This window comes from Levilactobacillus acidifarinae DSM 19394 = JCM 15949 (genome assembly GCF_001434835.1).
Classification (GTDB): domain Bacteria; phylum Bacillota; class Bacilli; order Lactobacillales; family Lactobacillaceae; genus Levilactobacillus; species Levilactobacillus acidifarinae.
In genome coordinates this window covers 230,687-276,062 of sequence record NZ_AZDV01000026.1, presented here as the reverse complement: position 1 = coordinate 276,062, position 45,376 = coordinate 230,687, and the positions used below count along the sequence as shown (strand labels likewise).

Here is a 45,376-nt window from a genome sequence, read left to right as displayed (position 1 = left end):
TTGGCTTTCCGATAAAGTTTTTCATGGGCATCCGTATACCACGTGACCGATTCCGTGACGTCGTTATTACTGTACCGAATTCCCAGGTGTTGCGAATAACGCGCGCCCTGCGTGGCCGTTAAGGCGTGGCGGCCCATACTCTTCCGCCAAACCAATTTGACCGAATTGGAACGTGCGGCCGAATACTGACTGTTGGCTGAAGCCACAACGGTAGTAGTCCCTAACATCCCCACCCCAGCCATTAAAGCTAAAACGCTCTTTACAACTTTTTTCATAATTTCCCCTCCCGCTAGTTCTATTAGAACTTTACACGTATGGCTTCTATTGGGTAAATCATAAGTAACATGTATACCTTATAGGAGATATTTCATTAAGCAATGTATCAATTGTTGCGACTATAATCGTCACCCAGAAATATTAAATGGCAGAGGCCCAATTATGTTTCAGAACACTGCCATTTAAAAAATCAAATAGTTATCTTAAATTGATTGAACTACCTACTTAGGATTCGAATTAGTTTTTTCTGAATCAAATTAATTATCTATCCGATGAATAGATTCATAACTAGTTGGATAGACAAATACAGCGAAAACTGCGTATGTATCGCCAGAGAGATGCTGCGTGGCACACCCAATTCTTACTGAAGAATAGAAGGTTTTGGGATTCGTTCCTGCCTGATAATCCCAGTCGCTCAAATACTTCCAGGACATTGTAAGTGCGTCCGGCCAATAGTTTCTAGAATCGGTGGTCAAGGCCGTTTCAGCCTTATCGGGTCCATACCCAATTTTTGTACTAATCGAGTTATTCGTTAATGACTTTTCATAAAGGGTCCGATCAGCGGAAGTTCCCCCTGTAATCTTCTCATAGGTTCCACCCATTGAAAGTGCCGTAGCTGTTAATTTAGCTTTTATCTGTGAATTTGACAGCATATCTTTCAAAAATCCTTTTGCTGCAACCATCAATTGTGGGTCGGGTTTAGCCCCGTGTCCCAACCCTTTAATGGCCTGAACAGCATGCGGGTCGTTCACCGTTGAGGTTGGCTGTGAAGACTGATTCGTCTTAGTCGTTCCCGTGTTGGAAGCAGTACTATTAGTCGCCTTAGTCGTTGTCGGCTTTAAATAGCCGCGCCAAATACATCCTTGTAAAGTGCCATCAGCGCTTTTGACGTGATAGTAGATGGCCGAACTCCCCTTGGCTTTCCGATAAAGTTTTTCATGGGCATCCGTATACCACGTGACCGATTCCGTTACGTCGTTATTACTGTACCGAATGCCCAGGTGTTGCGAATAACGCGCGCCCCTTTGTCGCCGTTAAGGCGTGACGGCCCATACTCTTCCGCCAAACCAATTTAACCGAATTAGAACGTGCGGCCGAATACTGACTGTTGGCTGAAGCCACAACGGTAGTAGTCCCTAACATCCCCACCCCAGCCATTAAAGCTAAGGCACTTTTTACAATTTTATTCATAATTTTCTCCTCCTGCTAGTTATGTTAGCACTTTACCTGGGTAAATCATACAATCCTCTTAACCATTAGAAAAACGTATTCAATCTAAAAATTGGCCCTAGAAACCGCCAAACGATTTCTAGGGTCAACTTTTAATGACCAATATTTAGGAACCAATGCCTCGAACACCTGAACAGGTTATTTAAGCACCGTATCGTAACTAACCAGTTTCACCGTTCTTGGATGCGACCAGCGTTGCTTAGCGTGTTTTGCATAGACTTTGAGCGGTTGATCGGCTGAAAAGCCCTTCCAGTTTTGGGTGTTAAAGACCAGCACCCCGGTTGACGTTTCCTTAAACAAACGCTGCTTTCCCTGCCGAACTTCAACGATGCTGTTGCGTGCCGAGCGAATCAAACCGGTATAAGGAAGCTTATACACGACCGGTTCGATCAGTTTAAGCGGTTGACCCGCTTTCAGAGCTGCCTGATTTTGCCGGTTCTGGTCGGCAACCCGTTCAATCAGTCGTTGATTTTTTTGGGACGCTTTAATGTTTTTAGCCGTAAAGAATTGTGTCACCTGGGGGCGGCTGGTTCGTTTTACCGCCGCCTGTGCATTAGTCGTCCCCAGTCCCAGTGTCGCCAATGCTAGGGTCAACCCCAGCGTCATTTCTCTTTTCATCATTCTCGCTCCCCTGTGTCCTAGTAGCGGGTCGTCCCCGCATCCACGTGCAGTTCACCGTCCCACTGCTCGCTGACCACGGCCGCCGTCTCGTGGTGAAAGACGCGCAATAACGTCAGGAGACTTTCGGCGCTGTTCTCGACCGTTAACTCGCTTTCGGGTAGCCAGTACACCCGCCCCTCCGCGCTGGCGTGGAGCTCTCCGCTAAATTGGTCACTGCGGTACAATAAGCCTAACTTACGGCGGCCACCCGGCACGTCAAACCATTCACAGGTGCCGCAAAATTCGGCGGTCGCTAACACCAGACCGGTCTCTTCGCGCACCTCGCGGATGGCGGCACTGAGCCCACTTTCACCGACTTCGACGTGGCCACCGGGAAAGCTGTGACCGGCCTTCCAAGGGACGTTGACCTTATCTTCGACCAAGACACGTTTGGTTTGGGGATCTTGAACCAGGACCATGGTCACCAATTCAACGGGTTGCGTGCGAGACATTTGAACCACTCCTCTAGACTTTTTCTTCCATTATATCAGTTTCAGAGCAAACAAAAAGGAGGCTCACGGGCCTCCCTTATTTTCGGTGTCAACGCTTTAAGCTTGACGTTGATTATTATTTTTAGATTTCATGAGCAAGGCTTCGCCGCCGTAGCACAGCACACCGAGTGCGGCAAACGCGACTGGAAAACCAACGGCCCAAAGCAGTGACTTCATCAGGACCAAGCTTAATAACAGAACTGACAGTACCACCATCACAATTAAAACCAAAGTATCTTTTTTCATTTCAATTCCCCCGATTCCCCGAATATTTGTGGCCCCAACCACATTTACAGGGTAGCAAATTCCCGGAGGAGTTGCAAACTTTCGCCCCAATCTTAACCAAACCTAAACGAACTCTTTAGGAATGATTGTTCAGCTTCGATTCTGCCGGCTGAGTCGGGTGCTGTAACCGTTCTAGTTGGCCCTTGAACTCCGGGGCGTACTTTTCTTGATCGGAGGTAAAGGCGCTTAATTTAGCGTTCAGGCTAATCGTATAATCGGCGTGTTCACCGTGTTCCCCTTCGTCCAAGCCTTGACGTTCCTCGACGGCGTTGACCCGCATCGGCATGACCCGTTTCAGTAACCAGATCAGCAGACTCCCCATGAGGGCCACAAAGGCAATCGTGAAGGCCGTCGCCAAGAGCTGAATACCTAACAAGTGCCAGCCACCACCGTAGGCCAACCCGTTGGTGGTGACGACCGAGTTGACGGACTTAGTCGCAAAGACCCCCGTCAAAATACTACCGACAATCCCGCTGACGCCGTGACAACCAAAGGCGTCCAACGCATCGTCTACGCCCAAGCGCGGCTTGAGTAACGTGATGAAGCTGTAGCTGGCTAACGTAGCAATGGCGCCGATAGCCACGGACCCGAGGATCGTGACGTAACCAGCCGCCGGGGTGATGCCGACCAGCCCACACAACGTCCCGGTGCAGACCCCAACCAGGGTTGGCTTACCGGTCGTCCAGATATCTAAGATCATCCAGACCACCATCGCCGTCCCGGTCGCCACCGTGGTGGTGATGGCCGCTTGCATGGCGACGTTGTTGACGGCCAGCGCACTGCCGGCGTTAAAGCCGTACCAACCAATCCACAGAATGGTCGTACCCAGTAAGACCCATGGCAAGTTGTAGTGATCCTTGCTGTCGACCTTCAGCCGCGGTCCGAGCCAGATGGACAAGATCAGCGCGGTGACCCCGGCGTTGATGTGCACGACGGTCCCCCCAGCAAAGTCCAAGACACCCAGGTTGGCTAACCAGCCGTTGGGGCTCCAAACCAAGTGGACCATCGGGTAATAGATAAAGATGGACCACACGATGAGAAACGCCAGTAAGAACTTAAAGTGTGTCCGCCCGACGATCGCCCCGACAAACAACGCTGGGGTGATGATCGCAAACATCATTTGAAACAGGGAATAGTCCCCGATCGGAATCTTCGTGGCGGTTAAACTCCCCAAATTAACGCCCGCCATGAAGACGTGTTTCAGGTTGCCCACAACCCCAGCGATGTTGCCCGAAAACGCCAGCGTGTATCCCAAGGCAATCCATAAGACAATCGCCACCCCCGTCATGATGAAGACGGACAGCATGGTGTTGACCACGTTTTTCTCGGTGACCAAGCCACCGTAGAAGAACGCCAGTCCCGGGGTCATAAATAAGACCAAGATACTTGCAATCAAAACAAATGCCGTATTTGCCAGATTCATTTGCAACGCCCTCTCTGCTCTTTATGTAATAAGTTCTAACACTAGAATTGGCATTTGTCATGACTTTTTGGTTTTTCGAGCGCGATTCGGTAGATGATTTAACAAAAGAAGGGGCCACAACTGCTAAAATATCAGTAGTTGTGGCCCCTTCACTAATTTATGTAATTTTTTCTAACATGCCGTTGATTGGCCTAGGCCGATTCCCAGCAAGCTTGGTGGTACTTTTCCTCGTAGATGGCCACGACGTTGCGCACCGCACACAGGCGTTCTGCCTGGGCCAACGTCAAGCTGGTCACGGCGACTTGATGCTCCCGCAACCGTTTCAACAGGTCGGCCGAGATTCCCGTCAACCGACTCAACTCCGTGTTCAACAACGAACTCTCCAAAATAAAGCGAATATCCCCATAAACGCCAGTCATGCTATTTCCCCCATGAAATCTAATTTGTGGTACAGACCAATTGTACCCAAAATCAGGAGAAATTGCACGCTAGATTAATTATTAATATTGTTATCATGAGTGGCCTGGTCGGTCGGTGTTTGCGTCGTCCAGCGAATCAACTCCGGGTATGGTAACAAAGCGTTAAAAATCAGTTGGCTGTAACTATAAAATGAAAGCATGTGCGGTTCTCCCCTATAATAAATATTTTTATCATTAGTTAAAAGCTTTTAGTTTCGGACTCCCTAACTATTTTACCAAAAATTCGCCCAACTGACCACGAAAAAAAGGCCTAACCTCTAAGAAGTTAGACCTTGGCGTGAGTTATCTAGTGAAATGCCGGCGTACCGCGGCCGGAATCATCTTTCGGATCCCGCCGCGCGGGTCCTTGACGTCGCCGACGTAGCGCGGAATCAAGTGGATGTGGGCGTGCATCACCGTTTGCCCGCCGGTCGGATTAACGTTAATGCCAATATTATACCCGGCCGGGTGGTAGGTCTGGTCGAGCAACGCTTTAGCCTGAAACAACAACTCATCCATCGCTTGGCGGGTTGTCACCGGCACGTCAAAGTAGGTCGCATAATGGGCCTTGGGCACGATCAACAAATGCCCCACCCGGACCGGATGCAAATCCCAAAACGCCTTGGCCAGGTCATTTTCCAACACCAGATCCGTTTTCTGACAGAAGACACAGTCCGGTTTGAGCATGGTTAATGCGCCGCCTTGTGCCGGGGTTGCCGTTGCGCCCAAAACTGGAAGTAGTCCGTCCGTAACGCCCCGTTATAGAGTTTCCGTTTCTTAGTGGCCTTTTGCCCGTAGAAGTGTTCAAATTCCAAATCGGCCGTTAAGATGTACTTCGACCAATCCGTCAGGGGCTTAAAGACCTGGCCCATCTGCTTGTACAAGACGCGGACCCCGGCCTGGTCGCTCAACCGTTCCCCGTAAGGTGGGTTGGCAACGATGACCCCATGGTGCAGGTCGGTCGTAAAGTCCTGGACCGCCAGCTGTTTAAACTCGATGTCTTGCGATAGCCCCGCTTCGGCGGCGTTACGCTTGGCGATTTCGATCATGCTGCCGTCGATATCGCTCCCAAAAATCTGTAAAGGCGTGTCGTAGTCGGCCTGATCATCGGCTTCGGCGCGCACCTGGCGACTCAGTTCGTTAGGAATCCAGTCCCACTTTTCGCAAAGGAAGTCGCGGTTGTAGCCGGGGGCGAGGTGCCGGCCGATCATGGCAGCTTCGATGGGGATGGTGCCGGACCCACACACGGGGTCGACGAACGGCATGTCGGCGTGCCAGCTGGTCAACGCAATCAACGCGGCGGCCATGTTTTCCTTGATGGGCGCGCCCCCCTTACCGACCCGGTAGCCGCGCTTAAACAGGCTGGGGCCGGTGGTGTCTAACGTCAACATGACGTGGTCCTTGTTGATCATGACTTCCAACGGATAGGTCGCCCCGGTTTCGGGTAACCGCGTCCGCCGGTGGTAGATGGCCGCTAGCTTTGTGGCCACGGCCTTCTTCACGATGGCCTGGGCGTCGGGCACACTGTGTAGTTGTGACTTTTGTGACCGGCCTTCCACCGGAAAAGCGGCGTCCATGGGTAAGAATTGGTCCCACGGCACGGCCTTGGTGGCTTCGAAGAGTTCGTCGAAGGTCACCGCGTCAAATTCGGCCACGATGATCCGAATCCGGTCGGCCGTCCGTAGCCATAAGTTGGTTTTTAAGATGTCGGCGATGGTGCCGTCGAAGCGCACCCGCCCGTTTTCAACCTGCGTCTGGTAACCCAGGTCCCGTAATTCACGGCCCGCTAAGGCTTCAACGCCCGCTGCGGTGGCCGCGTATAAATGAAATTTTTCCATATTGTCCTCCTGTTGTGCATTCCTCAAAGCCCATCACCGACCCGCGGTGACTGGCGTAGACCTTAACTTTTGGCCAGTTCGAGGAGACCTAGGCTAATCCTATCATTGAATGCCGGGGCTGACTACCATTACCGCCAAATTTCGCCGAAAAAAACTAGAGTGTGACAAAAGGCGTTTTGTTGACGAGCATGAACATCGTAAGATGGACAATCCTGATTTTGGATTGTTTGTCTTACGGGGTTAAGCGAAATCAGCAGCCTTTGGGCGCACGTTTCAACACCAGATACTCGGAAAACAAAAAAAGCCTGAGGCATTTGCCCCAGACTCCGCTAATGACTAGACCCGCGGTGATAAACTCACCACCCGATCCCAATAATCGGCTAACCGTTCGGCCTGGGCCAGGGTTAAATCTCCGGCGGCCAAGTTGTGCCAGAGTAAATTGTTGATCAGCTTCACCGGCACCTGGGTCGCTTGGGCCAACTGATACGGATTATTCCCCATGTGTTGTAAGACTAATTGAACCTTCTGACTCGTTTTCATCGCTCATTGCCACCCCTTATGCTGGAAACACTTAGCGTTAAGGTAGCATAGATCACCCGTTAAGGCATAGCCTGAGGTCTTATAAATTTAGACATAAAAAAAGTGGGAGCAAGCTCCCACCACCTGACTAAGTGTAAATCCCTGTAAGCCATGTTTTGTACTCCTGGTTAACTCAGGCAGCTAACCAACAGCGGTAATCATCTATCTCAGACATTGCTGTCTGCCCCACGCATCGTTCAATTTCTTACGTGAAGCTCCCCTACCAAAGTTTGGGTTTCCCGCTCGAGGGGTTTACCGCGTTCCACCGCCTAGGTTTCCCTAGCCGTATCGTCACTGTGGCACTTTTCAGGGGTACTCAGGCATAGCCGAAGCCTTAGCCGTTTTCCCCCGCCGTAACGTGCAAAGCACGCCCGCCGGCTTATTTTTTCACCGACCACGAACACTACAGGCATCGCAGCCTGTGCGAGAATGGACTTTCCTCAGCCGACATAAGCCGACCGCAATTACCCAGGATTTACACCGTCATTATAATTCTACAAACGATGTGACTCGTTTGGATCATTATCTAATTGAGAACCGAAAACGTGCCGTTCCAAATTGGAAAGCCGCTTTAAAATGTCCATGTTGGTGACATTCGAAGCTGCTGGACTGGCCGTTGTGGCTTGGGGCTGACTGCCACCCACCTGCACTTGCTTGGTGAGTTCGTCAACCTTGGCCAACAACCGTTCGTTTTCTTCTTGAAGCCGTTGATTTTCCTTGACAAAGGTGTCGTAGTCCTTGATGACGTTGTCTAAGAAGCTATCCACGTCGTCAGGATCGTAGCCACGCATCTTTTGCCGAAATTGCTTTTGTAAAATTTCTTTAGGAGTAAAATTAACGTTTTCCATCGATCACTACACCTCGTTGTCTTATCGAACCGGCACTATTAATAATACCAGTCTTCAGTCATTTTGGGAACTATTATTTAAATTTTCTTGATATTCGTTGGCACTTTCCTGTAACCAATCCATATCAATCAAAGTTAAGGGGTAGGTATGCCGCTCGCGGTACCGGTCAATTGCCCGGTAATCGTACTGCGGCTTACCGCTAACCTCTAAATCATAAACCAAGACCGCCTCGTCCGTGTGGGTCAGCATAAATTCTTGATAGTTTCTTAATTGTTGGGGACCGTGATAGGGTTGGCTACTAACGGCTTGATGGAAATCCACCCGGCTGGCCAGTTGGCCGTAAACGGCCTGGTTGGTTTCGTTCCACTGACTGCCAAACTCGGCAAACGGCGTCATCATGGCGATTTTTAATTCCGGATAGGTCGTCTTCAACTCCAGCCCCACCTCAGCGGCCCACTGTTCGACGCCTAATTGGCCGCCCGTAATCAGCCAATCGACCCCGTTTTCAATTTTTTCGGTCAATAATTTTTTTAACGTAGCCTTAATCACGAGCAACTTCGGATCTTCGGTCCCAAAAACGCCGAGTTCATAGCTCCGATAGCCCGTCAGCCATAAGCGACTCACACCATCACCCACTTTATTCTTTTTATTTTCTCTACCTATTAGTGTAGCGAAAAACTAACCTGGGGGCAATTGATAAGGGTTAATTCAGTCAGAAACGACGCCCGCGTGCGGTTTAGAGTTTTTATTTTCAGGCGAGCTTGGTATAATGTCAATAACTGGGCCAGCAACACGAAGGAGTGTGAGGCGTCATGACCATCCGGTATCCCAATGGGCATGCCTACCGAGCGCCGGCATCCAACGATCACGCCCACTTTTCCAATACGTTTACCAACTACGGTAAACGGGGTATGTCGCTAGAAGAAGCGCTCAACGAAAGTAATGTTTACTACGAAACGCACGGCTTAGCGGTCGTGCACAAGAAGCCGACACCCATTCGGATCGTCAAAGTCGATTACCCGAAGCGTAGTGCCGCGGTGATTAAAGAGGCCTACTTTAGCACCGCATCGACGACCGATTACAATGGTGTTTATCAGGGACGGTATCTCGATTTTGATGCCAAGGAAACCCGCAACAAGACCGCGTTTCCCCTGAAAAACTTCCATCAGCACCAAATCGACCACTTCCGCGCTTGTACGGCGCAGGGCGGCATCTGTTTTGCCATTATTAAGTTCGTGGTCCACCAGGAGATTTACCTGTATCGAGCGGAAGATCTCTTCCCCTTCTGGGACGACCAAGCTACTGGCGGCCGTAAGTCGATCCCCTACGCCGAGATTGCGACGCACGGGATCCTGATTACCCCGCATATTCAGCCTTTAATTCCTTATCTAAAGGCCGTAGATCAATTGCTCGCCTAACCGCCGAGTTCTGACTACGTTTACTACACAAAGGAGATTACCATGTCTAGTCACAATGAACCGCGGGAAACCCGCATGAGCCGGCATGCCGATGAACGGCAACAGGCAGAAGCGGGCCCGCAAAAACCCCGTCGCGGCGGGTGGCGCACCTTTCGTCGCGTCTTGTACGTCTTGGTCGCCGTGCTGGTCTTAGGCCTGCTCGCCGGGGCGGGACTGTTCTTCTACTACGCGCAAAGCGCCCCGAAGATCACCAAAAGTGCCCTATCTAGTGACGCCTCGACGCGGGTCTACGACGCCGACGGGAAAGTGATTTCCCGGCTGGGGGCCCAAAACCGGACCTACGTCACGGCCAAGAATATTCCAATTCTGTTAGCCAAGGCCGTTATTTCTACCGAAGACAAGCGTTTCTATAAGAACAATGGGGTCGATCCCGTGCGGATCTTAGGGGCCGCCTTCGCCAACATCACCGGCTCGTCGTTGGGGATGCAAGGTGGGAGTACCTTGACGCAACAGCTGGTCAAGCTGTCGGTCTTCTCGACCGCCGCGTCCGATCGGACCCTGAAACGTAAGGCCCAAGAAGCCTGGTTGGCCTTAAAGGTCGACCACGACTACTCGAAGCCCCAGATTCTGGAATACTACATTAACAAGGTCTACATGGGTAACGGGGTCTACGGGATGCAGACGGCCGCCCAGTACTACTACGGCAAGAAACTGACCGACCTCAACTTAGCCCAACTGGCGCAACTCGCCGGGATGCCGCAGTCGCCGGTCAGCTACGACCCGATCAAGTACCCGCAATACGCCAAGCAACGCCGGAATCTGGTGTTACAATCCATGGCTAAGAGTAAGGTCATTACCAGTGAACAGGCCCAACAGGCGCAGGCCACCAGCATTTCTAGCGGTCTGGTCAAGGACCACTCGTTGACCAGTGCCACCAGCGTCCACACCACCAAGGTGGTCGACGCCTACCTGAAACAGGTTTACCAGGAACTGAAGGATAAGGGTTACAACACCACGACCGGTGGCTTGAAAGTCTACACCAACCTGGACATGGGCGCCCAAACGAAGCTGTACAACATCGTCAACACCAACAACTACGTCAACTTCCCGTCCAGCAAGTTCCAGGTCGGTTCCACGATTGTCAACCCGAATAACGGGAAAGTCGTCGCCATGATTGGGGGCCGGAAGACCGGTAACGTTACCTTCGGGTTGAACCGCGCCGTGCAAACCGACCGTTCCAGTGCCTCGACCGCCAAGCCGTTAATGGACTACGGGCCAGCCATCGAGTACCTCTACTACCCGACCTACGAACCCGTCAAGGATAGTGCCTTTACCTACCCGGGCACCACCAAGAGTTTGTACGACTGGGACCGGAAGTACCAAGGCACCATCACCATGCGCAAGGCGTTGTACGAATCCCGGAACATTCCGGCCGTACGGACCTTACAAAACGTCGGCATCAAGAAGGCCACGACTTTCTTGAGTGGTTTAGGGATGTCGTTTGACAAGACGTTGACCCTGCAAAACGGGATTGGGCTGTACATCTCCTCCGAACAAGAAGCCGCGGCCTACGCCGCCTTCGCCAACGGTGGGACCTACTACAAGCCGTACCTGGTTTCCAAGGTGGTCACCCAAGACGGCAAGGCGCACAACTACACGTCTTCCGGGAAGAAGGCCATGTCCAGTGCGACCGCCTTCATGTTGACCGACATGATGAAGGACGTCATCACCAACGAAAATGGGTCGGGTCGTTCCGCCGCCATCTCCGGGCTGTACCAAGCCGGCAAGACCGGGACGGACTCCTACCCGGACGATTACGCCGACAAGGTGCCGGATGGCGCCACGATGGACTCCTGGTTCACCGGGTACACCAAGAACTACGCGGTATCTGTCTGGACCGGTTACGATAAGCAGTTCCAGACCGGCCACTACGTCAGTGAGAGTGAGACGTCGATCGCTCAGGAAATTTACAAGTACGAAATGAGTTACCTGGCGCAACAGAGTCCTAACTCCAACTGGACGGCCCCAAGTACCGTTACCGAGACCAAGCAAAACGGCAACACCGAGTACTACGTGACCGGTCACGCCGGCACGGTCTCCGATACCACGTCGACCAGTCAGTACGGCTCGACCAACACCACTAGTTCATCGGCCTACAGCAGTAACGGTCAGGCCACGACGAATTCGAGTTCGCGGGCCACGACCAGCACGACCGAATCCAGTACGTCCAAGGAATCTTCCAGTACGGAACAAAAACCGACTGGTGGTAACGGCAACGACGACACTGATAGTAGTACCACGTCATCAACCACGACCACGTCATCGGCTAGTTCGACCAGTACCGCTAACAGTACCAGCGATACCAACAATCACACCAGCGCCGCGGACGATGCGGCCAGCTAAATCAGATTTAATGAACCGGATCACCCTGACGCCCTTACGGCGAATCGGGATGGTCCGGTTTTTAGTCGTCCTAAAGTGCCAGTCTCTTTATCCCTAGATTTTTCCGTCAAAAATGGCGTCACCAAGTCTAATTACTCGGTGACGCCATTTACCACTGATTCTAAATTTTAGTAAACCGGACGCGTCTTCCCTTGGGTATCTGCATCCGCAATCCCGACACTATCGTTCTTCAGGTAATCCGGATCGGCAATAATCTTCACAATCACGTCCGCCATACTTTGTCGTGAGCCGGAAACGCCCACATACTGTTCATCCTTATGCGTAATCGAGTACTTGACTTCGTCCCGGTCATTCAACCACGGGAACCGTAACGTCGTGTAGTCCAGTCCAGATTCTGCCAAGAGTTTATCGGCATTGATTGACGCTGGTAACCCACTCTTGACCATGCTGTAGTTCCACCGACCATATTCACCCGGAACTTCATTGTAGAGCCCTAGTAAGCTCGATTCAACGACCCGGGTCACGTGGTTGGCTTGCATCGCTTTGACCACGTTTTTCGTAATCACGTTATCCGCGGTATGGTCAACGAAGGCCACGTAAACCAAGTCTTGCCCCTTCATAGCGGCGTTAACGGCATCGTAATCCGCTAAATCACCATCCACCAAGGTCACACGATCATTGGTTCCCAGGTTGCTTAACCGGTTACTGTTTCGCAAAAAGAGGGTCAAAGCCACATCGGGTTGTTCCTTTAAGACTCGTTCTTCAACGATTTGAGCAATTTGCCCATTGGCGCCTAAAATTAACACGTTTTTCATTTTCAAAAGTCCTCCTAGATTGATGAATTCTTATTTCTCAGACGCGAAGTCTAATTGCATCGTCGCGTACCGTTCTTCGTTCGCGGCACTCGGCGTGTAATACCGAATGTTTTTCTTCACACTGGCGATGCGTTGCATATCCTCATCCGTTAAGGTGAAGTCAAAAATATCATGATTGGCCTGAATGTGCGCCGCATTTGTCGATCCCGGAATCACCACAAACCCCATCTGAGTGTGCCACCGCAAAATAATTTGGGCGTTGGACTTATGATACTTTTGGGCCAGTTCCGTAAAGATGGACTCGTTAACCAGATTCTTGTCCCCGTGACCTAATGGGAACCAGGCCATTAATCGCGTGCCAAACGGCGCCACCATCTGCCGCACGGCGTCTTGCGTAAAGTACGGATGAGCCTCGGCCTGAATGACTTGGGGCTTAATTTCGGCATGTTCCAACAGGTCTTCTAGTTTTTGACCCTCGAAGTTAGAAATCCCGATGGCTTTCACCTTGCCGTCACGGTAAGCCTGTTCCAACTGACGGTACCCCGCTAAATAGTCTCCTGCCGGTTGATGAAGGAACATGAGGTCCACGTAATCCGTCCCTAATCGTTGTAACGTATCGTCTACCGCATGGTCGTCCGTGTAGACCGTTGGCCAAAGCTTGGAACTTAAGAAGATATCTTCGCGCTTCACGCCCGAAGCCTGCATCCCCCGACCAACACCCGTTTCATTGAGGTAGGCATTGGCCGTATCAATCAAGCGGTAGCCGGCAGCTAAAGCATCGATGACCGCCTGCTGTGCCTGGTCAGCGGACATTTGAAACGTCCCAATTCCAATCGCTGGGATTTTAACATCGTTATTTAAGTCAAACGTCATTTCTGTCATAATTTATTACCTCCGTAATTAAACATCCAAGCGACGGCCGGCCATCCACTTAATCATCTTGGGGTCGGCATGGGAGAAGAATTGACTCGCACCATCGTTCAGGGTCGCAATTGCTGCCTTATCTTCGTCGCTTAATTCAAAGTCAAAGATATCCAGGTTTTGGTGCATCCGTTCTGGCTTGACCGACTTAGCCAAGACTACAATGTCTTGTTCGATGACCCACCGTAAGATGACCTGGGCAACGGACTTTCCGTACTTCGCCCCAATCTTAGTCAGAATTGGATTCGTGAAAATATCGTTCTTTCCTTCCGCAAAGGGTGCCCAGGCTTCGATTGCCATGCCTTCATCGTGGAGTGCCACAATGTTGGCCGTCTGCTGCTGGAAAGGATTAATTTCAATTTGATTGATTTGTGGCGTCACGTCGTTAAATTCGGCCAGGTTGACCGCCTGTTCAACGCTGAAGTTCGATACGCCAATGGCTCGAATCTTTCCTTGCGCTTGTAATTCTTCCATGGCGCGCCAAGCACCAAACGTATCATTGTAGGGCTGGTGCAGTAATAACAAATCAACGTAATCCAGGCCCAAACGATCTAATGAACGCTGGAATGAGCTCATGACCCCGTCATAACTCGTGTTTTCGACCCAAATCTTGGTCGTGACAAACAATTCCTTGCGGTCGACGCCGGACGTCGCAATTCCCCGGCCGACCGCTTCTTCGTTCATGTAGCTTTGGGCCGTGTCGATGTGCCGGTATCCAGCTTGAATGGCATCCCGGACGGCCTTTTCAGCTTCTTGTGCGTCTGTCATTTGAAAAGTCCCAAACCCTAGTACGGGAACCTCAACACCGTTATTTAATTTAATCGTCTTCATAATTTGTTTCCTCCTTCAATTCATGATTCATCATAAACCTTGAAGTGAACTCCATAGCAAGTCTTAAATTCAAAAACTTTTAATTTTTGGCCAAACTCAAGCCTAACGTTAAACTGGCAATAAAAATCGAATAGATCATTGCCTGCGGATAAACGGTCACCGCTAATGCCAGACCGACAAACTTGATACCTAAGTCCAACATCACGACAGACGTTGGTGTTCGGTAGAGTAGTCCAAACTTAGCCTTGGGATTTAGTCGTCCCAGATTAAGCGAAAGAACCACGTTTAACAGAGAGATGGCGATAATAATCAACCCATAGAGTGCCTGTGCCGTGGCGTTATTAAAATTGTCGGCCACTAAACTGGTCGTGTAGGGAAACAGTGAGGCAAAAAATAGGAGCACTAACGTCAGTAATACCGTCCCCATATTAATCTGCCGGACCGCCTGCCAACTATTATGGTGTGAGACCCACATCAACCCAATCCAGAAAAAGGAAAGGGCGTACGCAAAGAAGCTCGCGTGTAACGCCCACAATCCCGCCCAACTGACCGGATCTGGTTTACTCAAATCCAAAACCAGAATGGTCATAATTATCGCTAGAATCGCGTCTTCAAAGGCCGTTAACCGTTCATTATTCATCAAATAGTCCTCCCAATCATTTGGTTAGTTTAATTATAATTCATTCCTAAACTAAGACGATTAGAGGTGGCTCGGACCCTTAACTTTTAGACTAATTTATGAGCTTGCAGGAACTGGGTCACCTGAGCCGCACTTCCTTGATAACGGAAGCCGTCTACTAATTTGGTTGCTGAATACGGCCGAAGTAGTTCTTTAAACGTTGGCATGGCCTCATCGATTGACGAACTCATACTCGTCATGAAGGGCACGACCGTTTTACCCGTAAAGTCTAAGCCATCAAATAACGTATGGATAATCATTGGCGGTTGCCCCCACCACGTCGGATACCCCACAAAGATTGTCGAATAATCCTTAAAATTGCTGAACGCTTCTAAGTTCATCGCCGGACGAATCTGCTGGTCCATTTCCCGTTGCCCGCGTTTGGTTAACTCACTATAGGCTTGCGGGTAGGCCTCTTGGGGCTGAATCTCGATTAGGTCCGCGCCCGTGGCTTGTTGTAAAGCCCGGGCAGCCCGAGCCGTTGTCCCAGACGCCGTAAAATAAACGATTAATTGCTTTGGTTCAGTCATTTTATCCAATCCTTTCAGTTACTTAATCATTGACGCTCATTTTGAGTCGTGACCGCTTTGAAATAACTGAGGCGCCACCGCCTCGAACTGCCGTCTAACTAATTCTGGTGACTCGACCAACCGTCGACTTCATTGACTCTGGTTGCTTTCTTTGCATCAAGCCCACCCCACTAATCATCAATATCCCCACGATTAAGGCGACGTTGCCCCAATTACGCCATCGCTTCAACGTGGTTAGCCCAAGTCGCCACTTGCTGAGTTCCCTGATCTGCACGGTTACCATCAATCACCAATGGTCGGGTATAGCGATTGTTCCGGGCACCTTGTCCCCGCAGAATCGCTTGGATACGTTCCACGCTATCGCCCTGCCCATAGCCGCCTTCAGTCATGAATGGCGCAATCAGTTTGCCAGTCAATTGCCGCCCATAGGTGGTTAAAAATTCCGTCATCGGGTGCGACAACGTCATCGCCCAGATGGGATAACCTAAATAGATGGTGGTGTATTGCGCCAAGTCAGGCACTCGGAGGGCCAATTCCGGATAATCTTCCGTCTCCCGTTCGGTGTTAGCCCGCCGGAGCGTTTCTAAATAATTACCGGAATAGGGCCTTTTTACCACCAGTTCTAGCACATCCGCCTGAGTCGCCGCAGCAAGTTGACTAGCCACCAGCTCAGTGCTGCCCGAACGCGAAAAGTAAATAATCAGTTGCTTTGCTGTGGGGGTTAATTGCCAGGTGGGTTGGTGCTGCTGGTTCGTATCGGCCCCATCGGAAGGGGTCCCATAACCGTGCTGCCACTCCCTAGCCGACCTGCCAAGCTGGAACGCCTTGATGGGCTGACCAGCCAGTTGGGTGACCTTTTTCTGCGATTCTTGTGATGCTTTCATTCGCTTAACCCCTTTCATTCGTTGCTCGTTACCTTCCTATAGCCATAACAATCACTGGTTTTTCGCCACTAACTAGCGAAAATCGGATTCAGCCGCCCTAAGTTAAGTGAAAGAACCACAGAATAACCAGACATAGAAATGCGCTAAAGACACTACTTGTCATCTAATGCTAATTTTTCTTTTTCATAGTTCAAAGTATGATCTTCGAAGTGATCGATTTTAAACTGGAGATAATTTACGGTCTTTTGAAGTTGGGCAACTTGTTCCAGCATAGCATCACGTTGGTCTACTAAGAGACTTTTTCGGACGTCATTCGAAGCATTACCCTCACGATATAATTTCACGAACTCAATCAATGATTCAATTGACATACCGCCATTTCGTAAAACCTGAATATAATAAACCCAATTAAGATCTCGCTCTGAGTAGTCCCGATAGCCACTAGCATTACGCTTAATCTCGGGTAATAGACCTATTCGTTCCCAGTAACGTAAAGTATCTTTAGAAACGTTAAATTCTTTACTGACACCATTAATGTTCATACTGACCCTCTTATTCCTATTTATTATTGTTTCTTTAGTGCTTATCAACGATTTAAAGAATAAAGCCTCGATTGGCACTTCTAGGTGATGCTTTTTTGTAAGAAATATTTTCCATTTAAATTATACGGTTAAATCACTATGACATAGCCATTTGTACGATTTCCGGATTATCATATCCTGCCCACATAGATTTATTTTCATCCAGTTTACGAATAGTATTCATTTCTTCCTCTGTGAGTGCAAAGTCAAAAATATCAATATTTTCTTTCATTCTTTCCAGCTTCATGCTCTTAGGAATAACGACTATACCTCGCTGAATATTAAAACGAAGTGCAATCTGAACAGGGGTTTTATGATGCTTGTCTGCAATTTCTTTTACATCATGATTTTTCATTATTTCCACGATTCTACGTTGAGACAATGGCCCCCAAGCCTCGTGTTGAATCCCTATCTTATTCATCCATTGATGTAAAAAGTTTTGTTGAAAGAATAGATGTGTTTCCACCTGATTAATAACCGGCTTAATCTCATTAAACGCTGTTATATCAGCCATTCTCTCGGCGGAAAAGTTTGAAATTCCAATGGCTTTTATTTTTCCTTCTTTATATAAATCCTCCATAGCATGATAAGCAGAATAGTAGTCACCGAGTGGTTGATGGATTAATACCAGATCCAAATAGTTAGTTTTTAGTTTTTTCATAGACTCTAAGATAGAGGCTCTTGCTTTATTGTAGCTATGTTCTGTTACCCAAACCTTAGTAGTAAGAAATATATCTTCTCTAGGCACATCTGTTTCTTGTAAAGCCATTCCGACTTCTTCTTCATTATCATAAGCTTGTGCCGTGTCAATCAATCTGTAACCGGCTTTGAGTGCATTTAGAACTACCTGTTTACATTCACTTTTTTTAATTTCAAAGACACCAAACCCAACCAAGGGCATTTTCGTGCCATTATTTAATGTTACAGTTTCCATGATTTTTGTCCTCATCTCTTTTAGTTTATAAGCCCGCTCGTTTAGCAAGTTCCGGTGTATAGCGATTACCCATAATCTGCACTTGATCAGCAGCCACAGTGATATTTTTCATTTCTGCTGGGCTGAACACTATTTTTTCAGCACCCATATTTTCTTGTAATCTTGATAATTTAGTAGTACCAGGAATGGGAACAATCCACGGCTGTTGCGCCAATAACCAGGCCAACGCAACTTGTGCAGGTGTTGCCTGCTTACTTTCAGCAACCTGCTGCAATAGGTGTACCAAGGCCATATTTGCTTCCATAGCATCCTTTTGAAAACGAGGTAACTTGTTACGACCATCGTTTTTGTCAAAAGTCGTATTGGCATCAATCTTTCCAGTTAAAAATCCTTTTCCTAATGGGCTAAAAGGTACCAAGCCGATACCCAGTTCCTCTAGAGTAGGAATCAACTCTCTTTCAGGTTCGCGAGTCCATAGCGAATATTCACTTTCAACGGCTGTTAGCGGCTGAATCGCATTGGCCTTACGAATCGTTTGAACACCAGCTTCTGATAGTCCCCAGTGTCTAATTTTCCCAGCTTTAATTAATTGGCCCATCGTTTCCACGACTTCTTCAATCGGCACATTTGGATCAACTCGATGTAGGTAATACATATCGATAGCATCAACCTGCAACCGGTCTAGTGACCCTTCAACCGATGCTACTAGGTCATGTGGCTCACCATCTACTACCTGCTTACCGTCAACAATCTTGATCCCACCCTTAGTCGCAATAGTAACTTGGTCATGATAGGTCTTGAGAGCTTTGCCTAATAACCGTTCGTTCGTAAAAGGCCCGTAGACCTCGGCTGTGTCAAACGTTGTTTCGCCTAACTCTACAGCTTGTTGTAACAACCGAATCATATCCGCTTCGCTTTTCGGTTCACCATAGGCAAAGCTCATACCCATACACCCCAGACCAATGGCATCGACAGTCAGTGGACTTGCACTACCTAATGTTCTTTTATTCATAAATACCCGTCCTTTCAGGTGTTCCTGATAAACAACGATCTCCAAATGAGCATCTATCGCTAGTAATAGTTTTCAGTATAATCCGCCTTTTAATAAATCGGTTGATTCTCCTCTTGGGTTCTAGAATCAGCCATACCAATGCTTGTGCGACTATATCTCGATGACTCAGCGATAATTTGTAAAATAACATCTGCAATACTTTGCTGCGAACTAGAAACGCCGACATATGCCACATTCTTACCCGACACTTAATAATAATCGCTTAGCCGTAAGGCTCCAGGAGTTTATAGTAAATGTTTTGAGACAACTACAGGTTTCACTCCATGACTAATCATTTCAGCATTCCAACGACTAAATTAGTATTTTGGCCATCGGAAGCTGCGCCACATCCTTTAGATGATCTCATATTCAGTCTAATCGACTCCTTTTTGCTTTAATCAATAACGAAACTATAAACCTTGAAGTTCACTTCAGTGCAAGTGTTAAATCTAATTTTTTAAAATAATATTGATAAAAAAGGAGCTCGGTTACCCACCGGCCCCCTGAATTAATTTTCGTAATTCCTCCCTAACATTTATTCAGGACTAAAGACGCGTACTGAGCCAATCAAGCAACTTGGCGACTTCTTGCTTCACGTATTCTGGCTTCCAATACGTTTCAATGTGTTGGGCACCTTCAATCAAGAATAATTCCCGGTCGTTAGTTCCCGTTGCGTTGGCGTAAGCTTTTTCGGTCAAGTAGAACGTATCAGCCGTCTTTCCTGCCATCATGAGCAGTGGCACGTTAATCAGATCCATGTTTTCGGAAGCGTCAAACGTCATCAGGTTCAAGAAACTACTCCGGGTGTAGACAAAGGAAGATTTCGGGTGGGCGTGCGTCTGAGCGTAGTACGTATACCCGTCCCGGTAGAGTGCGTAAGGTAATTTAGCGGCATCTTCCGGGGCCATTTGCTTTAAGTCAGGGGTGTATTCAACCTCTTCACCCCGAACTTCCTTTTCCCGGGCATCCGAAGCGGCTTGCAACCGTTCTTGAATCGTGTTGACTTCGGAATCCATAAAACCATTCCGCCGAACTAACCCAGAGTTAAAGGCCGATAGGGTTGCCACAACCTTAAAGCGCTTGTCAGTTTGGCCAGCACGCAACGTGTAACCACCACCGCCACAGATTCCGAAGGCCCCCATCCGATCGTAATCGACCCCCGGGAAGAGGGATAAGGCATCGGCCATCCCATGAATATCTTCTACCCGGTAAGCTGGGTTATCCACCATCCGGGGTTGGCCTTCCGACCCACCCTGATATGAGGCATCGGCGGTAATCGCGATGTAGCCGTTTTCGGCAAGCTTCTGGGCGAACAAACCAGCCACCTGCTCCTTCACTCCACCATTGGGATGTGCCACCGTTAAGGCTGGATAGGTCTTTTTCGGATCGTAATTGGCGGGCGTGTAAACGTTGGCTGCAATCTTTAATCCGTTTAATACGTAATTGATGGGATGAATGTTGACTTCACCAGGTTTATTCTCCGTAATAGCGTCTTGGTAGACTAACCCCCACGGATTATCGTTAACCTTTGGGAGTTGCTTAATGTCAGCTGGTTCTAATTTCATCGTCATGTTTTTATTTCTCCTTTACGTTGCTAAGTTTAGTTGACAAACTTTGATAACGGTCTCATGATACGTCTTAAAGTCGACTTGAACCCAAACGATAAGTCTTGATGACCGTTATTTATTTGGTCAGGTGATGTTGTTTTAAATAGTTGGTGATGCTTTGCTCGTCATTAGCCCGGAAGCCGTTTTGTAACGTCAATCCCTTGTGCGCACTCATTTTCTTCAGGTACGGCCGGTTCGTGGCCATCGGGGAACTCATGCTGGTGGTAAAGGGTACAATCGTCTTTCCCTTCAGTCGGTAAGTTTCAAAAAAACTATTGATGAACATCGGTGGCCGATGATACCACGTCGGAAAGCCCAGAAAAATCGTTTGGTACTTCTTAACGTTCAACTTGTTTAAAATCTTGGGATGGATGTTGCGGTCAATCTGCCGTTTCGCTACCACGGTCAATTGATCGTAATCACTGGGATAATTAGGCGATACCCGCAATTTCACCATGTTGGCACCCGTTTTTTGTTGAATCTGCTTCGCCGCCGTTGCGGTGGTTCCTGAATTTGAGTAATAAACGATTAACGCTTTCTTGGTTAAATGGCTGGTTGACCGAATAGCTGAATGACCAGTTGTCGTTGTACGTGCCTGACTTGCCGCTTGTTGTGACCAGAAACCATAACCCAGTCCGCCAATAACCACAACCGCTAAAATTCCTAAAGACCATTTTTTCATCATTGTCACGCCTTTCTGCTGTCTTGAACAAGGGTCATGTTAAACTATGGAGTTCACTTCAAGGCAAGAACTTTGTTGAAAAAAGTTTTCATTTCATTTTCAACTCCCGTATAATAAAGTCAAAATTTATTAGAAATGGGCTAGAGCAGATGCTTTCAATTAAAGAAGTCGCTAAGACAATGAACCTCTCCACGTCAACCATTCGCTACTACGATAGTATGAAGTTACTACCCGACGTTCAACGAGACGCCAATAATCACCGCATCTTTAGCCAGGAAGATGTCCTGTGGATTCGGATGGTCACCACGCTTCGCGAGATGAAGATGCCCATCCACTGTATCCGCAAATACGTTCAATTATCCAAGTTAGGTAAGTCGACGATTCCGCAACGCATGGCCATCATGTCGGCCCATCAAGAACGCCTGCTGCGTGAGCTGAATCAAGCCCAAATGCGCTATACCATGGCCAACCGCTGGGTCAATCATTACGTTCAGGTTCAGCTAAATTCTCAGCTAGATGCGTTTCCTCGAAACGTTAACCAAGACTTCCCACAGGCCATTAAGAAGGGCTTCGATCTTAGCCTGACAACCGATTCCAGTTACAAATAAGGCCTATTCAAGTTGTCTAGCGCTTTTAGTTAAAAATACGTATCCCATATAACCATAAAAAACGGCGCCTCCCAACCTCAGCATTAGGGGGGTGCCGTTTAAGATTAAAATGACACTGCTTACCACCCTACTTCTACAATCGCTTCCACGGGTTGAGGCCTTTGGATTGTAACTCACGATAAATCGCCACCAGATACCACGTGTCACAAATAAACGTCAGGGCATAGATAATGGCCATGAAGCCGGTTGGGTCGCTGACCACCGTGACAATGCCGACCGTCAACGGTGTACCAATCCATTTGGCGCAGGCAATGGTAAAGGATTGCCCCTTGATTGGATTACCTTCATTTTTTCTCTGATAGAATTGCACGAGAAACAAAATACTCATCACCATATTTTGAACAATTGCGATCAATTTACCAACACTAAAGGTATTATGGGCAACCTGAGGTAGTCCTATGAAATACTTTGCTCCTAACAGCATGATGCCAAACGAAGCCAAGATACCCAAGAAAAACATCACGTAAAAGATAACTCGGTTAATGCCAAACCCCTTTTGATACACTTGGGGACCATATTTGAGCATCGTGATAACAATCAGGACGTCAAGAATCATCCAAACCGTATTAATCACGACCAAGGCAAGTATGCTTTTCGGCGGATAAATTAGTGAGAAAATCACTTCCCAGGCAAAATTTAACACTAGTGCCCCTAGTGGCATCCCCGGCGTCTTATCCTTGAATCCACGATAAGCTAATCCGATATATGCAATTGTCCAAGCCAAGCCGCTAATTAATGGGGCGTTCTCTAGAAAGTTCAACGTAATCACTCCTTTTTTAGTTAAGGCTTAGTATATGGATCGAGACCAAATGATTAAAATAAGCGTGACAACTTCCCCAATTATTGTCACAAGGAGCCTGCTCAATGGAAAAGTCCGACAAAAACACACTGCTCTTTAAAGCGCTCGCCAGCCTTTCGCAAAAGAAACCTTTTCATGACATTTCAATCTCAGTCCTCTGTCAGCAGGCCGGCGTTTCCCGGATGTACTTTTACCGGCACTTTAACACCCTAGATGAGATTATTGCCCAGCACATCAACGACGATTTCAGACGCTTTGTGCGACTTATTGATCATCGCCGTATCAAGAATTCGGCAATATTTATTGAAACGTTTCTTCAAGTTCTAGAGCCTGACTTACCCGAATTAGCTATTTTCCTCAAAAATGACCGGGCAAACTTAATTCAGACAATTTTTCAAAATGATTTAGCTGAATTGATTAAAGTTGACACCCTGCCATTTCCTAAAGTCCATAATCCCTATTGGCAGGTCTACGTTGCGGGCGGACTTACGCGAGTTTTAGTAACGTGGTTTGAGCAAGCGCATCCGGAATCGCCTAAACAGATGGGACAATTAATTACTCAAATCGTCAATAAGCCCTAGTTGCCTACTCTCGTCCGGTGACTCTAGTGACTTGGGATTGCCCCCTCGTAGCGATTATCGGCAGCCGGCTGCAAGATCACCATTGCCGGCGGGACAGAACAGGAAAATTTCTGCGGATAAATAAAACGACTCACCCCACTAGCCACCGGGCTAAATGAGATGAGTCGTTTTGTTCTATACTACTACGCCATTAAATCCGCTTGGTCCGGGCACCAATACCGTTGGGTGGTGCCCCATTAGGCCACTTGGTAAATCTTCACTTCCGGGTCTTGGGTCCACAAGGGTTGTAACCCCTTGAATACGTGGTTCGCAAACAGGTCACTCTGCAGGTAGGCCTGAGCATGCGCCAGGCTATCAAACCCGTGCAAGACCTGAACATCGTCATCCCGAACTAACAGGTCCTTACTCAACGCGCCCGCAATCGTCTGTAGGAACGGTTGCTTGTACCGCGTATAAACGTCCGCCGCCGCTTGGCGGTTAGCTTCATCAATCGTCATCGTAATTTGTAAATAAGCTTTAATCATCAGAAAGCACTCCTTAACTTAAATTATTGAATCATACCCCGTAACTTGTAGGCACTCGCCGGGAAGATCGGTAAATAACGCTGGTCAAAATCTGCCCGCCGGAGCTTGAGCCCGATCAGATGGACAAAATTATCCACATCGTCCGCGGCGCTTTGACTCACTTCGGAAATTCCAACTAACTGCTGAGTTTGGTCAAAGACCAACGTGAGTTGCGCGTTTTCATCGGCCGTCCCGGCGTAGAAGAAATCATCTCCGGCCAAATGCGGATATTCCACGACTTGATAGGCCGGATCTTGGCGGGCCGTCGCAATTGACATCCCCGCCTGAGCCACTTGTGGGTAGGTAAAGGCCGCCGTCGCAATCACCGGATACTGAATTGCTGCCGTGGTGGTCTTTTGCAGGTACTGACTTAGATATTCCCCTTCAAATTGAGCCGTTGACGTTAACTTCGGCGCCACTTGGGGCGCCTTGCTGACCACGTCACCCGCCGCATAGATGCCCGCTACGGTCGTTTGCAGGTGCTGATCCACCAAAATTCCACCGCGATCAACCTGGACGCCTACCTGTTCCAGATTAAGCTGCGCCACGTTGGGTACCCGGCCACTCGCATCCACGACTAGGTCGGTCGTGACGGTGAGGCCTTGCTTCGTCGTTACCTGATATTGCGCTCCTGTGCGCTGCACCTGATCTACTTGCTGGTTAAAGTGAAACCGAATCCCTTGCTGGGTCATTTCTTTTACCACAATTTGCACGTCGGGCGCATTAAACGCTGTCAACGGCCGCTCGGCGTATTCGATGACGTCCACCTGTGCTCCGGCGGCATTTAAGATTACCGCTAGTTCCATGCTCACAAAGCCCCCGCCGATGAAGGTTACCCGTTGTGGCAACTGATCCAGGTTAAAGACTTCGTTGCTGCTAATCGTTAAATCGCTTCCCGTAATGGGAAGTTTGTTGGGGACTTGGCCGGTGGCAATGACGATGTGCTCCGCCTGTAACCGCCGTCCGTCAACGGCCACGGTATGTTGGTCGATAAACTTTGCCGTTCCCTGAATGGTCGTAATCCCGCTAGCTTGATAATTCTTAATGGCCTTATCCGGGTACGCCCCAAATAACACCTTTTTGCGGGCCATTAACGTTGGCCAATCCAGCGTGGCTGGTGTCGCCAGCCCCTTACCCTGTAATCGACGCGAGGTTAACACGGTCGCCACCGCACCTTCTAAGAAAATTTTGGGCTCGCAACCGACATTCGGGCAAACGCCCCCGAAGTTTCCTTGATCAATCATGGCAATTTTACGTTGACTACCCTGCATCCCCTGGCTAAACATAAACGCGGCCGGGCCGCTCCCAATGATGATATCATCGAACTTTTCCATCTGAACTCCTTTTCCGGTAACGAGCATGCCATTACCTAACAATTAGTGGTTTGTCGTAGTTTGTTGGTGCGAGGCCAGATCACAGCCCGCCGGACCACACGAGGGACCGGCACTAGCTGCGCCTAACGTTTCAAGTTCTGGAACCTGGTGCTCAGTCATTTGGGTCATTTCGCCACCGCCTTGTCCTGAATTTGTTTTAAAGCCGCCACCATCGTCGCATAGGGCTGGGCCCCCGAGAGACCATAATGATGATTAATCACAAAAAATGGTGCTCCTTGAATCCCTAACTGATGCGCTTCGTGCTCGTCATCGCGCACCGCTTGTGCAAACCGATTGGTTTCTAACGTCGCTTGGACCTGGTCGGCGGGTAAGCCCGCTTGGATTGCAGTGGCCCGTAGCACGTCCAGATCCGCGATGGACAGATGTTGGCTAAAGTAGACTTGGTATAGGGCGTCAATCACCCGCTCAACCAGCTTAGCGTTATTAAAGGTGGCCGCTAACTTGATCAACCGGTGAGCGTCCAACGTATTGGTGGGGATGGCGTGTTGTAAATCCACGTTCAGCCCGTCGCTAGCCCCCATCTGAGAAATCTGCTGTATCTGCTGTTCGGCCTGTGCCGTGGTCATTCCGTGACCGTGGGCAAAATTTTCCACCATCGTTTGCTGCGTAGTCGTTGGTAACATGGGATCTAACTGAAAGGCCTTTAATTTTAAGAGCGTCGTCGCCGCTAAACCCAGTTCGCGCAACGCTCGTTTCATGCGCGTTGACCCAATGTAACAAAACGGACAGGCAATGTCTGACCAATACTCAATTTCCATTTCGTAACCCCCTCGGATGATCGTTTCTGCCGATGACCGGTTGCCGGTCAACTGGTCAAATTAATTAGTTTTATCTATTCAACTAATCAATTGAATAGTTAGATATTAGCATACTCTCCTGAATTGTCAATTTTAAAGTTCCTGCCCGACAAAAAAATCCCGCCGTACCAACGCTGGTGCAGCGGGATCACTGTGTTTTAAGACGGTTGTTGGTTAAATTGCCGCCAATCGTAGTAGCTTTCGTTTAGGCTATAAGCGTGGCGGCCGTGCTCGTTTAATAACCGCGTCGCTTGATTCGTAAAGGCACAGAGGTGGCCCCGACAGTAGACAATAATATCTTTGGTGGGTGCTAACTCATCCAACCGGTCGGCGAGTTCCTCAATCGGTACGTTAAGCGCCCCGGGGATGTGCCCCGCCGCGTATTCCTCGGTCGGGCGAACGTCCAACAATTGCACGTCGTCACGGTTTAACAGTTTGGTGGCAGCCGGGAGGTCTAGGGTCTGAACCTGTTCACTCGCATCAAAGTTGCGTTGAATTTGTTTCATTGCAAGTAATTGCGTCTCGCCCACGTCTCGTAACAGATAAAAAAGGTGTTCGACCTGCGCGGACGCCAATTCATAAACCACATAATTACCCCGTTTTTCCCGACTCACCAGGTTCGCTTCGCGTAGCGTTTGGAGGTGCCGGGAAGTGTTAGCCACACTCATCTCGGCTTGCTGGGCCAGTGATTCGACCGTTTTGGGACTCTGCGATAGCAGATCTAACAATTCCAAGCGTCGATCACTAGACAGACTTTTGCCAATCTTGGCCAGTTCCGCGTATAAGCTCGTTTTGTAGGTCGTTGCCGCTTGATCCATTGCCATTAAAATTCCCCCTTAACTCAATTGCCGGCAAATAATCAATCAAGTAATTGAATAGCTTAATTTTAATGGTATTTGCCGCTTTGTCAACTAAAATGAACGTCCTGGTTGGTTACGATTGACCCCATTACTTGATTGGGCTTTGGGCGATTTAACCAGACAACCTTGTTTAGATTACCCGATCCATCTTCAGCGCCTCCCTGCCTTTCTAAGCGTTATTGATTTATTTCAACACTTGTTTAATCTGTTTAACCGCTAACTTTGCTCGTTGTTCTTGAGACATTGACTGTATCGCCGCCTGTTGAGCAGCGCTGGCGGTCGTGGTCGCCTTCGCCTCCGTCTGCAAAGCCTTTTTCAACGTCTTCATCTGGTCTGGAGATAAGACAACCCACGTTTTCCGTGGAACCTTGACGAGTCGCTTCTGGCGAACCAACTCACCCGCTTGGTCCCCCACGTTTAGCCAACGTTTGGCCGTCGCGTTTCGCCATTGCCACCGAACCGTCGTCGTTTGCACCGTTGCCTGCGTCGCTGCGCTTGCTTGATAGGTCGCCCGTTTCTTAACCATGGTCGTCACCGACTGACGGTTCGGCACAAAGTGGGGCGTGGCCTTCCCCGCGGCGTGATCGCTATAAACCAAGACGTAGTTATCGGATTGTGTTCCCAATGGCTTGGCGATTACGACCCCGGCCGCCGATCGCTTGCCGGTGGCGGAATAGATTCGTTGGGTCGTCACCGTAGTGACCTGGTGCATCCCGTAATGGGTCGTAAAGTTCAGCGTTAAGATCGTGGTGGCACCAATCAAGGCCACGGTGGTCGCAAGGCCCAATACGGCACGGACGACTTTCTGCTTAATTAACGTCCACGCTAACGTCACCGCGACAATTAGACTAAAGATCGCATAAATAATCATGAATTAGCCCCCACTTTCTTAGCTCGTTTAAAGAACAGCGCCACCACTAGCCCAATCACAGCAAAGGCTAGGCCGACACTAAACGCTACCTGGAACCCCTGCATCGACGCGTCTAAACTCTTAGCGGCGTACTTCAGGGGATCCACCGTACTCAGTTGATGGTGGGGTTTATTCGTATTAATCACGTTTTGCGTGACCGAGGTTAAAACGGCCACGCCCACGGAGGACGCTAACTGACGGGCCGTATTGTTTACCGCCGTGCCATCAGTGGTTTGAGCTTGGGGTAAGGCATCCATCGCCGCCGTCGTTAACGGCATCAGCGCCAACGCCACCCCAATCATGCGAACCGTATACATCAAAGTAATCACGATGGCGGGCGTTGAGGTCGTCAGAAACGCAAAGGGAATCGTGCCGGCAATTAGCACCACAAACGCCGCGATTGCCAGCCGTTTAATCCCCGCCTTGGCGTACAGAAGTCCGGCAATCGGCGACAGGATGCCCACGAACAGGGCTCCTGGTAGTAAGGTCAGGCCGGAATCGAGTGCCGTCATACCATGCACGTTTTGCAGGTAAGTCGGTAACATCATTTCAACACCCATCATGGCCATCATGGCCATAATGGTAGTGATCGTGGTGATGGTAAAGTTCCACGATTTAAAAACCCGTAAATCCAAGAAAGGATGGGGAATCGTCAATTGACGCCAAGTAAACAACCCAATAATCAGCAAGCCAGTAACAATTGGCGCATCCACCGACCATAAGTCGCCCCATCCGTCCGTTGAGACGTTGGTAAACCCGAGGAGAAACAGGCCGAACCCGAAGCTAGATAAGATCAGTGACAGACTGTCCAGGTGAATGGTCGCTTCGGTGGGAATAACGTCGCGCATGATAAACGGAGTTAGCACTAGCACGATGATCAACACCACCATCGGAATATAAAAGATGGTCTGCCAGGAGGCCGCTAAGGTCAGCCCCATAAAATGATGGGATTGATCTAGAATCCACCCCGTTAACGTCGGACCGATGGCGGGCGACATTCCCACCACAAGCCCCATCAACCCCATCGCAAGGCTCCGTTCATTCGCTGAGAAAATGTTTAAAATCGTGATCTGCAACAGTGGCATCAAAATCCCCACGGCTGCGGCCGCAATCACTCGGCCGATGACGAACATGGTCCACATCGCATGTTTTTCGGGGGTAAACGCCGTGAGGCAAATTCCACCGAGTAGCAGGCAATAGGTCACCAAAGTCAGATGCTTAGTCGGAAATCGCTTCACCAAATAAGCCGAGACCGGCACCATGATGGCTAATGCCAATAAAAACCAAGTGGTGGCCTGTTGAGCCGTATTTAGATCAATCTCAAACTTCTTCATCAGTGTCGGCAATGCCGTTCCCAGGGTTGATTGCATCAGGGAACCCGCTAAGGTGGCGAGAAGCATTAAAATAAATAATAACCAACGATTATAGCCGTTACCGTGGACGTCCACGGGCCGCGTGTGTGTCATAAAAGTCCTTCTCTCTTAAGTGATGGGTTTAGTTTTATCAGTTTGCGCGACTAATGGCTAGGCCGGTTTAAGCTATAATGTTCGAAATCGAACACACCGACCTAAATCAACCGATTTTTGCTCCCTAATCTGCTATAATTGCCCCTAAAAGGACGGGATTATCGTGAACTACTTCCATAAAACGGACTATACGAATCAACAGATTCAAACCGCCTTATTAACGCTAATCGAACAAAAACCATTCGAGCAGATTAGCGTCAACGATATCATCGGCGTGGTGCATTGCGCCCGTAGTACTTTTTACCGCTATTACGATGACAAGTACGACCTCTTGCAAACGATTGAAGGCCAACTGCTCAAGAAGATTGAGCACCAACGGCAACGGGTCACCCCGTTAACCACGACGGACCAGCATTTCATTCAAACATCATTAGAATCCGGCTTGCAGTACTTCCAAGAAAATTTCAAGGAGTTCCACGCCCTACTGGGACCCAACGGCGATCACCAGTTTGAAAATCAACTGGAAGTGGGCTTTGATCAGCGCTACGCCCAGGTCATTACCGCCACCGGTGTGAATTACGAACTCATCCGGGTTTCCATCACCGCCATGTCCCTCCAGATGTTAAAATATTGGTTATTTAATCCCGAAAAGATTTCAACGACCGAAATTGCCACCGTGATGACCCAAATTATGGCGGAGGGCCCGTTAAATTATCTCCAGCGATTATCTAATCAAACGACGCCGGATGTCTGAGGCTCCCCCGGCCCCTTAGTCTGAATACCGGTAAAGCAAATGAGTAACGAAAAAATTGGTCTTAGAAATCACCAAACGATTTCTAGGACCAATTTTTAATTACTGGAATTTAGGGACTTATATCCCAAACTCGCTTTATCATATATTGGATTGTTTCCTCAGTCACCAGTAAACGCACCGGCCACCGTTCAGGTTTACTTCACCGTTCCCCGGCGCTTCAGCATCGCGAGGCCCACCGGTAAGAGCGAAATCAGCACGATGGCCACCATGATCAATTCAAAGTTTTGTTGGACCACCGGAATGTTACCAAAGAGGTACCCGGCACCCAAGACCACGGCCATCCAGGTCACCCCGCCCATCACGTTGTACCGAGCAAAGCTCAAATACGGCATCCGCCCCATTCCCGCCGTGAACGGCACCAGGGTGCGAATAATGGGGATAAAGCGGCCGAGGAAAATGGCGAGACCCCCGTATTTGGCAAAGAAGGCACTTGCCCGGTCCAGGTGTTGCGGCTTGAGCCACCGCTTAAACCGGTCATGGGTCACCATGTAATGTCCAAAGCGTTTCCCAATCTCAAAATTAACGAAGTCACCCAGAACGGCCGCAATGGTGAGGGTCACCAGTAAAACACCCAGGTGTAGATTACCACTGCCGGCCGCTAGCGACCCGCATAAAAACAGAATGGAATCCCCGGGTAAAAACGGAAACACCACCAACCCGGTTTCGATAAAGATCAGTAAAAACAGGCCCGCGTAGAGCCAGGCACCGTATTGTCCCAGTAATTGCGGGACCAGGGTGTTTAAATTCAACAAACTCGCTGCAATGATTGTCATGTGGCCTTCTCCTCCTCTTTGACCCCAGCATACTCAATCTCACTGCGTCGTTCTGGGGGGCTTTGCTGAAGAACTTCTGACAATTTCTCAGAATGGCTGCCCCTTTTGCGACGGCTGCAACACCCGCGTCGCGGGCACCGCGACCGTTCGGTGATTGGGCACGTCGTTTTGTGCCACCACATAGCGCGGCCGGTGCTGGACTTCCGTGAGCACCTGACCCACGTAGGCCCCCACCAGACCAATTCCCAAGAGTTGCAGGCCACTCAAAACGCCTAAACCACTGAACAGCGGATTCCAACTGAGGGCCCCCTGCCACCAATCATGGCCTAAGATGACCGCTAGACTCACAGCGCTCACGACGCTTAACCCCACGCCCGTCCCCAAGATCCACCGGAGCGGCGCGTTAGAGAAACTCAACACCCCGGTTTGGGCGAGCGCCAACATCTTTTTCAACGTGTATTTTGAGTGGCCCGCCACCCGCGGTTGCCGGTGATAATAGACCCGGGTCGTGGGAAAACCGAGCTGCGGGACGATGCCGCGCAAGAAGAGGTTGCGTTCATGGTACTGTAGGAGTGCCTGGAGCGCCCGGTGACTCAACAGGCGATAGTCGGCATGGTTCGGGACAATGGGCACCCCTAGTTTGGTGAGTAACCCGTAAAAACGTTCGGCCGACCACCGTTTGGCCCATCGGTCCGTCTGCCGGTCATCGCGAACGCCTAAGACCACGTCGTTGCCCGCCCGGTAGCAGGCCACCATCGCGGGAATCAAGCGTGGGTCGTCTTGTAAATCCGCGTCGAGGGTCAGCACGATGTCGGACAGCGAATCGGCCGCCTGCATCCCCGCCAATAACGCATTTTGATGACCAAAGTTACGACTAAAACGCACCCCAAAGACGTTGTCGTTTTGCGCCTCTAAACGCCGAATCACGGCCCAGGTCTGGTCGTGACTCCCGTCATCCACCAAGATCAGCTGGCTATGCACACTGATTTGTTGCTGCTGCCGTAATTGGGCTAGGCTAGCCAATAAGACCTTCGCCGTTTGCGGCAATCCCAATGCCTCGTTATAGCACGGGACAACAATGGTTAGTCGTGGTAATCGCATAACTAACGCCCCCCTTTAACTTGAATGCCTTGAGTATACCGGGCAACTAATTTTTGGACTAGGGCGGTCAACTAAAGAGTCTCTGAGAAAATCTCAAAAATCTTTTCTTTTTTCTTACTGGCTGCCCGCCAAGCGACTTCCTATAATGACGTTAAAACAAGACGGGACGCGTCGCTTTCATAGGGGCCCGTCCTTTATTTAGGGAGACGAGCTAATTTGACATCTAGTATGACCTCGCGACACTTCTGGCGCGCACCACTTGGCGCCATGGGGATCGCCTTATTCGTGGTGATCGGCGTTTTAGCCGGCCATCAGATCACCCCGTTTGGCCCGCGCAACTTTTTGATCAGTGATATGGGCACTCAGTACATCCCCCTATTCACGGCCTACCGGCAAGCGTTAACCCACGGCCTACACCTCTACACGTTGACGCAATCTTTAGGCAGCAATGCCGTCGCCACCTGGGCGTACTACTTAATGAGTCCGTTCAATTTGATAACCCTACTGTTACCGGCCGCCCAGATTCCGACCAGTGTGACTGTGATTCTCATGGCCAAGATCACCGCCATTGCGGGCACCATGACGATTTACCTGCAACGCCACTTTCAGACCACGCGCTGGGCGACCGCTTTATTCGGCGTCACGTTTAGTCTTTGCGGGTTGGTGGCGCTGGATTATTTTGACCTCATGTGGCTGGACGCGCTGATCTGGTTACCCCTGATTCTCAGTGGTCTGGACCGGCTGTTAGCCACGGGTAAGCACAGCGGCGCTTTTTTCGGCTGGTTATGGGTCGGCATCGTGACCAACTTTTACATGGGGTACATGCTGTGCTTGTTTACGGGCTGTTACCTGGGATTTCAACTCCTCGAAACTAAGGCCCCGACCACCCCTTGGCGAGTCGATTTCGGTCAACGTTGGCCGCGCCTATTGAAGATTCTGGTGACCGGCCTGCTCAGCGTGACCAGCACGTTATTTTTACTGCTGCCCACCGGACTGGCCATGCTGCAAACCGCCAAGACCACCGGTTCGACGACCAACTTTTTGCCCGCCCCCCAATACGACCTCAGCATTCTCAGTCAGCTCGGCGTGGGGGCCAGCAACTACACCAACCGCCTCCTTCACGCCCCCACCATTTTCACCACCAGTTGGGTGGCGCTACTGGTCCTGGTGTATTTCGTGCATCCCGCCATCTCCCGACCGGCCAAACGGCACGCCGCTGGACTTTTAGCCGTCCTGTTCTTAAGTCTGGGCGTTCGGACCCTCGACACGATCTGGCACCTCTTTCAGCAGCCCGAAGGTTTTCCGTTTCGGGACGCCTACTTCGTCAGTTTCACGTTCATTCTGCTCGCCTTTCGGGCTTGGCAGGCCGGTCCTAAAGCCATTGCTAAACGGTGGCAGGTGGGGCTATCCCTTGGCCTAGCCGCCGCGCTCATCGGCGGGTACCTGGCCGGCCCCATTGCCGTTAACGTCGGCGACACCCAGCTGTTTGGCGGGACGGCCATGCCCCGGCGCAACTTATTGCTTGGCCTGTTATTTGAGTTACTGACCGCGGGAGTCCTCTTCTTGACCCGCCGGCAGGCCCAACGTTGGTTGATTGGGGGACTCGTGACCACCGAACTCGCGGGAAACTTCTGGCTGAGCCTAACGGGAACGGCCTTCGGTAACCAACCGACCTACCAGACGACCTACCAAACCGAACAAGCCGCCCTGAACCACCTAAGTTCAACGGCGCCCCTTTCCCGGGTCAACCTCAAGGGCACCCTGCTCGCCGCGGCCTATCAGGAGGTCGACAACCACTACAACGACCCCACCACCTTTAACGTGGCCGGACTCAGTACCTATAGCTCCACTCTAAACAACCAAACCCGAATCACCCTAAAGTCTCTGGGTCTGTTCAGCGACAACGCCCGGCGAATCAGTGGTGAAGGTCTGACCCCCGTCAGTAAATTATTCCTAAACGTGGGGAGCAACGTCGGCTTTAGCGTGCACCAACAACCTTTACTCACGACTAACTCGAGTGCGCTGGGCGTAGGCTTTACCGTGCCGACCGCGTTGACCCACGTGACGTTGAGCCAATCCCAATTGATCACGAACCAGGAGCGGTTACTCCAGGCATTGGCCCCAACGCCTCGGCCGTACTTCGTTACCGCTACGCCACTGACGACCCACACGGTCACCCACGCGAACGCCAGCACCTACCCCTACACGCACACCCTCCGCCTCCGGGTCAACACGACGGGACCGCTCTACTATAACGACTCGGCCGGGGCCACCAAGTACAGTACCTTGCAGGTCAACGGGGTGCGGGTCGCCCCCACCGTCAACGCGAACGGTCACCGACTCCTCTGGGGCCTGGGGACCTTTAAAAAAGGGACCACGTTGACCCTGACCGTCAGTAACGATCACCCTCGCGCCACTGCCCCGCAACTGGCCAGTCTGAACACGGCACAATTTTACCGCGCCCTGCGCCCCCTAAAGGCCCACCGGTGGCAACCCACCCTGCGCTATCACCTGGGTACCCCGACGTTAACGGGTAGCCTGACTACTTCGTCGCCGCGCCGGTGGCTCTACGTGGCCCTACCGAACGAACCGGGTTGGCAGGCTCGCGTCAACGGCCATCCCGTCACCCCCAGAGCCGTGGTCAACAACCTCATGGCCGTTCCGTTAACGACCGGGACCAACACCGTGACGCTTTGCTACCACGTGCCCGGCCTGCTACTGGGCAGTGGGTTAAGTTTCGTCGGACTCCTAACCTACGGGGGGCTCCGGCGGTTAGCTCGTCGCCGAACGAAGCCTTAAGTCCCCGTTCCCCCTAAAATCCGTTATACTAAGCCTATACTATCCCGGGAGGGTCTTACTTATGGCTAAAATCTTATTGGTCGACGATGAAAAAAGCGTCGTCGATTTCGTGAAAGAAGAACTTCAATTTGAAGGTTACGACGTTCTGACCGCTTACGACGGCCAACAAGCCTACCAACTCTACCAAAAACACCAGCACGGGTTGGATTTAATCATCCTCGACTGGATGTTGCCTAAAATGGACGGGCTGGAGGTCCTGCGGCGCATTCGTAAACACGATACGATTCCGGTGATCATGATGACCGCCAGAGACTACGTGGGCGATAAGGTCGCCGGGCTCGACGGCGGGGCCGACGACTACATCACCAAGCCCTTCGAAACCGAGGAACTACTGGCCCGCGTCCGCGTGATCTTGCGCCACGAGCAACAGGCCCAGCAGCCCCAAGCCCTGTACCAATTTGCCGACCTAGAACTCGACACCAAGGCCCGGCAGGTTCACCGGAACCACCAATTGATTCAACTGACCCAACGGGAATACGAACTGCTCTTGACCTTGATGCGCCACGCCAAGGAAACCCTGACCAGAGACGAACTCCTAGACGCCGTGTGGGGGGTGGACTTCGACGGTGAACCCAACATTGTGGACGTCTACGTCCGCTATTTACGCCACAAGGTCGACACTAACGCCGACCGGAAGTTGATTCACACGGTCCGCGGGGTGGGTTACTGTCTGCGAGATGATGCCGATGTCTAACTTTCGCGGGCGGTCCAACGCCGCGCAGATTACCCGGACGTTTACCTGGACCATGTTACTGATTGTGGCCATTACCGGGATCTCCATTTCGCTGGTGGTCGGTTACCGCTTGACCCGCAGTCGCATGCAGGACGCCGTCACCCTGGAAAAGAGCCTCAACCGCTCCTTCATCGACGACGCACCCGACTGGCGTCAGTGGAAGCTCAACAGTCCCATCGACACCCACGACACCTTCGTCAAGGTCCACACCAAGTTGCCCGGTAAAAAACAAGAACAATTCTATTCCCCCCACGCCAAAAAATTCTTGGCCGCTCAGGAAACCACCCTGCCGGTCTTCCCGGCCGTGCGGTACCGCGCCGGCTACGGGCTATACTACCGCTCGGGGTTAGAAGCCAAACACATTTACTACGAAACCTGGACCAGCCTAAACAGCGTCGTGCACATCTTTCGGTTGATTCTGATGGACCTGGTCTTCGTGTTACTGTTCTGTAGCGTCCTCAGCTATTACATCATCCGCTTACTGGCTAAACGGCTAAATCAACCGCTGGCCCACCTAACGGAGGCTGCCAAGCAGATCAACCACGCCGAAAACGTCTCGTACCACGAGGCCTTGCCCGTACCGCAAAGTCCCGTGGAGGTGCACGACTTAGGCACCGAAATCAACGACCTGTTAGCTTCGTTGAACCAACAAGTCTTACGCGACCACCAATTCGTTTCGGACGCCTCCCACGAGCTACGTACCCCGCTGACCTCGATTCAGGGTCACGTCAGTCTGATCAAGCGTCACGGTCAGCAGAAACCGGAAATCATTCCCAAATCCCTAGACGCCATCGACCACGAATCGCACCGCATGCAGGCGTTGGTCGAGAGTCTATTACGGTTATCGCGGATGGACCACACCGATCTGAAACTGGATTACGTGACCTTACAGGACGTGGTGACCGAAACGGTCAACGATAACCAACCGGGGATCCCCCAGGCGATTCACGTCGTCTTGCCGACCCAGCCAACGGTGGCTGCCGTTAACGTGAACAGTTTGCGCCAGATCCTCTTGGCCCTTCTCAGTAACGCCAGTAAGTATTCGCCAGCCACCACGCCCATCACCGTGACCGTCACCGACGAACCGACCGGACCAACGCTTAGCGTGGCCGATCTGGGGATGGGCGTGCCCGCCGACGAAAAGGCCCACATCTTCGAACGCTTCTACCGGGTGGATCAGGCCCGCTCCCAAGAGATTCCGGGGACCGGCTTAGGCCTGGCCATCGTCGCACGGTTGGTGGAGTTAAACCACGCCACCATCACCGTGACTGACAACCAGCCGCACGGCACCGTCTTTACGTTACAACTTGCCACCTTACTGCCTAACGACTAAGCATCAAAATCCCCGGTAACGTCAGCATTAACCGACGTTACCGGGGATTTAAGTTGAATAAGGGAAAGGGGGTGGCGCTGGTCGCCCAGGGCCTCACGTTGACGTGTGTTTCGGTAGTACCGTTATCCGCCAACCTAGTTCACTAGTCTCTGAGAATTTTTCAGAAAAACTTTAGCGAAGCCCCCCTGCAAGTTGCCGACCGACCGGTTAAACTGTCCTTATAGAGGTTGAACCTCGCCAAGCTTCATATTCTAACTTTAGGGGGTAATTCGATGACCACTAAACTCACCGCAAAACCAGCTAGTTTCGCGCAAATGGCCCGGCAAGTAACGGTCACTCATCATCCGGTAATGGTCCATCAGGCCAACGCGGACGTGGTGGTGATCAGTAAACGGGACTTTGAAACCGCCCAAGCGATTATCACGGCCGCGTTAGGCCAATGCACGCCATTCATGACACCGCAACACGAAGCTTAAAACTTTAACACCCTACTCTCTCTCGACCGGCGGCCCTGCGTAATTTTAAGGGACCGCCGGTTTGTGGTGATTGGGGTTTCAGGTGTCTGCTAGTAATTCCCTGCCGTTCAAATCCCTCCTGCTAATTAACGCAGCATCGCTAACCGCCACTCGTACCACCAAATTGGGGGGCCACTCGGTAAACTTAACCAGGTGGCCTCGGCAATCTGCTGGGCTGAACGGGATGGCCGCTGTTGCGCGTGCAGCAAATTGTCGTAAAACGTCACGGGCACCGCGACCAGGTTCCCGTTGAGCAACACCCGTAATGCGCTGGCTGCCCGCACCATTCCCGACCACGCCACGCCGGCCGCGGTTCGTTCCGTTAGTGCGATGTCTCGGCGGCTAGTCCGCTCGACTGGCAAGACGACTTCCCCTAAATGGGCCCAGGTTTGCCAGGTTCCCGGGGTCGGCCCCGGCCCCATTAACGGCACGGTGACTTGCGTAAGACGGTTCGGGGCCGCCCCCAACAGCACACACAGCCACCAGTATCCCAGTTGGTCGTCGGCGGTGGCGCTGACCCAGACGGTTAAAGTGTCACCCGTTGCGATAACTTTTTTCAGTTGCCGCACCCGATCTTGACTCCGCTGGAACCCCTGACCGGCAGACTCCCCACCTTGCCAAGTCCAAAAGGCGTCCTGCGGGTCGGTTAACCGCTCAAGGTTGCCGACTTGCAGTGCTAACGGCAAGGCCAAAACCGCATGACCGGCGGCTTGCAGCTGTTCCGCAAACGCGGTGTTAAACGTGATATCCATAACGTCGATTATCCCCCTGTTGTCCGTTTCTTTTAGTCTACTAAATTGACGACCAAAACCCCACGTTGACGGTCTGGCAACGCCAACCTTCCTATAAAGATTTTCATAAACCGGCCAACCTTTTAATCCCTAAACCCGCAAAAGTGTAGACTAAAATCAGATTCACCGGGAGGATGATTTTCATGCAAAAATTGATTCAGGGGGTTCTGGTCGTGGGCTTAGGCCTCGGCTTATGGACCGGTTTAACCACGACGGCTAAGGGATCTCCTAACCGATCATCTGAAGCATAAGCCGTGCCGGCTAGTGGCCAGAGTGCGAACAGACTAATCGGATAAAGGAGATGGATGGCCACGGGGCAGAATACTTTGCGGGCTAAATAACAATGATTGATAAGCCGAAATTTGAATTTTACCAACGCATGAATGGACACGTTGAATTCACGGAATTTTTAGCAACCTTGCCCGACCGCGATACACGTGACCTCTTATTGACGATTCAGAAAGTTGAAAATATTGGCTTGATGCACGCGCAGCGCGTACAATGGGTGAAGAAATTGGATACTAACCTTTATGAGATTCGCTCACGTAACGGCAAAAGTATCCATCGAGCCCTGTATTTTCATGTTGCGGGTTCACAGTATGTCATCACTCACGGGTTCACCAAGAAAACTCAACGGACCCCACAAAAAGAAATCACGCACGAAAAGCAACTACGCAATGAATATCTTTCAGGAGGCAATCATGGCTAATATTTCATTTGACGACTTCTTAAATGACCGTTTAAATGACCCTCAAGAACGTAAGCTCTTTGAAGAGGCCAACGTTAAATTTGAAGTTGGTTACCAGTTATATCAAGCACGACAAAAAGCCAACTTATCCCGGCAACAATTGGCCCAAAAAGTTGGTCTTTCCGCTAACGATATCGGCCAAATTGAGCGTGGCGAAGAGGTCCCGTTAAAGACCTTGCAGCAGGTTGCTAATGGCCTGGATTTAAAATTAACATGGAATTTAGAATCAATTATTTCGTAATCCTAAGACTCAGCCAACAGGCTGAGCCTTTTTTTATCAAAATAAGTTTAGTAGTCACTGTGAGTCGCAATCGTTTTTGCATTTTGCGTATCCTATACAAGGCTGGCGCCTAGGTACGTTAAAAGGGATCTATTAGCGGTAAATTTATTTTTTGAAGGTCGCTCGAAAGGAGAAAAGCGATGACACAGATAATTGATATGCAGCAGGCGCTAAACGACCTGGCCCATCAAACCATGGGCCAGGTCAAAACTAAAGGGTATGACGTCACCGACGATACCTATGTTGGATTGCAAGAAGTTGGGGACATGACATTGGTCGTGATGGTCAATGGCCATGGCAAGAAACGAATCTTTTACACGTTTGCGATTCCGCAAGCCGTGATTCATCACGGCCCCAGAATACCGGACGCACGTTTAGACATCTTAGCAGACCCAAGCACCGTTGCTAGCGGCCCCGTGATTACTAGGGTAAATTTGACATTTACGCCCAACGCTAATTGGTTCAAGCGTCAATTTAACCGAATCCACTTTTATTGGCAAAAGTGCTATCTAATCAAAAAAGGTTTGTGGCCCAAAGACCCCGGACCCTCGCATCACAAATCCTAGTAATTTTCCCAACGCCTTTAATTTGGTGACCTATAAGGAGTGAAAGTCATGTTAACCAAAATCGATTCTAAAACTCTGACGCAATTAACCACCATTAGTTGGAATCCGCGCCAGTTCGTTACGGACTATAATGCGCGCTGTGCTCAGACCAAGGCCCTAGATCGAGCCAATACCTTATAATTGCCATAACTGGCCTTCCTGAGTCCGAGTTGGGTACAGACGAAGCTTGATGCCTTTTAGCATCGGCTCACCACCTTTCGCGGAGCCTATCTCATTGGTTGTTCAAGTGACTATTCCAATATCAGTATATAGCTGCCTTACTAGTAATACGGTTTACAAGTACACGAAAAAGTTAAGGCGATTCATCACGTCCTTAAAAGAACGTGTCTTCTCGCCCAAATATCAATAAGCTTAAAAATCAGACGAGTGCCCACCGGCACGACGTCTGATTTTTTATGGTATATCTAATCTAACGGTAATTGCTCCAATGCCGCAGCCGTATACGCGTACGGCACGTGGGCCATTGATGGAACCTGGTCCCACTTGACCGGGTACCCGGCCCCGTGGGCACAGAACACCGAATCCGGCGTGTTGGGGAGGTCCGCCACCGGGTCGTAAGCCTGAGCGGCTATCACCTCGGCCGCGTTATGGCACGGTCGGTAGCCGTCAATCAGGCATTCCAGTTGTCCCTGACCGTGGGTGTAGGCCCGGACCTCTTGAGAATACCCCTGCATTTCACTGACCGGGGCCACCCCGGTCAAGGCGACCAGGCCCGTGGCGTTGGTGGTCCCGTCCGGCGTGTCAAAGTCACCGTGTAGACGTTGGATGTCGCTCATGGCCCGCCCCAGCTGGTCCTGGCCCACTTCGAGGCGGAACCGGTACCAGGGTTCTAACAATTGACATTGATTTTGGGTTTTCAGCATCATCAAGCCCTGCCGGACCGAACGCCAGGTGGCCTCCCGAAAGTCGCCGCCCACCGAATGAACGATGCTGGCGCGGCCCGTGACCAGGGTGACCCGCATGTCGGTCAACGGCGCGCCCACTAAGACTCCGAGTTGGGTCTTCGCTTGTAGGTTGGTCAAGACCTGATGTTGCCAGTTTTTGCCCAAAATTTCTAAACTACAATCAGCCGCAAACGTTAATCCGCTACCGCGCGGCGTGGGCTGCATCAGTACGTGCACCTCGGCGTAGTGCCGCAGCGGTTCAAAGTGCCCGACCCCTTCAACGGCGTGCGTGATGGTTTCGCGGTACAGGATACTGCCGGCATCGAAGCCCACGGTCAGGTGGAAGCGGTCCGTTAAAATCTGTTGGAGAATTTCCAACTGGACGTCGCCCATGATCTGGACCCGTAATTCCTGTAGCTGGCTGGACCACGACACGTGCAGCTGTGGGTCTTCGTCCTCGAGTTCGCGCAACGCGGCCAGACAGGCGTGCAGGTCTTCAGCTTGTGGGTCCAACGCGTAGGTCAGGACCGGTTGCATGGCCGGCGTTGCGGCGTTGGCCTGGCTCCCGAGGCCCTGTCCCGGTTGCGTGTCGGTCAAACCCGGAATCGCACAAACTTCGCCGGCGTGGATCACCGGTTGGGCGGTGAACTTTTCGCCGTTATATTGGCGGAGCTGGTTAGCCTTTTGGTCGCCTAACACCACGTCTTTAGGCTTGAGGTCGCCGCCAGTCACCCGCACCCAGGTCAGGCGCTCGTGCTTGTCCGTGTGAGAAATCTTAAAGACCTGTGCGCCAAATTCAGCCGGATAGGTGGGTGCGGCGGTCCAGTGGTCCAGTCCCGCCAGTAAGGCGTCCACCCCGGCGACCTTTAGGGCCGACCCGAAGTAACACGGGAAAACCTTGCGGCGTTGGATCAGTTGCCGGATTGTGTCGTCGCTCAGCTGACCGGCCTCTAAAAAGTCGGCCAGCACGTCATCGTCTTGTGAGGCCACGTCCTCGATGGTATCTTCACTCAACTGTGGAGTAGTAGCGTCCGCGTCAAAGGCCAAACAGCCCGCCGAAAAATTGGCCTGGAGCTGGGATAGGACTTGCGCCTGGTTGGTGCCGGTCACGTCCATTTTATTGACGAAGATGAATACCGGCACGTGGTAGCGTTCCAGCAAACGCCACAGGGTACGCGTGTAGCCCTGAATGCCATCGGTCCCCGATACCACCAGGATGGCGTAATCCAAGACGCTCAGCACCTGTTCGGTTTGGGCCGCAAAGTCCACGTGTCCCGGGGTGTCCAACATCGTCAGCTTCAAGTCGTGATACCGAAGATTAGCTTCGTGTGAAAAAATGGTGATGCCGCGCTGTTTTTCCAGCTCGTTGGGGTCCAAAAAGGCATCCCCGTTGTCGACGCGACCCAGTTGCCGCAACTCACCGGAGCGGTACAGAAGCGCTTCGGATAACGTGGTCTTGCCGGCATCGACGTGGGCCACGATGCCCGTTACGATGTGTGTCATGTTCATGACTTCCTTTAAGTTTAATTAATTGATTCGCTAAAAATCTTTCCCGTTTAAGTTTATCAGATTCGCTCCCATTGCGACACTTTTACAACTGCCGTTTAATTGTGGCTTGTCACGCGCCGTAATTTCGGGTATACTCTGGTCATCAAATTAATTCCGATAGCGAACCGCGCGTTCGTCATGTTTACTAGTAGACACTGCTGCTAGGCTGGAAGAGCCTAAAGGAGTGTCTTTTTTATGTTCAAAAATGCTAAAACGACTTTAATTCTCTTGACCGCCATGAACCTACGGCTGGCCGTCACCGCCATCACGCCCCTGTTCGGGACCATCCAACGAGCACTACACGTGACCAGCGCCACCACCGCCCTATTAGTCACCATTCCGTTACTCTGCTTTGCCGGCGGGGCGCTTTTAACACCGCGGTTACACCAGCGGTTTGGCGCTCAGCCCCTACTGCTTACGTCGACCGGACTACTGGTCATCGCCAACCTGCTGCGCCCGACCAACACCTTTTGCCTGTTAATCGGTACCCTATTAATCGGGCTAGCCATTGCTGCGTTAAACGTCTTGGTGCCCATCATGATTGCGCAAACCAGCTCGTCTCACGCGACCACCACGCGGTTGACCAGCTACTACGCCGTCACCATGAACGTGGTCGCCGCCGTCGGGACCGCCCTGGCCATCCCCCTCGCTCAACTCTGGGGCTGGGCCACCGTCCTGCGCAGCTTTGCGTTACCCGCCGCCGTGACCTTAGGCGTGACCCTCTGGGTGAAACTCCCACGGTCGCCCCGCCAGACTCAATCCACGACCGCCGATCACGCGAATCTGTTGTCGCTCTTGGTGCACGACCGGACCGCCCGGTTATTGACCCTGTTCATGGGCCTGCAATCCCTGGTCTTCTACAGTCTGATTGCCTGGCTCCCCGACATTTTCCACGCCCTGGGTGCCACCACCACGCAGGCCGGCAACTTACTGGCCGTCTTCCAACTGGTGGGGATCCCCGCCGCGCTGGTCTTAAACTGGGTGACCAACCCACGCCACCTGCTCTGGGGCCTGGGTGCCGGTTATTTAGTGGGCCTCCTCAGTCTGGCCTGGACGGGCGCCGGTTGGTGGGTCGCCGCTAGCGTGCTGGGCTTTACCGCCGCGTTGATTTTCAGCCTGGCCTTAAACCTCATCGCCACCAGTAGTGCGGTAGTAACTACGGTCGCCCACCGCTCGGCCCTGGCCCAATCCGTGGGTTACCTATTGGCCGCAACGGGGCCGGTGCTCCTCGGACAACTGCACGACGTGACCCATACCTGGTTCCCCGTTTTAGGCCTGTTTCTCCTGTTGATGGGCCTGACCATCGGCCTGGGTTTTCGCTTAGCTCACCGGTTGGCCAACCACCATTAACAATTCTATGAACCAGGCTTAAGTCTCTTTCGGTCCGCAAAAATTTAGTTAGTCGTAAAATTAGTCCCTAAATGGCTACCATCATCCGTAAAAAACAGGGTTAGAAAGTAGAAAGTTCTTTGCCGTCAAGAATCGTGCCTCTTTGGTTTACGTGATAAAGCCGCGTGTTACGCTCGATAACTGAAGGAGCACCAGTAAAATGAAAAAAACGTTTATTTTTGGTGGCAGCCTGCTTGTACTACTAAGTGCCGGGGCAACCATTAGTCAAAGCCGGCCAACTAAGGCCCAAGCATCTGCTAGAATCATCAAATCGGTATCGTATAAACCGGTTGCCTACCATGCTAAGACGGACATCGGCCTACGTCTGGGATCAACATCACCGAACCGAGGTTCATAATTTAAGAAATTTCCCCCACACGACCTGGTATGCACAAAAAACCGTTACCATGAGCTTAGATCATCAGAAGCTCGTTTACTTCAAGGTGACTAGCGGAAATGGCCATGAATCCGGCTACGTTTGGCATGGTTATCTAACCAAGGGAAAATACAGTAGTCCCATTCAATCTAGCCAGGAAACGGCCCCCAATAAACCCGCTACGATCGTGGCCACGGATTACCTGGGTCACACCATGACCACGGCGGATATCGATAATTCTCTCGACCGACAGCTGCTGAGTCTATTTCCCGGAACGATTAACGATCCTAAAACCCAGCTTCTGGCAGAGAATTATTACCTTGCCCTTAAATTTGAGCCCACGGATGCGTTTAACGATGACGTAAGTAGCGCCTATCCTAAAGATGTCTGGACGGAACGACAGGTCGTCTCCATAAAACGGCTGACTAATCCGAAGACCAGTTTCCTAAAGTTTGAAAAACACCAATTAAGCGTGGCGTTAACGGGCCGTCCTAAGTTTAACGATTATGTAGGCTACCATATTGGGGCCTACGCGTTCCCTAAGGGGTCCGGGCGCTATGGTGAAGCGATGGTTCTTTTAATCCCACCGTTTAAGTAACCCCAGAAGATTAGTGGCCACTTTTTCAGCGGCACCGATTCTGGGGTTTCGCCAAACCACCCCACTGCACCACAAATACCGGGTAAGGTTTCGGCCGTTCAGCCCTGACCTTGCAGTATGATCCAAAGGTTGAAAGTTGAAAATACGAATATGGATTCTAGCGTATTAGATAAAATTTTCGATGAATTTATAAAAGCATTACCTAGTGGCCTTGTCAGGCTCCTAGGTAATGCTTCATGATGTAAAAAAAACTATATTTTATTATCAAACCTCAACAGAATCAACTGTTGAAGTCTATTTTTGTACTTTCAACCTTTAGGCTTATAAATAGAAAGAACCGTTATGGTTCTTTTTGTATTAGTTTCTATACTCCTACCATTGCATAGCAGCTTTGGTTTTATCCATACTCTGAGGATTGCCAATTAACGGAATATTAGTATCCAAGGTTTTAAGTGATGTAATTTCCTGTTGTGTCAAAGTAAAGTCATCGATGTTCAAATTATCTTTCATACGATCAAGATGAATTGATTTAGGAATAACTGCAAT

General features: G+C 50.7%; 54 protein-coding genes, 1 other RNA gene and 1 pseudogene (1 of these 56 only partly in view). 16 read left to right on the top strand and 40 right to left on the bottom strand.

Translation table 11 applies throughout. The features are described 5' to 3' along the window. From FD25_RS09010 to FD25_RS08955, 15 genes and pseudogenes are all read right to left on the bottom strand, one after another. A pseudogene (locus FD25_RS09010) lies at positions 1-275 on the bottom strand (hypothetical protein); the annotation flags it as partial. A gap of 258 nt (positions 276-533) precedes the next feature. Next, entirely contained in the window at positions 534-1,028 is a 495-nt protein-coding gene (locus tag FD25_RS14105; RefSeq protein ID WP_186811135.1) for a hypothetical protein, read from the bottom strand. Between the two features lie 229 nt (positions 1,029-1,257). After that, the gene (locus tag FD25_RS09005; protein WP_057803447.1) at positions 1,258-1,467 is read right to left on the bottom strand and encodes a hypothetical protein; all 210 of its coding nucleotides are present in this window, start codon (positions 1,465-1,467) and stop codon (positions 1,258-1,260) included. A 177-nt stretch (positions 1,468-1,644) separates the two neighbouring features. Next, positions 1,645-2,124, bottom strand: a complete 480-nt coding sequence (locus FD25_RS09000; protein ID WP_057803445.1) for a hypothetical protein — start codon at positions 2,122-2,124, stop codon at positions 1,645-1,647. 20 nt (positions 2,125-2,144) lie between these two features. Then, positions 2,145-2,618, bottom strand: coding sequence for an 8-oxo-dGTP diphosphatase (locus FD25_RS08995; protein ID WP_057803443.1), 474 nt, complete (start codon positions 2,616-2,618; stop codon positions 2,145-2,147). 96 nt (positions 2,619-2,714) lie between these two features. Further along, on the bottom strand, positions 2,715-2,903 hold the full coding sequence (locus FD25_RS08990) for a hypothetical protein (RefSeq protein WP_057803441.1): 189 nt from the start codon (positions 2,901-2,903) through the stop codon (positions 2,715-2,717). 115 nt (positions 2,904-3,018) lie between these two features. Further along, complete coding sequence (locus tag FD25_RS08985; protein WP_057803439.1) at positions 3,019-4,365, bottom strand: ammonium transporter; 1,347 nt, start codon at positions 4,363-4,365, stop codon at positions 3,019-3,021. Positions 4,366-4,556: 191 nt separating this feature from the next. Next, positions 4,557-4,784, bottom strand: a complete 228-nt coding sequence (locus tag FD25_RS08980; RefSeq protein WP_057803437.1) for a hypothetical protein — start codon at positions 4,782-4,784, stop codon at positions 4,557-4,559. A 74-nt stretch (positions 4,785-4,858) separates the two neighbouring features. Next, complete coding sequence (locus tag FD25_RS14415; RefSeq protein ID WP_263862320.1) at positions 4,859-4,984, bottom strand: hypothetical protein; 126 nt, start codon at positions 4,982-4,984, stop codon at positions 4,859-4,861. 142 nt (positions 4,985-5,126) lie between these two features. Beyond that, on the bottom strand, positions 5,127-5,510 hold the full coding sequence (locus FD25_RS08975) for an HIT family protein (protein WP_057803435.1): 384 nt from the start codon (positions 5,508-5,510) through the stop codon (positions 5,127-5,129). 2 nt (positions 5,511-5,512) lie between these two features. Further along, complete coding sequence (locus tag FD25_RS08970) at positions 5,513-6,661, bottom strand: THUMP domain-containing class I SAM-dependent RNA methyltransferase (RefSeq protein WP_057803433.1); 1,149 nt, start codon at positions 6,659-6,661, stop codon at positions 5,513-5,515. Positions 6,662-6,997: 336 nt separating this feature from the next. Next, positions 6,998-7,201, bottom strand: coding sequence for a hypothetical protein (locus FD25_RS08965; RefSeq protein WP_057803431.1), 204 nt, complete (start codon positions 7,199-7,201; stop codon positions 6,998-7,000). 139 nt (positions 7,202-7,340) lie between these two features. After that, an RNA gene (gene rnpB, locus FD25_RS13930) (RNase P RNA component class B) lies at positions 7,341-7,716 on the bottom strand. Positions 7,717-7,734: 18 nt separating this feature from the next. Then, positions 7,735-8,088 (bottom strand): cell division regulator GpsB, encoded by a 354-nt coding sequence (gpsB, locus tag FD25_RS08960; protein ID WP_057803429.1) that lies wholly within the window; start codon positions 8,086-8,088, stop codon positions 7,735-7,737. A 54-nt stretch (positions 8,089-8,142) separates the two neighbouring features. Continuing rightward, a complete protein-coding gene (locus tag FD25_RS08955; protein WP_057803427.1) occupies positions 8,143-8,712 on the bottom strand; it encodes an SLOG family protein in 570 nt (189 codons plus the stop codon). 188 nt (positions 8,713-8,900) lie between these two features. On the opposite strand from FD25_RS08955, the gene recU reads away from it, so the two are divergent. Both recU and FD25_RS08945 read left to right on the top strand, forming a co-directional pair. Further along, positions 8,901-9,506 (top strand): Holliday junction resolvase RecU, encoded by a 606-nt coding sequence (gene recU / locus FD25_RS08950; RefSeq protein WP_057803425.1) that lies wholly within the window; start codon positions 8,901-8,903, stop codon positions 9,504-9,506. Between the two features lie 42 nt (positions 9,507-9,548). Further along, the gene (locus FD25_RS08945; RefSeq protein WP_057803423.1) at positions 9,549-11,909 is read left to right on the top strand and encodes a transglycosylase domain-containing protein; all 2,361 of its coding nucleotides are present in this window, start codon (positions 9,549-9,551) and stop codon (positions 11,907-11,909) included. Between the two features lie 167 nt (positions 11,910-12,076). Here the strand turns inward: FD25_RS08945 and FD25_RS08940 are convergent, their stop codons facing one another. The 11 genes from FD25_RS08940 to FD25_RS08890 form a co-directional block, all read right to left on the bottom strand. After that, on the bottom strand, positions 12,077-12,724 hold the full coding sequence (locus tag FD25_RS08940; RefSeq protein WP_057803421.1) for an NAD(P)H-binding protein: 648 nt from the start codon (positions 12,722-12,724) through the stop codon (positions 12,077-12,079). Between the two features lie 30 nt (positions 12,725-12,754). Continuing rightward, a complete protein-coding gene (locus FD25_RS08935; RefSeq protein WP_057803419.1) occupies positions 12,755-13,606 on the bottom strand; it encodes an aldo/keto reductase in 852 nt (283 codons plus the stop codon). 18 nt (positions 13,607-13,624) lie between these two features. Then, positions 13,625-14,476 carry an aldo/keto reductase gene (locus FD25_RS08930; protein WP_057803417.1) on the bottom strand — a complete coding sequence of 284 codons (852 nt, stop codon included), beginning with the start codon at positions 14,474-14,476 and terminating at the stop codon, positions 13,625-13,627. Positions 14,477-14,555: 79 nt separating this feature from the next. Beyond that, positions 14,556-15,116: a TMEM175 family protein gene (locus FD25_RS08925; RefSeq protein WP_057803415.1), complete on the bottom strand. Its 561-nt coding sequence runs from the start codon at positions 15,114-15,116 to the stop codon at positions 14,556-14,558. Positions 15,117-15,202: 86 nt separating this feature from the next. Further along, positions 15,203-15,685, bottom strand: a complete 483-nt coding sequence (locus FD25_RS08920; RefSeq protein ID WP_083484127.1) for a flavodoxin — start codon at positions 15,683-15,685, stop codon at positions 15,203-15,205. A 212-nt stretch (positions 15,686-15,897) separates the two neighbouring features. Next, a complete protein-coding gene (locus tag FD25_RS08915) occupies positions 15,898-16,569 on the bottom strand; it encodes a flavodoxin (RefSeq protein ID WP_146999876.1) in 672 nt (223 codons plus the stop codon). Positions 16,570-16,721: 152 nt separating this feature from the next. Further along, positions 16,722-17,111 (bottom strand): MerR family transcriptional regulator, encoded by a 390-nt coding sequence (locus FD25_RS08910; protein WP_057803411.1) that lies wholly within the window; start codon positions 17,109-17,111, stop codon positions 16,722-16,724. A gap of 136 nt (positions 17,112-17,247) precedes the next feature. Continuing rightward, a complete protein-coding gene (locus FD25_RS08905) occupies positions 17,248-18,084 on the bottom strand; it encodes an aldo/keto reductase (RefSeq protein WP_057803410.1) in 837 nt (278 codons plus the stop codon). A 25-nt stretch (positions 18,085-18,109) separates the two neighbouring features. Then, complete coding sequence (locus FD25_RS08900) at positions 18,110-19,096, bottom strand: aldo/keto reductase (protein WP_057803408.1); 987 nt, start codon at positions 19,094-19,096, stop codon at positions 18,110-18,112. A 584-nt stretch (positions 19,097-19,680) separates the two neighbouring features. Next, entirely contained in the window at positions 19,681-20,706 is a 1,026-nt protein-coding gene (locus FD25_RS08895; RefSeq protein WP_057803405.1) for an alpha/beta hydrolase, read from the bottom strand. 112 nt (positions 20,707-20,818) lie between these two features. Then, positions 20,819-21,424: a flavodoxin gene (locus FD25_RS08890; protein WP_162256270.1), complete on the bottom strand. Its 606-nt coding sequence runs from the start codon at positions 21,422-21,424 to the stop codon at positions 20,819-20,821. Positions 21,425-21,573: 149 nt separating this feature from the next. On the opposite strand from FD25_RS08890, the gene FD25_RS08885 reads away from it, so the two are divergent. Then, a complete protein-coding gene (locus tag FD25_RS08885) occupies positions 21,574-22,032 on the top strand; it encodes a MerR family transcriptional regulator (protein WP_083484126.1) in 459 nt (152 codons plus the stop codon). Between the two features lie 133 nt (positions 22,033-22,165). Here the strand turns inward: FD25_RS08885 and FD25_RS08880 are convergent, their stop codons facing one another. After that, a complete protein-coding gene (locus tag FD25_RS08880) occupies positions 22,166-22,852 on the bottom strand; it encodes a transmembrane-type terpene cyclase (RefSeq protein WP_057803399.1) in 687 nt (228 codons plus the stop codon). A gap of 104 nt (positions 22,853-22,956) precedes the next feature. On the opposite strand from FD25_RS08880, the gene FD25_RS08875 reads away from it, so the two are divergent. Next, a complete protein-coding gene (locus FD25_RS08875) occupies positions 22,957-23,472 on the top strand; it encodes a TetR/AcrR family transcriptional regulator (protein WP_057803396.1) in 516 nt (171 codons plus the stop codon). A gap of 236 nt (positions 23,473-23,708) precedes the next feature. On the opposite strand, the gene FD25_RS08870 is transcribed toward FD25_RS08875, so the two are convergent. The 7 genes from FD25_RS08870 to FD25_RS08845 form a co-directional block, all read right to left on the bottom strand. Continuing rightward, a complete protein-coding gene (locus tag FD25_RS08870; protein ID WP_057803394.1) occupies positions 23,709-23,999 on the bottom strand; it encodes a hypothetical protein in 291 nt (96 codons plus the stop codon). Positions 24,000-24,019: 20 nt separating this feature from the next. Next, on the bottom strand, positions 24,020-25,369 hold the full coding sequence (locus tag FD25_RS08865) for a dihydrolipoyl dehydrogenase family protein (RefSeq protein WP_057803392.1): 1,350 nt from the start codon (positions 25,367-25,369) through the stop codon (positions 24,020-24,022). A 42-nt stretch (positions 25,370-25,411) separates the two neighbouring features. Continuing rightward, a complete protein-coding gene (locus tag FD25_RS14410) occupies positions 25,412-25,537 on the bottom strand; it encodes a hypothetical protein (RefSeq protein ID WP_263862319.1) in 126 nt (41 codons plus the stop codon). Then, entirely contained in the window at positions 25,534-26,187 is a 654-nt protein-coding gene (locus FD25_RS08860) for a DsbA family oxidoreductase (RefSeq protein WP_057803390.1), read from the bottom strand. Before FD25_RS08860 ends, FD25_RS14410 begins: the two co-directional genes overlap by 4 nt. 197 nt (positions 26,188-26,384) lie before the next feature. Next, positions 26,385-27,050, bottom strand: coding sequence for an ArsR/SmtB family transcription factor (locus FD25_RS08855; protein ID WP_307725063.1), 666 nt, complete (start codon positions 27,048-27,050; stop codon positions 26,385-26,387). 220 nt (positions 27,051-27,270) lie between these two features. After that, positions 27,271-27,957, bottom strand: coding sequence for a DUF4811 domain-containing protein (locus tag FD25_RS08850; RefSeq protein WP_057803388.1), 687 nt, complete (start codon positions 27,955-27,957; stop codon positions 27,271-27,273). Next, the gene (locus FD25_RS08845) at positions 27,954-29,462 is read right to left on the bottom strand and encodes a DHA2 family efflux MFS transporter permease subunit (protein ID WP_057803386.1); all 1,509 of its coding nucleotides are present in this window, start codon (positions 29,460-29,462) and stop codon (positions 27,954-27,956) included. Before FD25_RS08845 ends, FD25_RS08850 begins: the two co-directional genes overlap by 4 nt. A 163-nt stretch (positions 29,463-29,625) precedes the next feature. Between FD25_RS08845 and FD25_RS08840 the strand changes: the two genes are divergently transcribed. Beyond that, the gene (locus tag FD25_RS08840; RefSeq protein WP_057803384.1) at positions 29,626-30,216 is read left to right on the top strand and encodes a TetR/AcrR family transcriptional regulator; all 591 of its coding nucleotides are present in this window, start codon (positions 29,626-29,628) and stop codon (positions 30,214-30,216) included. 194 nt (positions 30,217-30,410) lie between these two features. Here FD25_RS08840 and FD25_RS08835 read toward each other — a convergent pair whose 3' ends face one another. Both FD25_RS08835 and FD25_RS08830 read right to left on the bottom strand, forming a co-directional pair. Beyond that, positions 30,411-31,049 (bottom strand): VTT domain-containing protein, encoded by a 639-nt coding sequence (locus FD25_RS08835; RefSeq protein ID WP_057803383.1) that lies wholly within the window; start codon positions 31,047-31,049, stop codon positions 30,411-30,413. Between the two features lie 87 nt (positions 31,050-31,136). Continuing rightward, the gene (locus tag FD25_RS08830; RefSeq protein ID WP_057803381.1) at positions 31,137-32,150 is read right to left on the bottom strand and encodes a glycosyltransferase family 2 protein; all 1,014 of its coding nucleotides are present in this window, start codon (positions 32,148-32,150) and stop codon (positions 31,137-31,139) included. A 216-nt stretch (positions 32,151-32,366) separates the two neighbouring features. Between FD25_RS08830 and FD25_RS08825 the strand changes: the two genes are divergently transcribed. The 4 genes from FD25_RS08825 to FD25_RS08810 all read left to right on the top strand — a co-directional run bounded on the left by FD25_RS08825 (position 32,367) and on the right by FD25_RS08810 (position 37,551). Next, positions 32,367-34,949, top strand: coding sequence for a YfhO family protein (locus FD25_RS08825; RefSeq protein WP_146999875.1), 2,583 nt, complete (start codon positions 32,367-32,369; stop codon positions 34,947-34,949). Between the two features lie 61 nt (positions 34,950-35,010). Then, the gene (locus FD25_RS08820) at positions 35,011-35,703 is read left to right on the top strand and encodes a response regulator transcription factor (protein ID WP_057803377.1); all 693 of its coding nucleotides are present in this window, start codon (positions 35,011-35,013) and stop codon (positions 35,701-35,703) included. After that, on the top strand, positions 35,696-37,075 hold the full coding sequence (locus tag FD25_RS08815) for a sensor histidine kinase (protein ID WP_057803375.1): 1,380 nt from the start codon (positions 35,696-35,698) through the stop codon (positions 37,073-37,075). Before FD25_RS08820 ends, FD25_RS08815 begins: the two co-directional genes overlap by 8 nt. Positions 37,076-37,347: 272 nt before the next feature. After that, complete coding sequence (locus FD25_RS08810; protein ID WP_057803373.1) at positions 37,348-37,551, top strand: hypothetical protein; 204 nt, start codon at positions 37,348-37,350, stop codon at positions 37,549-37,551. 125 nt (positions 37,552-37,676) lie between these two features. On the opposite strand, the gene FD25_RS08805 is transcribed toward FD25_RS08810, so the two are convergent. Then, positions 37,677-38,342, bottom strand: coding sequence for a DUF1835 domain-containing protein (locus tag FD25_RS08805; RefSeq protein ID WP_057803370.1), 666 nt, complete (start codon positions 38,340-38,342; stop codon positions 37,677-37,679). 385 nt (positions 38,343-38,727) lie between these two features. Between FD25_RS08805 and FD25_RS08800 the strand changes: the two genes are divergently transcribed. From FD25_RS08800 to FD25_RS14405, 4 genes are all read left to right on the top strand, one after another. Continuing rightward, the gene (locus tag FD25_RS08800) at positions 38,728-39,090 is read left to right on the top strand and encodes a type II toxin-antitoxin system RelE/ParE family toxin (protein ID WP_057804296.1); all 363 of its coding nucleotides are present in this window, start codon (positions 38,728-38,730) and stop codon (positions 39,088-39,090) included. Next, entirely contained in the window at positions 39,083-39,370 is a 288-nt protein-coding gene (locus FD25_RS08795; protein ID WP_057803368.1) for a helix-turn-helix domain-containing protein, read from the top strand. The genes FD25_RS08800 and FD25_RS08795 overlap by 8 nt, the downstream gene beginning before the upstream one ends. Before the next feature lie 179 nt (positions 39,371-39,549). Continuing rightward, complete coding sequence (locus FD25_RS08790; protein WP_057803366.1) at positions 39,550-39,975, top strand: hypothetical protein; 426 nt, start codon at positions 39,550-39,552, stop codon at positions 39,973-39,975. 48 nt (positions 39,976-40,023) lie between these two features. Then, on the top strand, positions 40,024-40,155 hold the full coding sequence (locus tag FD25_RS14405) for a hypothetical protein (RefSeq protein ID WP_263862318.1): 132 nt from the start codon (positions 40,024-40,026) through the stop codon (positions 40,153-40,155). On the opposite strand, the gene FD25_RS14485 is transcribed toward FD25_RS14405, so the two are convergent. Further along, entirely contained in the window at positions 40,150-40,218 is a 69-nt protein-coding gene (locus tag FD25_RS14485; RefSeq protein WP_083484146.1) for a helix-turn-helix domain-containing protein, read from the bottom strand. The two genes, FD25_RS14405 and FD25_RS14485, sit on opposite strands and share 6 nt — an antisense overlap. 221 nt (positions 40,219-40,439) lie before the next feature. Continuing rightward, positions 40,440-42,422, bottom strand: a complete 1,983-nt coding sequence (locus FD25_RS08785) for an elongation factor G (RefSeq protein ID WP_057803365.1) — start codon at positions 42,420-42,422, stop codon at positions 40,440-40,442. Between the two features lie 240 nt (positions 42,423-42,662). On the opposite strand from FD25_RS08785, the gene FD25_RS08780 reads away from it, so the two are divergent. The 3 genes from FD25_RS08780 to FD25_RS08775 all read left to right on the top strand — a co-directional run bounded on the left by FD25_RS08780 (position 42,663) and on the right by FD25_RS08775 (position 44,830). Then, positions 42,663-43,817: an MFS transporter gene (locus FD25_RS08780; protein WP_057803363.1), complete on the top strand. Its 1,155-nt coding sequence runs from the start codon at positions 42,663-42,665 to the stop codon at positions 43,815-43,817. Positions 43,818-44,016: 199 nt separating this feature from the next. After that, a complete protein-coding gene (locus FD25_RS14180; RefSeq protein ID WP_146999874.1) occupies positions 44,017-44,214 on the top strand; it encodes a hypothetical protein in 198 nt (65 codons plus the stop codon). A gap of 49 nt (positions 44,215-44,263) precedes the next feature. Continuing rightward, on the top strand, positions 44,264-44,830 hold the full coding sequence (locus FD25_RS08775; protein ID WP_057803360.1) for a hypothetical protein: 567 nt from the start codon (positions 44,264-44,266) through the stop codon (positions 44,828-44,830). A 372-nt stretch (positions 44,831-45,202) separates the two neighbouring features. Here FD25_RS08775 and FD25_RS08770 read toward each other — a convergent pair whose 3' ends face one another. After that, positions 45,203-45,376 carry the end of an aldo/keto reductase gene (locus tag FD25_RS08770; protein ID WP_057803358.1) on the bottom strand. It continues 663 nt past the right edge of the window, so 174 of the gene's 837 nt are visible here — the last part of the coding sequence; its start codon lies off the right edge, out of view; the stop codon is at positions 45,203-45,205.

Bases quoted from the DNA above. Each gene is read 5' to 3' on its own strand.
- FD25_RS08830 (WP_057803381.1), bottom strand. From the start codon at position 32,150: ATGCGATTACCACGACTAACCATTGTTGTCCCGTGCTATAACGAGGCA.
- FD25_RS09005 (WP_057803447.1), bottom strand. From the start codon at position 1,467: ATGAATAAAATTGTAAAAAGTGCCTTAGCTTTAATGGCTGGGGTGGGG.
- FD25_RS08805 (WP_057803370.1), bottom strand. From the start codon at position 38,342: ATGGATATCACGTTTAACACCGCGTTTGCGGAACAGCTGCAAGCCGCC.
- FD25_RS08925 (WP_057803415.1), bottom strand. From the start codon at position 15,116: ATGAATAATGAACGGTTAACGGCCTTTGAAGACGCGATTCTAGCGATA.
- FD25_RS08885 (WP_083484126.1), top strand. From the start codon at position 21,574: ATGCTTTCAATTAAAGAAGTCGCTAAGACAATGAACCTCTCCACGTCA.
- FD25_RS08815 (WP_057803375.1), top strand. From the start codon at position 35,696: ATGTCTAACTTTCGCGGGCGGTCCAACGCCGCGCAGATTACCCGGACG.
- FD25_RS14410 (WP_263862319.1), bottom strand. From the start codon at position 25,537: ATGACCCAAATGACTGAGCACCAGGTTCCAGAACTTGAAACGTTAGGC.
- FD25_RS14405 (WP_263862318.1), top strand. From the start codon at position 40,024: ATGTTAACCAAAATCGATTCTAAAACTCTGACGCAATTAACCACCATT.
- FD25_RS08985 (WP_057803439.1), bottom strand. From the start codon at position 4,365: ATGAATCTGGCAAATACGGCATTTGTTTTGATTGCAAGTATCTTGGTC.
- FD25_RS08865 (WP_057803392.1), bottom strand. From the start codon at position 25,369: ATGGAAAAGTTCGATGATATCATCATTGGGAGCGGCCCGGCCGCGTTT.
- FD25_RS08975 (WP_057803435.1), bottom strand. From the start codon at position 5,510: ATGCTCAAACCGGACTGTGTCTTCTGTCAGAAAACGGATCTGGTGTTG.
- FD25_RS08970 (WP_057803433.1), bottom strand. From the start codon at position 6,661: ATGGAAAAATTTCATTTATACGCGGCCACCGCAGCGGGCGTTGAAGCC.
- FD25_RS08820 (WP_057803377.1), top strand. From the start codon at position 35,011: ATGGCTAAAATCTTATTGGTCGACGATGAAAAAAGCGTCGTCGATTTC.
- FD25_RS08935 (WP_057803419.1), bottom strand. From the start codon at position 13,606: ATGACAGAAATGACGTTTGACTTAAATAACGATGTTAAAATCCCAGCG.
- FD25_RS08860 (WP_057803390.1), bottom strand. From the start codon at position 26,187: ATGGAAATTGAGTATTGGTCAGACATTGCCTGTCCGTTTTGTTACATT.
- FD25_RS08850 (WP_057803388.1), bottom strand. From the start codon at position 27,957: ATGATTATTTATGCGATCTTTAGTCTAATTGTCGCGGTGACGTTAGCG.
- FD25_RS14415 (WP_263862320.1), bottom strand. From the start codon at position 4,984: ATGCTTTCATTTTATAGTTACAGCCAACTGATTTTTAACGCTTTGTTA.
- FD25_RS08965 (WP_057803431.1), bottom strand. From the start codon at position 7,201: ATGAAAACGAGTCAGAAGGTTCAATTAGTCTTACAACACATGGGGAAT.
- FD25_RS08940 (WP_057803421.1), bottom strand. From the start codon at position 12,724: ATGAAAAACGTGTTAATTTTAGGCGCCAATGGGCAAATTGCTCAAATC.
- FD25_RS08910 (WP_057803411.1), bottom strand. From the start codon at position 17,111: ATGAACATTAATGGTGTCAGTAAAGAATTTAACGTTTCTAAAGATACT.
- FD25_RS08845 (WP_057803386.1), bottom strand. From the start codon at position 29,462: ATGACACACACGCGGCCCGTGGACGTCCACGGTAACGGCTATAATCGT.
- FD25_RS09000 (WP_057803445.1), bottom strand. From the start codon at position 2,124: ATGAAAAGAGAAATGACGCTGGGGTTGACCCTAGCATTGGCGACACTG.
- FD25_RS08780 (WP_057803363.1), top strand. From the start codon at position 42,663: ATGTTCAAAAATGCTAAAACGACTTTAATTCTCTTGACCGCCATGAAC.
- FD25_RS08990 (WP_057803441.1), bottom strand. From the start codon at position 2,903: ATGAAAAAAGATACTTTGGTTTTAATTGTGATGGTGGTACTGTCAGTT.
- FD25_RS08980 (WP_057803437.1), bottom strand. From the start codon at position 4,784: ATGACTGGCGTTTATGGGGATATTCGCTTTATTTTGGAGAGTTCGTTG.
- FD25_RS08930 (WP_057803417.1), bottom strand. From the start codon at position 14,476: ATGAAGACGATTAAATTAAATAACGGTGTTGAGGTTCCCGTACTAGGG.
- FD25_RS08875 (WP_057803396.1), top strand. From the start codon at position 22,957: ATGGAAAAGTCCGACAAAAACACACTGCTCTTTAAAGCGCTCGCCAGC.
- FD25_RS08795 (WP_057803368.1), top strand. From the start codon at position 39,083: ATGGCTAATATTTCATTTGACGACTTCTTAAATGACCGTTTAAATGAC.
- FD25_RS08915 (WP_146999876.1), bottom strand. From the start codon at position 16,569: ATGAAAGCATCACAAGAATCGCAGAAAAAGGTCACCCAACTGGCTGGT.
- FD25_RS14180 (WP_146999874.1), top strand. From the start codon at position 44,017: ATGAAAAAAACGTTTATTTTTGGTGGCAGCCTGCTTGTACTACTAAGT.
- gpsB (WP_057803429.1), bottom strand. From the start codon at position 8,088: ATGGAAAACGTTAATTTTACTCCTAAAGAAATTTTACAAAAGCAATTT.
- FD25_RS08995 (WP_057803443.1), bottom strand. From the start codon at position 2,618: ATGTCTCGCACGCAACCCGTTGAATTGGTGACCATGGTCCTGGTTCAA.
- FD25_RS08775 (WP_057803360.1), top strand. From the start codon at position 44,264: ATGAGCTTAGATCATCAGAAGCTCGTTTACTTCAAGGTGACTAGCGGA.
- FD25_RS08905 (WP_057803410.1), bottom strand. From the start codon at position 18,084: ATGGAAACTGTAACATTAAATAATGGCACGAAAATGCCCTTGGTTGGG.
- FD25_RS08890 (WP_162256270.1), bottom strand. From the start codon at position 21,424: ATGAAAAAATGGTCTTTAGGAATTTTAGCGGTTGTGGTTATTGGCGGA.
- recU (WP_057803425.1), top strand. From the start codon at position 8,901: ATGACCATCCGGTATCCCAATGGGCATGCCTACCGAGCGCCGGCATCC.
- FD25_RS08835 (WP_057803383.1), bottom strand. From the start codon at position 31,049: ATGACAATCATTGCAGCGAGTTTGTTGAATTTAAACACCCTGGTCCCG.
- FD25_RS08900 (WP_057803408.1), bottom strand. From the start codon at position 19,096: ATGAATAAAAGAACATTAGGTAGTGCAAGTCCACTGACTGTCGATGCC.
- FD25_RS08810 (WP_057803373.1), top strand. From the start codon at position 37,348: ATGACCACTAAACTCACCGCAAAACCAGCTAGTTTCGCGCAAATGGCC.
- FD25_RS08945 (WP_057803423.1), top strand. From the start codon at position 9,549: ATGTCTAGTCACAATGAACCGCGGGAAACCCGCATGAGCCGGCATGCC.
- FD25_RS08920 (WP_083484127.1), bottom strand. From the start codon at position 15,685: ATGACTGAACCAAAGCAATTAATCGTTTATTTTACGGCGTCTGGGACA.
- FD25_RS08790 (WP_057803366.1), top strand. From the start codon at position 39,550: ATGACACAGATAATTGATATGCAGCAGGCGCTAAACGACCTGGCCCAT.
- FD25_RS08855 (WP_307725063.1), bottom strand. From the start codon at position 27,050: ATGGCAATGGATCAAGCGGCAACGACCTACAAAACGAGCTTATACGCG.
- FD25_RS08785 (WP_057803365.1), bottom strand. From the start codon at position 42,422: ATGACACACATCGTAACGGGCATCGTGGCCCACGTCGATGCCGGCAAG.
- FD25_RS08895 (WP_057803405.1), bottom strand. From the start codon at position 20,706: ATGACGATGAAATTAGAACCAGCTGACATTAAGCAACTCCCAAAGGTT.